43 protein-coding genes and 1 pseudogene (1 of these 44 running past the window's edge) are annotated in these 57671 nt (G+C 65.5%); 12 read left to right on the top strand and 32 right to left on the bottom strand.

What is annotated here, in order from left to right; genetic code table 11:
- Nucleotides 1–433, top strand: partial view of a LysE/ArgO family amino acid transporter gene (locus LDO54_RS20225; RefSeq protein ID WP_224012452.1) — the 3' portion only. It extends 185 nt beyond the left edge of the window; only the last 433 of its 618 coding nucleotides appear in the window; its start codon lies off the left edge, out of view; it ends in the stop codon at nt 431–433.
- Between the two features lie 45 nt (nt 434–478).
- On the opposite strand, the gene LDO54_RS20220 is transcribed toward LDO54_RS20225, so the two are convergent.
- The 5 genes from LDO54_RS20220 to wecB form a co-directional block, all read right to left on the bottom strand.
- Entirely contained in the window at nt 479–1390 is a 912-nt protein-coding gene (locus tag LDO54_RS20220; RefSeq protein ID WP_224012451.1) for a hypothetical protein, read from the bottom strand.
- 11 nt (nt 1391–1401) lie between these two features.
- Nucleotides 1402–3972 carry an NfrA family protein gene (locus LDO54_RS20215; RefSeq protein ID WP_224012450.1) on the bottom strand — a complete coding sequence of 857 codons (2571 nt, stop codon included), beginning with the start codon at nt 3970–3972 and terminating at the stop codon, nt 1402–1404.
- A complete protein-coding gene (locus tag LDO54_RS20210; protein WP_253074408.1) occupies nt 3969–6086 on the bottom strand; it encodes a glycosyl transferase family protein in 2118 nt (705 codons plus the stop codon). The genes LDO54_RS20215 and LDO54_RS20210 overlap by 4 nt, the downstream gene beginning before the upstream one ends.
- Before the next feature lie 62 nt (nt 6087–6148).
- Nucleotides 6149–8476, bottom strand: a complete 2328-nt coding sequence (locus LDO54_RS20205) for a cellulose biosynthesis cyclic di-GMP-binding regulatory protein BcsB (protein WP_224012448.1) — start codon at nt 8474–8476, stop codon at nt 6149–6151.
- Nucleotides 8477–8629: 153 nt separating this feature from the next.
- Nucleotides 8630–9823 (bottom strand): non-hydrolyzing UDP-N-acetylglucosamine 2-epimerase, encoded by a 1194-nt coding sequence (gene wecB / locus LDO54_RS20200; RefSeq protein ID WP_224012447.1) that lies wholly within the window; start codon nt 9821–9823, stop codon nt 8630–8632.
- 592 nt (nt 9824–10415) lie between these two features.
- On the opposite strand from wecB, the gene LDO54_RS20195 reads away from it, so the two are divergent.
- Complete coding sequence (locus LDO54_RS20195; RefSeq protein ID WP_224012446.1) at nt 10416–11408, top strand: ferritin-like domain-containing protein; 993 nt, start codon at nt 10416–10418, stop codon at nt 11406–11408.
- Nucleotides 11409–11485: 77 nt separating this feature from the next.
- Here the strand turns inward: LDO54_RS20195 and LDO54_RS20190 are convergent, their stop codons facing one another.
- The 10 genes from LDO54_RS20190 to LDO54_RS20145 form a co-directional block, all read right to left on the bottom strand.
- Nucleotides 11486–12874, bottom strand: a complete 1389-nt coding sequence (locus LDO54_RS20190) for an MmgE/PrpD family protein (RefSeq protein ID WP_224012445.1) — start codon at nt 12872–12874, stop codon at nt 11486–11488.
- Nucleotides 12875–12915: 41 nt separating this feature from the next.
- The gene (locus LDO54_RS20185; RefSeq protein WP_224012444.1) at nt 12916–13761 is read right to left on the bottom strand and encodes an FAS1-like dehydratase domain-containing protein; all 846 of its coding nucleotides are present in this window, start codon (nt 13759–13761) and stop codon (nt 12916–12918) included.
- 144 nt (nt 13762–13905) lie between these two features.
- Nucleotides 13906–14694: a citryl-CoA lyase gene (locus tag LDO54_RS20180; protein ID WP_224012443.1), complete on the bottom strand. Its 789-nt coding sequence runs from the start codon at nt 14692–14694 to the stop codon at nt 13906–13908.
- A 56-nt stretch (nt 14695–14750) separates the two neighbouring features.
- A complete protein-coding gene (locus tag LDO54_RS20175; RefSeq protein WP_224012442.1) occupies nt 14751–15620 on the bottom strand; it encodes a MaoC/PaaZ C-terminal domain-containing protein in 870 nt (289 codons plus the stop codon).
- Between the two features lie 65 nt (nt 15621–15685).
- Nucleotides 15686–16486: an enoyl-CoA hydratase/isomerase family protein gene (locus LDO54_RS20170; protein WP_224012441.1), complete on the bottom strand. Its 801-nt coding sequence runs from the start codon at nt 16484–16486 to the stop codon at nt 15686–15688.
- Nucleotides 16483–17652, bottom strand: a complete 1170-nt coding sequence (locus tag LDO54_RS20165; protein WP_224012440.1) for a lipoate--protein ligase family protein — start codon at nt 17650–17652, stop codon at nt 16483–16485. The genes LDO54_RS20170 and LDO54_RS20165 overlap by 4 nt, the downstream gene beginning before the upstream one ends.
- On the bottom strand, nt 17649–18833 hold the full coding sequence (locus LDO54_RS20160) for a phenylacetate--CoA ligase family protein (RefSeq protein WP_224012439.1): 1185 nt from the start codon (nt 18831–18833) through the stop codon (nt 17649–17651). The genes LDO54_RS20165 and LDO54_RS20160 overlap by 4 nt, the downstream gene beginning before the upstream one ends.
- A 39-nt stretch (nt 18834–18872) precedes the next feature.
- Nucleotides 18873–20072, bottom strand: coding sequence for an acetyl-CoA C-acetyltransferase (locus LDO54_RS20155; RefSeq protein WP_224012438.1), 1200 nt, complete (start codon nt 20070–20072; stop codon nt 18873–18875).
- A 57-nt stretch (nt 20073–20129) separates the two neighbouring features.
- Nucleotides 20130–21431 (bottom strand): acetyl-CoA hydrolase/transferase family protein, encoded by a 1302-nt coding sequence (locus LDO54_RS20150; protein WP_224012437.1) that lies wholly within the window; start codon nt 21429–21431, stop codon nt 20130–20132.
- The gene (locus LDO54_RS20145; RefSeq protein ID WP_224012466.1) at nt 21431–22336 is read right to left on the bottom strand and encodes an SDR family NAD(P)-dependent oxidoreductase; all 906 of its coding nucleotides are present in this window, start codon (nt 22334–22336) and stop codon (nt 21431–21433) included. The genes LDO54_RS20150 and LDO54_RS20145 overlap by 1 nt, the downstream gene beginning before the upstream one ends.
- 316 nt (nt 22337–22652) lie before the next feature.
- Here LDO54_RS20145 and LDO54_RS20140 point away from each other — a divergent pair, with 316 nt between their 5' ends.
- A complete protein-coding gene (locus LDO54_RS20140; protein WP_224012436.1) occupies nt 22653–23555 on the top strand; it encodes a LysR substrate-binding domain-containing protein in 903 nt (300 codons plus the stop codon).
- A gap of 73 nt (nt 23556–23628) precedes the next feature.
- On the opposite strand, the gene LDO54_RS20135 is transcribed toward LDO54_RS20140, so the two are convergent.
- The 4 genes from LDO54_RS20135 to LDO54_RS20120 all read right to left on the bottom strand — a co-directional run bounded on the left by LDO54_RS20135 (nt 23629) and on the right by LDO54_RS20120 (nt 30482).
- The gene (locus LDO54_RS20135) at nt 23629–24792 is read right to left on the bottom strand and encodes an acyl-CoA dehydrogenase family protein (protein ID WP_224012435.1); all 1164 of its coding nucleotides are present in this window, start codon (nt 24790–24792) and stop codon (nt 23629–23631) included.
- Nucleotides 24793–24838: 46 nt separating this feature from the next.
- The gene (locus tag LDO54_RS20130; protein WP_224012434.1) at nt 24839–26368 is read right to left on the bottom strand and encodes a class I adenylate-forming enzyme family protein; all 1530 of its coding nucleotides are present in this window, start codon (nt 26366–26368) and stop codon (nt 24839–24841) included.
- Between the two features lie 313 nt (nt 26369–26681).
- Complete coding sequence (locus tag LDO54_RS20125) at nt 26682–28049, bottom strand: MFS transporter (protein WP_224012433.1); 1368 nt, start codon at nt 28047–28049, stop codon at nt 26682–26684.
- A gap of 69 nt (nt 28050–28118) precedes the next feature.
- Nucleotides 28119–30482: a cytochrome P450/oxidoreductase gene (locus tag LDO54_RS20120; protein ID WP_224012432.1), complete on the bottom strand. Its 2364-nt coding sequence runs from the start codon at nt 30480–30482 to the stop codon at nt 28119–28121.
- A 143-nt stretch (nt 30483–30625) separates the two neighbouring features.
- On the opposite strand from LDO54_RS20120, the gene LDO54_RS20115 reads away from it, so the two are divergent.
- Nucleotides 30626–31561 (top strand): IclR family transcriptional regulator, encoded by a 936-nt coding sequence (locus LDO54_RS20115; protein WP_224012431.1) that lies wholly within the window; start codon nt 30626–30628, stop codon nt 31559–31561.
- An 84-nt stretch (nt 31562–31645) separates the two neighbouring features.
- Here the strand turns inward: LDO54_RS20115 and LDO54_RS20110 are convergent, their stop codons facing one another.
- Together LDO54_RS20110 and LDO54_RS20105 are read right to left on the bottom strand one after the other, a co-directional pair.
- The gene (locus LDO54_RS20110) at nt 31646–32977 is read right to left on the bottom strand and encodes a cytochrome-c peroxidase (RefSeq protein WP_224012430.1); all 1332 of its coding nucleotides are present in this window, start codon (nt 32975–32977) and stop codon (nt 31646–31648) included.
- A gap of 4 nt (nt 32978–32981) precedes the next feature.
- Nucleotides 32982–34277 carry an alkaline phosphatase family protein gene (locus tag LDO54_RS20105; protein WP_224012429.1) on the bottom strand — a complete coding sequence of 432 codons (1296 nt, stop codon included), beginning with the start codon at nt 34275–34277 and terminating at the stop codon, nt 32982–32984.
- A gap of 387 nt (nt 34278–34664) precedes the next feature.
- Here LDO54_RS20105 and LDO54_RS20100 point away from each other — a divergent pair, with 387 nt between their 5' ends.
- Complete coding sequence (locus LDO54_RS20100) at nt 34665–36149, top strand: NYN domain-containing protein (RefSeq protein WP_224012428.1); 1485 nt, start codon at nt 34665–34667, stop codon at nt 36147–36149.
- A gap of 243 nt (nt 36150–36392) precedes the next feature.
- Here LDO54_RS20100 and LDO54_RS20095 read toward each other — a convergent pair.
- From LDO54_RS20095 to LDO54_RS20055, 9 genes and pseudogenes are all read right to left on the bottom strand, one after another.
- A pseudogene (locus LDO54_RS20095) lies at nt 36393–36644 on the bottom strand (hypothetical protein); the annotation flags it as partial.
- Between the two features lie 59 nt (nt 36645–36703).
- Nucleotides 36704–37537: a hypothetical protein gene (locus tag LDO54_RS20090; RefSeq protein WP_224012427.1), complete on the bottom strand. Its 834-nt coding sequence runs from the start codon at nt 37535–37537 to the stop codon at nt 36704–36706.
- Complete coding sequence (locus tag LDO54_RS20085; protein ID WP_224012426.1) at nt 37534–39831, bottom strand: cation:proton antiporter domain-containing protein; 2298 nt, start codon at nt 39829–39831, stop codon at nt 37534–37536. Before LDO54_RS20085 ends, LDO54_RS20090 begins: the two co-directional genes overlap by 4 nt.
- Before the next feature lie 67 nt (nt 39832–39898).
- Nucleotides 39899–40486, bottom strand: coding sequence for a LutC/YkgG family protein (locus LDO54_RS20080; protein WP_224012425.1), 588 nt, complete (start codon nt 40484–40486; stop codon nt 39899–39901).
- Nucleotides 40473–41942, bottom strand: coding sequence for a lactate utilization protein B (locus LDO54_RS20075; RefSeq protein ID WP_224012424.1), 1470 nt, complete (start codon nt 41940–41942; stop codon nt 40473–40475). The genes LDO54_RS20080 and LDO54_RS20075 overlap by 14 nt, the downstream gene beginning before the upstream one ends.
- On the bottom strand, nt 41939–42682 hold the full coding sequence (locus LDO54_RS20070) for a (Fe-S)-binding protein (RefSeq protein ID WP_224012423.1): 744 nt from the start codon (nt 42680–42682) through the stop codon (nt 41939–41941). Before LDO54_RS20070 ends, LDO54_RS20075 begins: the two co-directional genes overlap by 4 nt.
- 147 nt (nt 42683–42829) lie before the next feature.
- Complete coding sequence (locus LDO54_RS20065) at nt 42830–44044, bottom strand: porin (protein ID WP_224012422.1); 1215 nt, start codon at nt 44042–44044, stop codon at nt 42830–42832.
- A gap of 169 nt (nt 44045–44213) precedes the next feature.
- Nucleotides 44214–45671: an APC family permease gene (locus LDO54_RS20060; RefSeq protein ID WP_224012421.1), complete on the bottom strand. Its 1458-nt coding sequence runs from the start codon at nt 45669–45671 to the stop codon at nt 44214–44216.
- A gap of 341 nt (nt 45672–46012) precedes the next feature.
- Entirely contained in the window at nt 46013–47023 is a 1011-nt protein-coding gene (locus LDO54_RS20055; RefSeq protein WP_224012420.1) for an AraC family transcriptional regulator, read from the bottom strand.
- 228 nt (nt 47024–47251) lie between these two features.
- Between LDO54_RS20055 and LDO54_RS20050 the strand changes: the two genes are divergently transcribed.
- The 5 genes from LDO54_RS20050 to crcB all read left to right on the top strand — a co-directional run bounded on the left by LDO54_RS20050 (nt 47252) and on the right by crcB (nt 53164).
- Nucleotides 47252–49231, top strand: coding sequence for a primary-amine oxidase (locus LDO54_RS20050; protein WP_224012419.1), 1980 nt, complete (start codon nt 47252–47254; stop codon nt 49229–49231).
- Nucleotides 49232–49238: 7 nt separating this feature from the next.
- On the top strand, nt 49239–50225 hold the full coding sequence (locus LDO54_RS20045) for a hypothetical protein (RefSeq protein ID WP_224012418.1): 987 nt from the start codon (nt 49239–49241) through the stop codon (nt 50223–50225).
- A gap of 26 nt (nt 50226–50251) precedes the next feature.
- Nucleotides 50252–51730: a phenylacetaldehyde dehydrogenase StyD gene (gene styD / locus LDO54_RS20040; RefSeq protein WP_224012417.1), complete on the top strand. Its 1479-nt coding sequence runs from the start codon at nt 50252–50254 to the stop codon at nt 51728–51730.
- Between the two features lie 181 nt (nt 51731–51911).
- On the top strand, nt 51912–52670 hold the full coding sequence (locus tag LDO54_RS20035; RefSeq protein ID WP_224012416.1) for an SDR family oxidoreductase: 759 nt from the start codon (nt 51912–51914) through the stop codon (nt 52668–52670).
- 113 nt (nt 52671–52783) lie between these two features.
- Nucleotides 52784–53164 (top strand): fluoride efflux transporter CrcB, encoded by a 381-nt coding sequence (gene crcB, locus LDO54_RS20030; protein WP_224012415.1) that lies wholly within the window; start codon nt 52784–52786, stop codon nt 53162–53164.
- Nucleotides 53165–53282: 118 nt separating this feature from the next.
- On the opposite strand, the gene cfa is transcribed toward crcB, so the two are convergent.
- Nucleotides 53283–54461, bottom strand: a complete 1179-nt coding sequence (cfa, locus tag LDO54_RS20025) for a cyclopropane fatty acyl phospholipid synthase (RefSeq protein ID WP_224012414.1) — start codon at nt 54459–54461, stop codon at nt 53283–53285.
- Nucleotides 54462–54749: 288 nt separating this feature from the next.
- Between cfa and LDO54_RS20020 the strand changes: the two genes are divergently transcribed.
- A complete protein-coding gene (locus LDO54_RS20020; RefSeq protein ID WP_224012413.1) occupies nt 54750–55166 on the top strand; it encodes an HIT family protein in 417 nt (138 codons plus the stop codon).
- A 108-nt stretch (nt 55167–55274) separates the two neighbouring features.
- Here LDO54_RS20020 and LDO54_RS20015 read toward each other — a convergent pair whose 3' ends face one another.
- Nucleotides 55275–55946 (bottom strand): nitroreductase, encoded by a 672-nt coding sequence (locus LDO54_RS20015; protein WP_224012412.1) that lies wholly within the window; start codon nt 55944–55946, stop codon nt 55275–55277.
- A gap of 499 nt (nt 55947–56445) precedes the next feature.
- Between LDO54_RS20015 and LDO54_RS20010 the strand changes: the two genes are divergently transcribed.
- Nucleotides 56446–57651: an IS110 family transposase gene (locus tag LDO54_RS20010; RefSeq protein ID WP_224012411.1), complete on the top strand. Its 1206-nt coding sequence runs from the start codon at nt 56446–56448 to the stop codon at nt 57649–57651.
- The last annotated feature ends 20 nt before the right edge of the window (nt 57652–57671 follow it).

Below are 57671 nucleotides of genomic sequence, written 5' to 3'. Positions count from 1 at the left end.
CGTCGAGCGCTATCCGACCTTCGTGCATCTCGTGCTCTATGCGGGGCTCGCGTGGCTCGTGTGGTTCGGCATCGGCGCGCTGCGGCGCGCGGTGAAGCCCACGCACGCCGTGCTCGACGCCGAGACCCAGGCGAACGCGCCCGAGCAGCGCGCGCTGCCCATCATGCTAATGACGCTCGCGTTCACGTGGCTCAATCCGCACGTCTATCTCGACACCTTCCTGCTGATCGGCACGGCCGGCGCGCGCGAGCCGCAAGGCGCGCGGCTGGCCTTCGCGATCGGTGCGATGGCCGTCAGCGCGGTGTGGTTCATCGGACTTGGTTATGGCGCGCGAGCGATGGCGCCGCTGTTCCGCCGCGCGAGCGCGTGGCGTGTGCTCGATGGCGCGATCGGGTCGATGGTGCTGCTGATCGCGTTTGCGCAGTTGCGTTGATTTTTGCGCGGCGTTTTTCGCTGCGCGCGATTCAAAACGCGCCGCCTAACGCGCCGCGCCTTTACGTATCGCAAGCAACCCGTCGACGAGTTCCGGCGACAGATAATGCGGCCCGTCGAACACATAGACGCGATAGCCGCGATACGCCGCCAGTTGCGGCGCCAGCTCGGCGGCGGTGGCCGCGCGAAAGCCGCCGCCCTGCTTCGGCCTGAACGCCTCCGCGATGATCCTCACGCGCTTCTTGCCCAGATGCGCCGCGAGCGCATCCGCGTATTCGCGCGCCGCCGCCGGGCCGCGCGCATAGACGCCGCAACCGTCCTGCAACAGCACGCCGACATCGCGCGGCAGCCAGCCGTCGAGCCACTTCGCGAACGCCTCGCCGCCGATGTTGCTGGTGTCATACACGCTGATCCACAGCGGCTTCGGCAAGCGTTCGAGCAGCGGACCCATGCGCGCGGCGTCGGCCCAGGTGGGATCGGCTTCGACCGGAAAATACCAGCCGGTGATATGCACGGGCGGACGCACCTTCGCGAGCCGCAGCGAACGCTCGACGAGTTCCTCCATGTTCGCGCGCGCTTTCTTCTCGTCCGCATAACCCGCGAGGCCGACGATCACGCCGCGCGCCCACGGCTCATTGGAAATGCGCACCCAGTCGGGCACGCGCGGCGCGGGCAGTCCCGCGCCCGCCATATAGGCGACCTCGTCGACGGCGATCCACTGCACCAGCAGTTCGTTCACGCCGAGCTTGTCCCAGTTGCCGTGCAGATCGAGATGATCGTCGTCGGGCTGCCAGACCACGCCTTGCGCGAGCGCGTCGGCGTGCGCAGGCACTTGCAGCGTGCAGCCCGCCGCCGCGAGCGCGCAGAGCGCGGCCACGGCCACGCGCGCACCGCGGCGCGCGAGACCCGGTGCGCGCGCGTCAAGCGTCGCGTCACCCTGCGTGATGCGCCTCAGCATGTCGCCCTCCCTCAGTAAGACAGCACGGCGCCGAAGAACACGCCGCCCGCGCGGTCGTCGCCCGTGAGACGCCAGCGGTATTGCACCGAGACATCGACGTATGAGCGCGGCGCGTCGTAGAAGGTATCGCGGAACCAGTAGCGCGCGGACACGCCCACGCCCATGCCCACGGGCACGCTGTGATTGATGCTCGAATCGTAGTCCATGCCGATCACGCCATAGGGAAACACGGTGAGTTTCGGGCTGATGCCGTCGAGCCGCCACGTGCGGCCCGCTTCGAAATAGCCGGTCGCGTAGTTCCAGCCGTTGCTCAGGTAGTGACCGACTTCGGCGTAATCCTGCACGGTCCACCACGACGGCACATCGAGGCGGCGCTCGGTGCCGAAGCCGCCCGAATACGCGAGCCGCACGAGCCAGTCCGAGGGCGCGCGCGAGCCGATCGCGATCAGGCGTTCGAAGGCGATCACCGCGTTGATCGATTCGAACGGCTTCGCGCGCATGCCGATCGCGCCGAGCGCGGTGGAGACGCCGCTGGGCGCGTCGCCCTTCGCGCCGAAGTCCTGGTAGACGCGCGCATAGACTTCGAAATTGCGGTCGCCGAGCGAGCCGAACGGACGCCAGTAAGCTTCGGCGCCCATCTGCCAGTTGTTGTACGAGCCCGGCACCGAGCCGGTCGTCACGCCAGGCTGCAAGCCCGCGCCGCGATAGTTGATCGACGCGATGAAGCCCCAGTCGCGCGTGACGTCGGCGTGCGCGTTGCGCAGGTCCTGCAATTGCAGCAGCGTGGCGGGCGCGACGCCATCGGGCGGCGCCGTGCCGTAGTCGATCGCGCGTTCGAAGTAACGCGCGGCGGCCTGGTCGAACCATGCGCGATAGGCGCTGTAGCCCGCGTCGCCGGCGGCTTGCGGCGGCAGTTGCCCTGCTGCGTCGGCCTGCGAGAAATATTCGAAGGCGCGACGGTCGGCGCCCGCGCGCTGCGCGAGATACGCGGCGGAGAGCGGCGGCATCGCGTCGAGCAAACCGGCATCGAGCGCCGCGCGCGCTTCGCGGCGCGCGCCGTCCAGATCGCCTTGCGCGACCAGCGCATCGATCAGTTCGACGCGATGCTGCGGATTGCGCGGCGCGGCCTCGACTGCGGCGCGCGCGTATTGCACCGCCGCGTCCTTGTCGCCGCGCTGCGCCGCGAGAATCGACGCGCGCCGCGCCGCAAAGCCCGCATCGGCGGCATAGATATCGCAGGCCGCGCCGCTCGCGTCCACCGCGCAGTCGAGCACCGGGCGCGCATCGTGCGCGACCTGAGACGCACCTTGCGTGACGTTCTCCGGCTGCAAATGCGCCAGCGCCTGACGCGCCGTGTAGCGGCGCGCCGCGATCCACACATCGGTGTCGTCGCCTTGCGTGCCGAGCGGCGCGAGCAGGTCGAGCGCGCGCTGCGGCACGCCTTGCGCGGTCCACACATCGGCGACGATCACGCGCGCCACGCGCCGCTCGCGCGGCGTGCCGTCGTCGGCTTGCAGCGCCTGCGCGAAATCGGCGTCGGCCTGCGCTGCTTGCCCTTGCGCCGCGCGTGCGTATCCGCGCATCACGTCGAGCATCAGCGTGGGTTGGATATTCGCGCTCAATGCATCGCTTGCGGCGGCGTCGAGCGCCGGCATGTCGTTCTTATCGATCAGGATGCCGAACAGTTGAAGCCGGTAGCCGATCCGGTCAGGCGCATACGCAATCGCCTGGCGCGCCTGCGTGGCCGCATCGTCGAGGTCGCCGCGCTGCTGCGCGTCCTGTGCGGCGGCGGCGAACTTCGGCGCGAGCCGCGCGCCTGCCTGCAAACGGCGAGCACGCAGTTCCGTGCTGTTGCCGAAGCGCGGCGCGGCATCCTGCGCGAGTTGCCACGCGGCCTCGTCCTGTCCTTGCGCGAGCGCCGCATCGATCGCGAGCAAGCGCAGACGCAGCACGTCGGGCCGCAGCGCGATCGCCTCGTTCGCCTCGCGTGACGCGCGCGCGTAATCCTTCGCGTCATAGGCGCGATAAGCGTCCTGCGCGAGCACGAAGGCGCGGCCCGTGAGATTGTCGGGCGAGCCTTGTCCCGGTTGCGCGGGACGCGCGCGTTTCCCTGCTTGAGCCGCTTGCGCCACTTGCGTCCCCCGCGACGCGGACGGTCGCGCCTGCGCCGCAATCTGCGCATCGAACGCCTGACGCCGCGCGACCAGAGACGGCTCCGGCCCGAGCTGCGCGATGGCCTCCGAGAGCGTGCGGCTGCCCGCGCGCCAATCGCCTTGCGCGGCCTCGGCATTGGCGAGCAGCAGACGCAGCGAAGCCACATCGGGCCGCTGCCGTATCGCCTCGCGCGCGTAGCGCTGCGCGGCGGCGTAATCGTGCCGCCCGAACGCCTCGTAGCCTTGTTGCGCGACGCGATAAGCCGCGCCCGAAAGCGGCAGCGCCGCGCCGCCCGTCGGCGCGGACGGCGACGCTTGCGCCCACACCGGCGCACTCGCGCCGAGGCTCAGCCACACGGCGGCCAGCGCCAGTGCGCGCGGCACCGGCCCCATCGAGCCGATATTCGATCGATTCGGATTCCTTCTCATGATGCCGCCTGCACCGCGCCACGCATACGCTCCTGCTCCGCGATGGCCTGCGTCAGCGACTCGCGCGAAATCACGCCCTGCTCCACCATATAGTCGCCGATACGCCCATGCTCCGCCGGACGATAACGTTGCAGCGCGGCCTCGAAATCCGCGCGCTTCACCGCGCCGCGTTCGATCAGCAGATCGCCGAGCAACGGTACAGCGGACGCTTTCCCGGACGGCAACGCGCGACTCGACTCCGCATCGCCCTCTTCCGATTGCGCGATGGGCACGCCGCGCAGCATCCGCAAACCATCGGCGATCTCGCCTTCGCGCGCGATACGCTGCACGACTGGCCGCCCCGTCTTCGCGCGCAAGGCGGCCAGCGCCTCGCTCGTCAGCGGACTCGCGCAGAGCACGATCAGGTGCCCTGCGCCGTCGTCGCCCTGCGGCAGCACGCGATAGCGCACCGCGAGTTCGATCGGCACGTCCCGCGCGTGCAGCGTGAGCTTCGCGCGGTCGAGCGCCGCGCGCGGCAGGTCGGCCTGAAACGCAATCGCCTCCGCGAGCGTTTCCTCGTCGAGCCATCCGTGCGCCATCAGCACGCGGCCGAGCGGCGCCTCCTGCGCGTGCTCCTCGGCGAGCGCCTTGTCGAGTTCCTCCGGCGCGATGGCCTGCCACGACACCAGCAGTTCACCGAGCCGCTGACGCCGGTCCTTGAAGCCATCCGACGACGGAAAGTCGTGCATCGTCTTGTCCCACACGAGACGCTTGCCCGTCACCAGATAGTTCAGATACATCTTCCACGCGCGCGACACAGCCATGAAGTTCACGAAATTGCCGATCACCATGCGCGGCACCGACAACAGCCCGTGCTCCCATCCATAGAGCCGCGAGACGAAATACACGCGCTGCACCACGCGCATCAGCAGCGCGACGCCGTTGGCCCAGAGCACGATGGTGAGAAACGGCGAATTGGAAAACGGCGACGCGATCAGATCGGGCCGCAAGCCGAGCAGATCGGCGAAGGTGAACAACAGGAACTGCACCAGCAGCACATACGCGACGATGCCGACAAACGCCGTGAGAATGCCTTTGCGATCACGCGCGAGCAGATAGCGGTTTGCGAACGAGCCGACCCAGCCGGTCTGTTCCCAGCCTTGCAGGCCGATGCCGAGCGTCCAGCGCGCGCGTTGACGATAAGCGGTCCGAAACGTATCGGGGAAATACTCGCGCACGCACAGCGGCATCGTGAGCGTGAATTCGCGCACCGGCCCGAGCCCGAACCACGACTTGCGGCGCGTGGCGAACTGCACGGGAAAGCGCGCGAAGATCGACTGCATGCCCATGCGGCCGAGCCGCTCGCCCACATCGTAGTCCTCGGTGAGCGTTTCGGTATTGAAGGGCTGATTATTCGTTTCCGCCGCGAGACCCGCGAGCGCGCGGCGCGAAAAACAGGTGCCCACGCCCGCCGACGGCACCGCGCCCGCGAGGCTCTCGCGCACCACCAGATCCTTCGCGTGCCACTCGGCGAACTCGTCCATATAGGTGCCCGCCACGAGTTCGTACCACTCGCGTTCGAGCGACGCCACCGGCAACTGGATCATGTCCTTGCGCGGCAAGAGATAGTTGAAGAAGCGCAGTTCGAGCGGATGCAGCACGTCCTCGCTGTCGTGCAGAATCACGCCCGCGAACTCGATGCCGGCCTCGCCTTCCATGCGAAAGATCGCCTGCACGATCCAGTTCAGGCAATCGGCCTTGCAGGTCGGCCCGTCGTGCGGCACCTCCACGCGATGCAGTTGCTTGTAGCGCCGCCGCATGCGCTCGACTTCGCCGATGGTCGCCGCATCGTTCTGATAGGTGCCGACGAAAATCACATAGTTGCGGTAATCGAGCACCTTCACGGCGTTCTCGACCATCGCCGCGATCACGTCCTCCTCGCGCCACGCGGGCACCATGATCGCGAGCCACTGCTGCTCGCGGTCGTAGAGCTGCTCGGCGCGCAAGGGCTGAAAGCGGCGCTCGACCGTGAAGTGGCGGATCGTGCGGCGCACCCAGTACCACGCGTCGATAAAGAGGTCGTCGACGCTGGACAGCAGGATGATGACCGCCACGGCCGCCGCCAGGTACTCCATGCCCTGGTAATAGCGGCCGGCGACGTAGTTCAGCCACCAGTCGATTGAGGTCCAGTTCACGCTCAGCCCTGCGGATTCGCACCGCCACCGGCCGCGCCCGGCCCTCCGTCGTCGGGACCGCTGCCCGCGTGCGCGCTCGAACTTTCGGCCTGCGCCGCCGCGGCCGCCGTGCGCTTGCGTGCGCGGCTGCGCGCCCAGCCCGCGCCGATCAGCAGCAACAGCAGCAGCGCGATCGCGAGGGTCGGCACGCCCCAGGCCGTCCAGTGACGCGTGAACCACCCGCGCTGATCGTCGGCCGGCGGCACGCCGCCCGCGTACTGCGTATCGAACTGCTTGACCACGCCCGAACCATCGACGATCGCCACGTCGCCCTGCAGCAGTTGCAGGCTCGCGGGCAACACGGGCGGCGCGCCCACGCTCCGATAGAGCACGCCCGGCGTGCTGCCCGCGCGCGCCACTTCGATCACGCCGAGCTGCGCGAGCCCCGACATATCGACGAGCGTCGAGCCGCCGCGGCCCTTCAGCGTGATGCGGCCATCGGCGAAACTCGCGTGGCCCGCTTCCTGATTGAGCGGCACGTCGGCGGCCAGGAACGCTCCCGAGGGCTGCGCGGCCTGGCCATCGGCGACGACCTGCAGGCTCGCGCGTGCGGGCAACACACCGACCGCATTCGCGAGACGCGCCACGCGCGGCAGGCTCGCGAGCGGATCGGCGAGATACGCTTGCGGCACGAGCACGCTCGACGACTGCGAGAAGCGCGCGACCATGCCCGTGAAATCCTCGCCGAGCGGCCCCTTGCCGAGCACCAGATAACTGCTCGGTAACACCGCCGCCGGATAACCTTGCTCGCGCGGCCGGCAGCCGCCCGCGGGCTGACGCTGGAACAGCACGCGCAGCGTGTTGGTAGTGCCGAGCGCGTAGACCGGAATGTCGGCGCTCACGCGCTGGGCCCGGCCGTCGGTGTCGAGCAGATGCGAGCCGATCAGCACGCCGTTGAAGAAGATCGACGCGGTCTGGCCGTTGCGGTCGGCGGCGGGCGCGGCGGCGAGATCGAGCACCACACGGCGCGGGATCTTGCCGTTGCCGCTCACGGCCGCGAGATCGAAATTCGCTTCCCACGCCGCACTCGTCAGTACCTCTAACGTTCTTGGCGTGCCGCCGATCAGCGAAAGAGCGAGACGGTCGCTGTCGCCGCCCGCGCTCAGGTTCGGCGACGGCGCGAGTTCGTGCACGACGAGCCGCTTCGACGCGTCGATACCGCTCCACACGCGCGAGAGCGCGTTCACACCGAGGTCGTCGCCAACCACGACGGCGGGCAGTCCGCCCAGATGCGCGAGCGCGACCTCCCCCTTCTCCTCCTTCTCCCCCTCCGATGCGCCCGAGAGCAACTTGCCGCCCGCGCGCTGCCGCCATGCGTCGAACTCGGCGCCCGCATCGGCGGACACCGCTTGCACCTGCGCACGCAACGCGTCGAACGCCTCGGCCGTGCGCGCGCGCAAAGCGGCGTCGGCGACCACAACGTTCGGCGCGAAGACGCCCGCAGGCGCGAGCGCGATCAACGCGCCGAGTTCGGCAGGATTCGCGAGCTTGTGATCGCCGCCCGCCGCGAGCGCCGCGAACGCGGGCACCGCCTGCAACGCAGCGGGCACCTGCACGCTGCCCAGATGCACGGTGTCGCCGACTGCTGGCACGATCTGCGTGACGGGCGTCGCGCCGCCGCGCATCAGCAAGGCTTCGAGCCGCCATGCCACGTCGTAGGCGGCGGAATCGAGCTTACCCGCGCCGATCGCGACGACGGGTTTGGCGGGCAGCGCGCTCCACGCGGTGCGCACGTCCTCGATCCTCGACGTATCGAACTGATACGTGAGCCGCGTCGTGGGCGCGACGCGCCAGAGATTGGCGATGGCCGTCTGGTCCGTGCAAAACGTATCGTTGAGCACCGACGACCATTGCAGCCCCACGCGCACGAAGCCCGACGCGCGCGGCGCGCCGTCGACGCCGATGCTCAGCGAGCCGTCGCCCTGAGCGTCGGCGGGCGTGCGCGCCTGCACGGGCGAGCCATCGAGCGAGAGCACGAAAGTCGTGCGGCCGCCGTTGCCGCGCAGATAATTGGCGTCGAGTTGCAGCGTGGCGTTGTCGATCGGCAGATTCGCGGGCACCGGCAGATAGAGTTCCTGCGCCGTGTCGGGCGCGCGCAAAACGACGGGCTCGCGCACGCCGAGGTCTGCGAGCGACACCGTGCGCGACTCCACGCGCCCCGCGCCAAGCTGCGCGAACGCAGCGGCGAGATCGCCGGGCGCGGCTCGCGCCGCCGCGCACCATGCGAGGCAGATCGTGCCCAGCAGCGTGGCTGCATACGCGCCGCCGCGCCGCATCGGTCTATGCGTCAAGCCTCGCTCCCGCCGATTTTCTTTAGCATCACCAACCATTCCCACCCGATGCGAAGTCGAATTCGATATCACGTCATGGACCTCATTGTGGTCGGCGCTGCACGGACCGCGCACGAAGCGGCCGAAGCGCGTCTGAAGCACACGCGAAGCGCACTACGCTTCGGGACGCGCGGCCAGCACCGGATGCAGATAGCCGGGCAAGGCGTGGCTTGCAAACGGCGTGAACGGCTTGCCGACCAGCGCGGCGACGATGCGCTCCGAGGCATGGCCATCGCCATACGGATTCACGCGGCGCGCGAACGCACGGCGCTCGTCCTCGTTATCGACGAGGTCGAGCACGGCGCGCTGAATCGCAGCGCGATCAGTGCCGATCAGCTTGACCGTGCCCGCCGCGAGCGCCTCGGGCCGCTCGGTCACGTCGCGCATCACGAGCACCGGCTTGCCGAGCGCGGGCGCTTCTTCCTGCACGCCGCCCGAATCGGTCAGCACGATCGCCGCGCGCTGCATGAGCCGCACGAACTCGGGATAGTCGAGCGGATCGGTGAGATGCACGTTGGGCGCATTGCCGAGCGTGGCGAGCACGGGGCCGCGCACGTTCGGATTCAGATGCACGGGATAGACAATCTGCATCTTGTCCGTCTGCGCGAGCGCGGCGAGCGCCGCGCAGATGTGCTCGAAGCCCGCGCCGAAACTCTCGCGCCGATGCCCCGTGACGAGCAGCAGCGGCCTGCCCGTCTCTTCGGGTTCGAGAAAGGGAAATTGCGCGTCGATGCGCTCGCGCATCGCGCTATCGCTTTCGAGCCGCGCACACATGAGGCGCAACGCGTCGATCACCGTATTGCCGGTGACGACCACGCGCCCGGTGAGCGCCTCCGCGTCGAGATTGGCCTGCGAACTCGCGGTGGGCGCGAACAGCAGATCGCTGACCACATCCACCACGCGCCGGTTCATCTCCTCGGGCCACGGCTCGAACAGATTGCCGGTGCGCAAGCCCGCTTCCACATGCCCGACTGGAATGCGCCGATGAAACGCCGCGAGCGCGCCCGCCATGCTCGTGGTCGTGTCGCCATGCACGAGCACGCGCTCGGGTTGCTCGCTGGCGAGCACGTCGTCGAGGCCGGTGAACAGGCGCGCGGCGAGACCGTTCAAGGTCTGATTGGTGGTCATCGCGGCGAGGTTGTGCGCCGGCACGATGTCGAACAGGTCGAGCACCTGCTGCAACATGCTCTGATGCTGTCCGGTCACGCAGACGACCGACTGCACGCCGGGCTCCGCTTCAAGACGCTTCACGAGCGGCGCCATCTTGATGGCTTCGGGCCGCGTTCCGAATATCGACAGGATGCGCACGGGCTAGCTTCCGGTTAGGGCGGGCTCTGGCGCCGCGTGAGGCCGCCGACATGGCAAGGCCCGCGCGCGACGCCCCCTGTTTCGACTTCCATACGACGAAAAAGCAGTGATGCGCCGCGTGGCGGCGAATCGAACCTCCGGCACAGGCTATATCGAATGGGAATCTCGCGCTCTGTACGTGTGCTATTTAATACACAGCGTAATTCGCATGGATTGCCGCGATGAAAATGACATAAAGCGGCGCGCCGCTATTACGCTTTTTATCGAAATGACTAGAACAATCGTTCACTAAAGCGAAACGATCGACACCTGTCGCACGCGGTTTTCACCCTAAAAACAGGGACAAACTCCGCGCCACGCGCATAGGCGACTTCCCCGCTCCATACAAGCCGAATCCACTGACCTGAATCGGGTCTCTTTACGCACACCAAGTGCCGATCAGTGACACAATTACCGATCATGATCGGCATGAATTGCGCCAGCATCCGAATGACCGGCAATAATCGGCACGCGCATTCATACCGTATTCAGCGCGCATCTATTTTGTGTTCGCGTCATTGCCGTATTCCGCCCAACCTGGAGCCGCTTTCAGATGGACGATCAGGTCATCGACAGCTTCGACACTGCGCAACTCATTCCGGGTTTCAGCGCGCCGCCCTTGCCGGAGCATCGCCCGGACCGTGGCGCGCTCGACGCCGCGGACTACGCCACCCGTCACTGGACCAGCAAGGCGAGCGGCCCGCTCACACCCGGCTCCGATCTGCATCGCAGCGAAACCTGCCGCATGTTTCGCGAGACCTTCAATCCGTACCGCCCTGCCGTGCTCGAATGGCCCGTGCTCGAACCGGCCGCGCTCAAACGCATCGTCGAGTTGCCGATCTGGGACATCGCGGTGCAGACCGAGGGCAAGGCGCGGCTGCGCATGGCCGCCTACGCCGCCTCGCTCGACGACCCCGACATGCGCGCAGCCCTCGCGCTCAACGCATGGGAAGAAAACCGCCACAAAGACGTGCTCTCGCGCCTCGTGGCGGCATACGGCATCGCGCTCGCAAGCGAGCCGCCCTATGTGTTCCCGAAGGATGCCGAGTGGGCCTATCTCGTCACCGGCTACAGCGAATGCGTGGACAGCTTCTTCGCCTTCGGCCTGTTCGAAGTCGCGAAGCGCTCGGGCCTCTTCCCGCCCGAACTGATCGACACCTTCGAACCGGTGATGCAGGAAGAGTGCCGCCATATCCTGCTGTTCGCGAACTGGATCGGCTGGCATCGCGCGCGGCTGTCGTGGTGGCGGCGCATCGGCTTCGAGTTACGCGTGGCTGCGGTCTGGGTATTTCTGGGCTGGGAGCGCGTGGGCCTCGCACGCGCAATGGATGCCGACGGCAATGAGCATCAGCACGACAATAACTTCACGATGAACGGCGCGCAGTCGGTAACCGATGTCGATATCAGCGTGCCGGAACTCATGCGTCTGTGCCTGGCCGAAAACGACCGGCGCTTCTCGGGCTACGACACGCGCTTGCTGCGGCCCGAAACGATGCCGAAACTCGTGCGCTTCGCCTTGCGGTTCGTGCGCGATAAACGGCGTTGAAGCATTTGTCTCGCCCATAAAAAACGCCGGAAAACCCGGCGCTTTTTATACGTTGCGGTCGAGTCGACGAAGCGCGCTCAGGCCATCGCCTTCGACTCGATCGAGTCGAACAACGCGCCCACACGCGCGCAATCCGCAATCGACCAGGCATCATCGAGCAAGGCACGCGCCTCCTGCTCGCTCGCCGCGTGCGAGAACGCGGCCAGCCGCACGAACTTCGACGAGATTTCCTCGCGCGAAAGCGTATTGCCCGGATCGCCCTTCGGTTCGTCGACGCGTCCTCGCAGTGTACGGCCATCGTGCGTCGTCACCGTCACCTTGCCGATCCAGCGCACCGGATACGCGCGGTCCACTTCCTCGTCGAGCGCCATCGTCACGCGATCGCGGAACGCGGCGATATCGGCTTCGGCATAACCGTGCTCGAACTCGTTCACGCCCGCGTAGCCGCGATACGCGCACAGGCCCAGCACCGTGCCCATGTTGAACTTCGCCTGATGCACCGTGCTCGGCACCACGACATTGCCCAGCACGTCGATGGCGCCCTGATGCACGTGCGCGATCACGGCCGCGATATCGGCGGGCGTGAGCCGATGCTCGGCCATCACTGCGAGCAAGGCGTCGGCGGCCGGATGCGTGTGGCGGCAGGCCGCGTGATACTTGAACGAGGTCTCGACGGTGGCCCAGCGTTCACCGAGACGATCGACGAGCTTCGCGGGATCGGCGTCGCTCGACATGCCGGCTGCCATGCCTTGCGCGCCTTCGAGAATGCGCTGCGCGCCGCGAAAGCCGTCGGCCGCCAGTTGCGCCGCCATCAAGCCGTTGGCTGCCGCCATCGCCGTGTGTAGTTGCTTGGAGTCGGCGGCGTCGCGCAGAAACTCCCACAGCCCGCTCGCCTGCGTGCCCGCCGAGCCGAACGCGTCGAGCATCTGGTCGGGCGTGAGCTTGAGCAGACGCCCCGCTGCTGCGGCCGCCGCGATCGTGCCGACCGTGCCTGTGGTGTGAAATATTTTGTAGTGCGAACGTCCCATGAATTCGCCGACGCGAATGCCGACTTCATAGCCCGCCACCGACGCCGCGATGAACTCCGCGCCCGACGCGCCAAGCGCCTGCGCCAACGCGAGCGTCACCGGAAACACGACGGTCGCCGGATGCAGCACGGAGCCGTTATGCACGTCGTCCTGTTCGACGAAATGCGAGGCCGCGCCGTTGACCATCGCCGCGAAATACGGCGTGGTGCGCGTGCGGTCGATCACCACCTCGCACGCATCGTGGGCGCTGTGCGCGCCGCGCGCCGTACGAGCGAAACGCGCGAGGGTCTCGACCGGCCGCGCGCCCTTGCCGCCGAGCGCGGAACCGAGCCAGTCCACGTAAAGATTGACGGTGCGCTCGACGACGTGCGCCGGAATCGCGCGATAGTCGAGCGTGGCCACGAACGCCGCGAGCGTGCGGCTGGGATGATCGGTCATGAGTCTGTCTGCGTGGAAGGTGCGTGAGTGAATAGCGGCGATCAGGCGAACGTGGCCGTGGCCTGCATCGTCAGATAGCCGTCGTGGTCTTTGGCCCAGAGTTCGACCGAGCGCCCGTCCGCCGCGGGCTGGCCGCACAGCGTGAACGTATTGCCCGAAAACGTGGGACGTACCGCGCGAAACGCGAAGGTCGCGACAGTCGCGTCGGGCCGCTCGCGATGCACGAGATCGAGCAGCAGCGTGGCGATCAGCGGTCCGTGCACGATCAGCCCCGGATAGCCCTCTTCCTGCGTCACATACGGGAAATCGTAGTGAATGCGATGACCGTTGAAGGTCAGCGCCGAATAGCGGAACAGCATCACGGCATCGGCGCTCAGCGCGCGCGACCACGTTTCACCCGTCGGCGCAGGCACGGGCTTCGGCGCGCTCGCGCCCGGTTGCGGCGCGTCGCGATAGACGATGTCGTGCTCCTCCTCGATACAGAGTTCGTCCGCCGCTTCATAACGATGCTGCACCGTGACGAACACGAGGCGGCCGCTGCGGCCGGTTTTGTCCTCGATGTTCGCAATCGTCGACGAGCGTTGCGCGCGTTGCCCCGCACGCAGCGGCGCATGAAACGTGAGGCGGCCGCCCGCCCACATGCGGCGCGGCAGCGCGACCGGCGGCAGAAAACCACCGCGCTGCGGATGGCCGTCCGCGCCGACTTGCGCGAGCGGCGCGACCGGCAGGAAATAGAGCCAGTGCCAGAGCGGCGGCACGCACTCGCCGGGCGGCTCGCGATCGAGCGTGGCGGCAAGCGCGCGCAATGGAAACGACGTGATGCCGTCGCTGAGCGTTTCGGTCTTGTCGAGCCACGCGTCGAGCGGTGGCGTGGATGAATCGGACACGGTTTTCCTCCTTGCGGCAGCGGCAATGCGGCTACTATGCCGCGCGCGCGCCGTTTCGCGAAGTTGGCTTTGCCGAATCGGCCCTTCCGCTTTCCTTAACGCTTGCAGACGGCTTTCGTTGCTTCACCGTCCGCGCATCGTTCATCACACCTCGCCGCGCAAATGCGCCGAGGCTTCATCTTCCACGCGCTGCCACAACTCGAACGACATGGGCCGCTCGCCCTCTTCGAGCAAATGGCCGACGAGACCAATCGCGCGCGCCATCACACCGAAGCCGCGCACAATGCGCCACGGGAAACCGAACTCGCAGCAGATCGCACCGATTGCGCCCGTTGCGTTGATCGGCAGCGCCTTGCCGGACACGCGCTCCGCTTCCTTGCCGATCAACTGCATGAGCTTCACGTAGTCGCCCGACAAGCCGTTTTGCGCCGCGAGTTCGAACAGGCGCGGCGTGCGCGGATCGATAGGCTTGTGCAGCGGATGACCGAGACCGGGAATCGGCGTGCCGCGCGCGCGCCACGCGGCCACGGTCTCGACGGCGAGTTTGTCGAGGTCGTCGCATTGCGTGCCGTAAGGCAATACTTCGGACAACATACGACATGCGCCTTCCATGCTGCCGACGAACACCGAGCCGAGCCCGCAGAGTCCCGCAGCCACAGCCGCCTGTAGCGACTCGGGCGCGCCCGCATAGGTCATGCGCGCCGCGATCGCGCTCGGCGTCATGCCATGCTCGACGAGCGTGATAACGATGGCGTTGAACATCGCCGATTGCTGCGGCGTGGCGGCCTTGCCGGTCAGTTGCAGAAACGCGAAATCGCCGAGATTCATATGACCGAGCACTTCATCGGGCAGGCTCTTGCCGCGCACGACGATGCGATCGGGCGTGCTGTACGCAATATCGGAGCGCACCAGCGGTTTGGGTTGACGGGCCATGACTGCAGTTCCTTCGAATTCGAATGGGGGTGGACGAACGAAGCGTGGCGCGAACGTCAGCGCAGCGTCGCCGTGCCGTTGTTCAACACGATGATATTGCGCTCGACGACGCGCGCGCGAAAGCTCACCGCGTTGCCGTCTCGCCAGATTTCGGTGCGGATCGTTTCGCCCGGATAGACCGGCGCCGTGAAGCGCGCGTGAAAGCGCACGAGGCGCGCGGGATCGCTCGCGCACAGCGTCCTGAGCACGGCGTGCGCCGCCACGGCCCAGGTCGCGAGGCCATGCAGGATCGGCCGCTCGAAGCCGGCCGCGTGCGCGACGTGCGGATCGGCGTGCAAGGCGTTATCGTCGCCGCAGAGTCGATAGAGCAGCGCGGTTTCGGGACGCGTCGGCAGTTCGCAAACGTAATCGGCTTCGCGATCGGGCACGGCGGGCGGCGCGGGCGGCGCTTCGTCGCTCGGACCGCCCTGCGCGCTGAAGCCGCCGTCGCCACGGCAGAACGTGAGTTGGCGCAGCGTGGCGTAGCGCTCGCCCGTGGCCTTGTCGGTGAGGCTGCGTTCGATTTCGAGCAGCGCGCCCTTGCCGTCGCCCTTGTCGACCACGCGCGTGATACGCGAGCGGCCGATCACCGTGGCTTCACCCGGCAGCGGCCGGTGAATCTCGATGCCCTGCTCGCCGTGCAGCAGCCGCACCCAGTCGATGCCGCTTTTCGGATCGCGCGCCCAGAAGCCAGGAAAGCCGAGTACGACGGCGAACGTGGGTGGCACACGCAGTTCTTTTTCGTAGACGAACGCAAGATCGTCGGCATCGACAGGATTCGCGCCGTAGCCCACGGCGAGGCTGTAGAACATCGCGTCGCGCGCGGTGTAAGTCTGCTCGACGTCCTGGAACGGCCAGTTGCGCAGCGTGTGATAGTCGATCGTCATGACGGTGCGATTAACGTGAATGGCGTGAAGTGATTGAGCAAAAGCGAGCGTTTGCTCGTGTTTGCTTACGTGCTGGCCGGCCACTGGAACAGCGGCGTTTCCTTCTCGCGAAAGCGCCTCACGGCCTCGCGATGAAACTCGGTGGTGAACGCGATGCCTTGCGCGGCGGCTTCGATTTCGAGCATCGCGCGCAAGTCGCTGCCGAGCGATTGATTGAGCGCGCGTTTCGCGAGCCCGAACGCGACCGGCGACGCATTCGCAAGACACGCCGCGATCTGCGCGGCCCGCGCGTGCAACTGCTCCGCCGCGACGACTTCGAGCACCGCGCCCGCTTCCTTCGCTTCGGCCGCTCGCATCTCGCGCGCCGTGAACACAAGGTCTTTCGCGCGCGCGAGTCCGACCACGCGCGGCAGCGTGTAGAACGCGCCGCAGTCGGGCACGAGGCCCACCTTCATGAACGGCATGCAAAAGCGCGCGCGTTCGCTGGCGATCACGAAGTCGGCGGCCAGCGCGAGACTGAAACCCGCGCCATAGCAAACGCCATCGACGGCGGCGATCACCGGGCGATCGAGATCGATCAGCATGCTGACCCAGCCGTGCAGATCGTCGATGCGCTCGCGTCCCGCTTGCGCGCTCGTCACGTTCATGCCGCGCACGTCGCCGCCCGAGCAGAAGTCGCCGCCCTCGCCGCGCAGCACCACGGCGCGTATCGAGCGGTCCGCGCGAATGCGCACCACGGCGTCGTGCAGCGCGTTGCGCATCTCCGTGTTCAGCGCGTTCTTCGCTTCAGGACGATTGAACGAGAGCGTCGCCACGCCATCGTTTTGCGTGAACCGCAGCGTCGTGTTGTCCAGGTGATCGCTCATGCTGCGGCTCCCGCCGAACCGGCTTGCGCGCGGTGATTTGCCGACTCCGCCGACCTAGCCAACTCGGCCAGCGCCTTGTCGAGCGCCGTCAGCAGATGCACGGGTTCGACGCCCGCGAATTCCACGTCCTCGCGCGCGAGAAATGATTCGATGTGCTGACCACATGCATCTCGCGTGGCGGCGAGCCCCGCGAAGCCGTCTTCGAGCCAATCGACCGAGCGCAAAGGACGCGGATGCCAGTCGCCGTTCACGATCGCGCGCTGCACGACATCGCCGCGCACCAGCAGACTCAGCCAGATCAAACCCGCCGGTGCTTTCTCGCGCCCGCGCACGACACGATCGCCTTCGCGCGCGTGCGGACCGTAGCGCGTGGCTTCGCTTTTCTGATGGAACCACGCCTCATCGATCAGTTCGCTTTCATATTGCCGCGCGTAAGCGCGTTCGTCGGCGTTCAGATCACCAGATTCGAGCGCGATGTCGCCGAAGATGCGCCGCACGCACGCCTCCACCCACGCGCGCAATTCCGCCTCGCTCACGGCGCGGCCCAACTCCTGCTCCAGATACGTGTAGCGCGAGCCGAGATCCTTGTGCTTCTTATCCTTCACTTTTTCAGGCGCCATCGGCATCGCGCGCGCGGCGATGGCCGTGTCGATTGCCTTCACGTTCAGCAGAATGCGGAACGTCAGCACGCCGCTCTCGATTTTCAGCGACGTCGCGACAAGCTTGCGTCCGTCGATTTCCACATCGTTGAGCGGTCGGTACGCGGCGGCGAGACCAAACACTTCGCGCAGCGCCTCGGCCACATGACCGAGCACCGTGGGAAACGCATGCGCCGCCGTCGCGGGCACGCCGGGCAAATCGACCGGCAGATAGAGCGCGAGAAACGCCGAGCCGCTGCCCGCGTAAATCGCCCCGCCGCTGCTCACGCGCCGACGCACCAGCACGTTGTTCTCGCGGCAGAACGGCAGATCGAGCACCTGGTTCGGATCTTCGTTCACGCCCACCGTGATGCTGTCGCTGTTGAACACGTTCAGCAGCACCGTGGGCGGCGCGCGTCGCTCGGCCACCGCACGTTCGACGGCGGGCGATACCGAGGTCGAGAAGTCGGCGTAACTATGGCCGCCCACCACGTAGCGCCACGGCGACGCGGCTGTCTTTGCGTTCATGCTGTCTCTCTCCTGTTGTCTTCGACGAGCGCGGGGCCGTCGAGCTTCTCGACGACTTCGATCGCGTCGGCATGGATAAGCGTCTGGCGCTTGAAGCGCTCGGCGACGGCTTGCAGATCGTTGGGCGCGCCTTCCACGAGCAGCGTGAGATGGTCGCCGCCGTGCGCCTTGCGGCTCAGCACGAGGCGATACGCGCCCGTTGCGCCCGGCACGCCGAGCAGCACCGTTTTCAGTTCGGACGGGTAGACCTTCACGCCCTTGACCTTCACCATCGAATCGACGCGGCCGAACACGACGCGCGGCAACGACACGGTGCGGCCGTGCACGGGCGGCGTGCGTTCGAGCACGGTCAGATCGCCGGTGCGATAACGCACGAGCGGCTGCAACTCCTTCTTCAGATGCGTGAGGACGAGTTCGCCGCGCTCGCCGTCGGGCAGCACCGCGCCGCTATCGGGATCGATCACTTCGGCGTAAAGCAGTTCGTCGAACACATGCACGCCTTTCCTGTCGCCATCGCCCGGGAACGTTCGCGCGACCGGCAAACATTCGGACAACGAATAACTATCGATCAACAGCGTATCGGGCATCGCCGCGCGCACGCGCGCATACAACTCCGCGTTGCCGCTGAACGCCTCGCCACCCGCGAAGAACACACGCGGAATCGGGCAACCCGCTTCGATCAGTTTCAGCGCGTGCGACGGGTTGCCTGCGAGCACCGTCACGCCGCATTGGCGCGCGACCTGCGCAGCGCGCTCGGTTTCACCCGGTCCGTGCGGAATGCACGCGACGCCGCGCGCCTCCATCTGGCTTTGATAGAACAGTCCCGCGACGAACAGGTGATAGCCGAACGTGACCATGCAGACATCGCCCGGACCGATCCCGCACGCATCGAGATGCTGGCCGCACGCAGCTTCGATCGTGCGCAGATCGGTGGCGCTGTGCAAGATCGGCACGAGCGACGCGCCCATCGGCGTCAGATGCACGCGCACGGGCGGCGTGGACGGCGCAGGTGCGAACGCGCCATAGCCAGGCTTCGCCATTTCGGCGACGAGTTGCGCGCGCGACATCAGCGGCACACGCTCGGCGAATTCAGCGGCGTTCGCGACCTTGCGCGGCAAACGCCCCGCGTAGAACGGATGCGCGTGCAGACGTTCGAGCTGCGCATTGAGCCGGTCCAGCATGGTTGTCTCCTCCTTGTGATCGGGCCGCGCCCGTCTGCGTCAGACCGCGCGCTCGAAGATAGCCGCGATCCCTTGCCCGCCGCCCACGCACATCGTTTCGAGCCCATAGCGGCCCTTGCGGCGCTGCAATTCGTAGAGCAGCGTGGTGAGCATGCGCACGCCGGTCGCGCCGATCGGATGGCCGAGCGAAATGCCCGAGCCGTTCACATTCAGACGCGACTCGTCGTGCCAGCCCCAACCCTTGAGCACCGCGAGCACCTGGCACGCGAATGCTTCGTTCAGTTCGACGAGATCGAGCTGATCGAACGTGAGGCCGGTCTTTTGCAGCAGCTTCTTGACGGCCGGCACCGGACCGATGCCCATCGTCGCCGGCTCGCAACCCGATGCGGCCCAACCGGTCAGATAACCGAGCGGCGTGAGACCGAGCTTGTCGAGCTGGTCTTCAGCGACGATCAGGCACGCGGCGGCCGCGTCGTTCTGCTGGCTCGCGTTACCCGCCGTCACCGTGCCGCCTTTGATGAGCGGCTTGAGCTTCGCGAGCGAGGCCTCGCTCGCGTCGGCGCGCACGCCTTCGTCGCGCGCGAACTGAAGGGGATCGCCCTTGCGTTGCGGCACCGACACCGTCACGACCTCTTCCGCGAAGCGCCCCGACTCCCATGCGGCCGCCGCGCGTTGATGGCTGCGCACCGCATAAGCGTCGGCTTCCTCGCGCGTGATGCCGTATTGCTTCGCGAGGTTCTCCGCCGTCTCGATCATCCCCGAGATGTAGCCGAAGCGCGCCTCGGGCTGCGAGCGCTCGCGGCCGCGTTCGAGCCGGTCGTGCATGCGCACCGACCCGGCGCGCGCGCCCCAACGCATATCGGTGGTGTAGTACTCGATGTTGCTCATGCTCTCCACACCGCCCGCCACCACGACGTCGGCGGCACCGCTTTGCACCATCATCGCGGCGGTCACGACCGCTTGCAGGCCGCCGCCGCAACGGCGGTCGAGCTGCATGCCCGGCACTTCCACGGGCAAGCCTGCTTCGAGCGCGGCCCAGCGACCAATGCACGGCGTCTCGCTGTTCGCGTACGACTGGGCGAACACCACATCTTCGATACGCGCGGCGTCGATGCCGCTGCGCGCGATGGTCTCGCGCAGCACGGTGGCGGCGAGCGCCTCCACGCTCACGGGGCGCAGACTGCCGCCGAAGGTGCCGACCGGCGTGCGCACGGGCGCTACGATTGCTGCTCGTCTCATTTCGGAATCCTTGTTATTGATTTCGGTTACCGACAATCATCTTTTGTTGTTCGCGTCTCAGGCCACGATCGGCTCGCGCTGCGCGTGGTGCGCGGCGGCCAGCGCCTCGCGATGCTCGGGCGGCGCAATCTCCAGCATGCGTGTGACGCGCTGCGCGAGCGTGAGTCCACGCAGATCGGCCACGCCGTGCTCGGTGACAATGATCGCGGCGTCGCTACGCGGCGTGCTCACCGGACCGTTGAGCCGCGCGACGATGCGGCTGCCCTGACGCGTGCTCGACGCGAGCGCGACGATCGCCATGCCGCCGCGCGAACGCGCCGCGCCGCGCATGAAATCGAGCGCACCGCCGACCGCGCCCACATAGCGCCCCGCCGCGACCTCCGCGTTCACCTGGCCGGTCAGATCGACTTCGAGCGCCGAATTGATCGCCACGAAACGGTCGATGCTGCCGAGCACGTCGATATCGTGCGTATAGGCCGTCGAGCGAAACCGCACCTTCGCATTCCGATGCGCGTAGCGATACGCGCGACGCGTGCCCATCAGCGTGCCCGCGATGCTCACGCCCGCGTCGCGCGTCTTGCGTGCGTTCGTCACCACGCCCGCTTCCATCAGATCGGCGAGCGCGTCGCCGAATGCCCCCGTATGCACGCCCAGATTGCGGCGATCGTGCAGGTGCCCGGCAATCGTTTCGGGCAGCGCACCGAGGCCGAGTTGCAACGTCGATCCATCTTCGATCAATGCAGCGACGTGCGCAGCGATGCGCGCTTCCACCTCGCCTGCGAGCGCGAGCGGCGCTTCGAGCGGCATCCGCTCGGTGTGGATCAGCGCGTCGAAGTCGTGCGAGAGCAGCACGCGCTCGCCGTGCGTCCACGGCGCCGCCGCATTGACTTCGGCGATCACCACGCGCGCGCTGTCGATCAGCGGCACCAGATATTCGCGCGCGACCGAGAGGCTGTAACGCCCGGCTTCATCCGCGGGCGCGACTTGCAGCAATAGCACATCGACGCGATTCGGCCCGCGCGTGAGCGTCTCGCGAAACTGCGAATAGTGAACCGGCAGAATGTCGAGCACGCCCGCGCGTTCGAGCGCACGATTCGCAGCCGCGCCGCCGTAGCCCAGAAAGTCGACCACGTCCGCGCACGCGGGATCGAGCACGTCGGACCACGTCGCGCCGACGAACACGCGAAAACGTCCGCCCGATTCCGTGCGCCTGGCAATGGCGTGACGCTGCGCCATCAGCCGCGTCGTGAGCGCAAGCGGCTCCGCACCGCACTGCCCCCACGCCACCGTATCGCCGGGGCGCACGTACTGCGCGAGATCGAGCTGGTCCGCGTCGATCACGCGCGCCGCGCGCGACATCAGATCGGGTCCCAGCTGAATACGTCGGCGGACACGTCGAGCGTATGGAACGATTGGCGCAGCGCGGGCATCGCATGTTCGGCGATGCTCTGCGGCGTCCAGCCTTCACCGCGATGCACCGAGCGCACCGGACGCGGCTGGCTCATCAGGAAGATTTCGTTGTTGCGTACCGCGAAGATCTGGCCCGTGACGTCGGCGGCCTCCTCGCTCGCGAGAAACACGGCGAGCGGCGCGATCTTCGCGGGCGTCATCTGCTTGATCTTTTCGACGCGCGCTTCCTGTTCGGCCGAATCGATCTTGATCGAATTGATCATGCGGCTCCACGCGAACGGCGCGATGCAGTTCGAACGCACGCCAAACTTCTGCAGATCGAGCGCGATCGATTTCGACAGGCCCGCAATACCCAATTTCGCTGCGCTGTAATTGGCCTGCGCGAGATTGCCGATCAGCCCCGAAGTCGACGTCATATGCACGAACGCACCGCTGCGCTGTTCCTTGAAATGATCGGCGGCCGCGCGCGACACGTAATACGAGCCGTACAGATGCACTTTCACGACGGCGTCGAATTCTTCCTCGCTCATCTTGTGGAAGAAGCGGTCGCGCAGAATGCCCGCGTTATTGACCACGCAGTCGATACGGCCGAACACGTCGAGCGCGTTCTGCACGATGCGCGCCGCGCCTTGCGGGTCGGCGACGCTATCCGTGTTCGCGGTCGCCTGACCGTCGAACGCCTGGATCTCCTTGACCACGGCCTGCGCGGGGCCGTCGTTATGGCCCTCGCCCGCCAGCGATGCGCCCACGTCGTTGATCACGACCTTCGCGCCCTGACGCGCCATCGCGAGCGCGATATCGCGGCCGATGCCGCCGCCCGAGCCCGTCACCACCACCACCTTGCCGTCCAGCATCCGTTGCGTCGTCATCTTTTGTCTTCCTCCAGCCCGCCTTGCACGGGGCGTTATTCGAATGATCGCGATTGAATGCGCGCTTTGGGCGTAACCGGCCGCGCACAGTGTGTTTTGCAGCTTGACGCAACGCGCGCGCACGCACAATTTGGATATGCCGAACGCCCATTTCGTCCACGATTAACCCGTGATTTCGCTAATGGCGCATGTTGCAATGCGGCGCAATAATGGTCAGTGTGCGTCGATGCGCGCCGATGCCCCGCGCATGGGCACGCGTACTGTGAACCGACGCGCGCACTGTCACCATCCAGGCGGAGCAATGCATTTCGATCTAGTCGACCTGAAGCTCTTTACGCACGTCGCGGAGGCCAGCAGCCTCACGCGCGGCGCGGAACGCGCGCACCTGTCGCTGCCGGCGGCGAGCACGCGCATCAAGAATCTCGAGGAACAGGTTGGCGTCAAGCTGCTGTCGCGCACGAGCCAGGGCGTGACGCTCACCGCGCCCGGCGAAACGCTGCTCGCACACGCGCGCCGCGTGCTCAAGCAACTCGAACAATTAAGCGGCGATCTACAGGAATATTCGCAGGGCGTGAAAGGCCACGTGCGCGTTTTCGCCAATACCACGGCGATGAGCGAATTCCTGCCCGCCGTATTGCGCACCTATCTGATCAATCATCCCGATGTGTACGTGGATATTCACGAGCGCCTGAGCCCGGATATCGTGCGTGCGGTGCAGGATGGCACCATCGATATCGGCATCGTGGCGGGCGAGATTCGCACCGAAGGTTTGCAGGTCATGCCTTATCGGCGCGATCGTCTCGTGCTGGTTACCGCGCTTTCCCATCCGCTTGCGCAGGCCAGTGAAACGGCATTTGCCAACACGCTCGATTACGATTTCGTTGGGCCGCCCGACGAAAGCGCGATCTTTGCGTTTCTGAAACGCGCCTCATCGGATTTGCAGCGCACGATTCGCTGGCGCATTCAGGTCGGCAATTTCGAAGCGGCGTGCCGCATGATCGAGGCGAATATCGGCATTGGCGTGTTGCCCGAGGGCAGCGCGCGCCGCCATGCGCAAACCATGGCGCTCAAGATCGTGCCGCTCACCGACGAATGGGCCGTGCGCAAGCTGCAAATCTGCGTGAACGATCGCGACGCGCTGCCGCTGTTCGCGCGCAAGCTCGTCGATCTGCTGGTCGCGGATGGCATTGGCCGGCTCGAATAACGCGTTTCGTTTTAGCAAAAAAAAGCGGCGGCGCATTTGAATGTTGAATGGCGCCGCCGTTTTCTATTTCAAATCACTTCAATTCACCGCCCGCCTCCCGCATCATATTGCGCGCGATAACGATCTGCTGAATCTGGCTCGTGCCTTCGTAAATGCGGAACAGACGCACGTCGCGATAGAAACGCTCGATGCCGTATTCCGCCATATAACCCGCGCCGCCAAAAATCTGCACCGCGCGATCCGCCACGCGTCCGCACATTTCCGAAGCAAACAGTTTCGCGCACGCGGCTTCGGTGCTCACATTCTTGCCTTCGTCGCGGCGGCGCGCAGCGTCGAGCACCATGCAGCGCGCGGCGTAAAGTTCGGCCTGACTATCGGCGAGCATGGCCTGCACGAGCTGGAATTCGCCGATCGCCTGACCGAACTGCTCGCGCTCCATCGCATAGCGCAGCGCGTCGTCGAGCATGCGCTGCGCCACTGCCACGCAGATCGCGGCAATATGAATGCGGCCCTTGTCGAGCACTTTCATCGCCGTCTTGAAGCCCACGCCCTCTTTGCCGCCGATGATATTTTGCGCAGGCACTTTCACGTCTTCGAAAATCACGTCGCAGGTATGCGCGCCCTTCTGGCCCATCTTGCGGTCGCGGCGGCCGAAACTGATGCCCGGCGTTTTCGCATCGACGATAAACGCCGTAATGCCGCCTGCGCGCGGTTCCTCGGGATTGGTGCGCGCCATCAGCGTGAACATGCCCGCTTGCGGCGCGTTCGTGATGAAGCGCTTGGTGCCGTTCACCACGTAATGATCGCCGCGGCGTTCGGCGCGCGTCTTGAGCGAGGCCGCGTCTGAACCCGAACCCGGCTCGGTCAGCGCGAAACTCGCGATCACTTCGCCGGTCGCCAGCTTCGGCAGCCACGTGGCCTTCTGTTCTTCGGTGCCATCGATCACGATGCCCTGCGAGCCGATGCCCACCGTCGTGCCGATGATCGAGCGGAACGCAGGCGAGGTCTTGCCGAGTTCGAACATCACCAGCACTTCCTCTTCCATCGTCAGGTCGAGGCCGCCGTAGGTTTCGGGAATCGTCAGGCCGAACAGGCCCATCTCCTTCATGTCATTGACGATGTCGGCGGGAATTTCATCGGTTTCCGCCACGCGTTCCTCGTTCGGCACGAGACGCTCGCGCACGAAGCGCGCGACGTTATCGAGCAGAACGTTCATCGTTTCCTGGTCGCGAATCATTATTGTCGGTCCTGAGTTTGCGTGCTTGAATGGGATAGGCGTGCGTTCAACGCCGGCGCGCGGCGAGTTCGCGCAGCGGCTGCTTTTGCAGCTTGCCGCTCGCCGTGGTGGGAATCATGTCGATGGGCACGATCTGCGCGGGCCGCTTGTAGGGCGAAAGCCGCTCGCCGATATAGCGTTGCAGCGCGTCGATATCGAGCGTCGCGCCTTCCTTCGGCTCGACGAAGGCCACCACTTCTTCGTTGCCCTCGGCGTCGGTGCGGCCCACCACGGCGCACAAACGCACCGCGTCGTAGGTGTTGATCACCGATTCGACTTCGATCGGATAGACGTTGAAGCCCGAGCGGATGATCAGATCCTTCGATCTGCCAACGATAAAGAGCGCGCCGTCGGCTTCGAGACGACCGAGGTCGCCGGTCTTGAGCCAGCCTTCGGCGTCGATGGCTTCCTCGGTCAGACGCGGTTCGCGGTAGTAGCCTTTCATCACGCCGGGACCGCGCACCCACAGTTCGCCGGCTTCGCCGCGCGGGACATCGCGGCCATCGGGACCGACCACGCGCAGTTCCGCGCCTTCGACGATCTGCCCCGACGACACATCCTTGCGCGGCCGGTCCATGCGCGTGATGAACAGCGAGCCCGCATATTCGGTCATGCCGTAGCCGTGATGCAGCGGCATGCCGAACAGCGTTTCGACCTGCTGCTTGAGTGTGGGATCGAGCGGACCGCCGCCCGTGTAGAGATAACGCAGACGCGGTGCGTTCACGGCGCCGCCATGCTCGCGCACATAAGCGACGATGCGCGTGAACATCGTCGGCACGCCTTGCAGGATGGAAATTTCGGCGGCCGTGAGCGCGCGCACCACTTCCTCGGCGGAAAAGCGCGCGGCCAGATGCAGGCTCGCGCCCGCTTCGAAGGTCGCGAGCAGCAGCGTGGCGAGGCCGAAGATATGCGACATCGGCATGACCGCGTAAGCGCAGTCGGCGGGGCTCATGTCGCGCGACGTAGCCGAGACGCGCGCGAAATGCAACAGGCCGCGATGCGTGGCCATCACGCCCTTGGGCTGGCCGGTCGTGCCCGAGGTGTAGATCAGCAGCGCGACTTCGTGAACGAGCGCTTCGGGCTCGCGCGTGGCGGCGGGATCGGGGTCGGCCATCATCAGCGGGCCGAGGCCTTCGGGCGCGATTTCCTTCGCGCGGTAGCGCACGCCGTGACGCAGCGCGTCGGGCGACGCGGCATGCGTGAACAGCACGAGGCGCGGGCCGCAGTGCGCGCGGATGGTTTCGATTTCACGCTCGGACAGCCGCGCGTTGACGATGGCCGGCCACGCGCCGATTTCCGAAAGCGCGAACAGCAGCGCGATCACGGCGGAACAGTTTTCGGCGACCACCATCACGCGGTCGCCGGTGCCCACGCCCTGCTCACGCAGGAAACGCTCGGCCGACTCCACGTTGTGCCAGAGCTGGCCGAAGCCGGTTTCCCGGCCCTCTTCGCGTATCGCCGTGGCAGCGGGCGTCGTTTGCGCCCAGTGCCGCGCGATGTCGCTGATCTTGCGCGCCGCTCGCCTCTCCACCGTCACCTCCTCTTTTTGCCTTGTTTTCTGCGCGCGGCGTCATCTCGCACCGCGTCGCGACAGGCACCAGTGTGGTGGAGCAGCGCGTAGCCAACAATTCGTTTTCGAAGAAGCCGGCATTCGTCTGGCCGGAAGTCGGCATTCGCCCGGAGTGGGTGCGGAGAAACCCGCATGTGCGCGCGGGCGAAGGTTCACTGGCGGGGTCCGATCGAGACGAAAAACGTCTCGATCGTGCGCGATTAATCGGGTGAGGATTAATCGCGATGCATCAATTGCGTGCGTGCATCCTCTGCACGAATCCTATGTCCGGCGCGGCGCCTCATTCCGCCTGCACCGCTGCGCTCCGAGCGCCGGCTTCGCTGCCGCTCGCGCGATGGATCGCCACGATGCCGATCAGCGAAACGCAGGCCGGCACGGCCGCCGCCATGAACAGCGCCGACGACGACCAGTTCAGATGCAGCAGCGCGCCGCCCAGCACCGGACCGACCACCGAGCCGATGCGCCCCACGCCGAGACTCCAGCCGATGCCGGTCGAGCGCAGCGAAGTCGGATAGTAGGTCGCGGCCAGCGCGTTGAGCGCGGGCTGGCCGCCGATGATCGAAAAGCCCGTGAGGAAGATCGCCACGAACATCGCCACCACCGAGACCATCACCGCCGGATTGCCGATCGCCGCCGTCGCCACGATGGCGATCAGGAAGGTGCTGGCCAGCACGCGCGTAAAACCCGCCACGTCGATGATGCGTCCGAGCAGCAGCGTGCCGATCACGCCGCCGCCCCACAGCGCGGTACCCGCGAGCACGGCGGTCTGGGTCGAGTAACCGGCGTCGCGGATCACGGTCGGCAGCCAGTTCGAGAGGAAATACATATCGAGCAGATTCGCGAAGTTCACGATCCAGAGCAGCACCGTAACGCGCGCGCGGCCCTCCTTGAACAACTCGACGAACGGCAGGCCGCGCGAGCGTGTTTCGGCGCTCGTGAACACGGTGTCGTCGGGCAGCGCGAGCGTGGGCGCGATGCGCGCCAGTTGCTGACGCACGCGGGCCGCGCCGCGCGCGTTGCGGTTCTGGCGGAACAGAAGGAACTGGATCGACTCCGGCAGCGCGAGCCACATGAGCACGCCCATCGCGAGCGGAATGGCACCGCCCACGAAGAACACCGCGCGCCAGCCGAAGGCCGGAATCAGCGCGGCGGTGATGAGGCCGCCCACCACGCCGCCGAGCGTGAAGCCGCACGAGACGATCATCATCAGCGTGACGCGCATACGGCGCGGGCTGTACTCGCCCGCGAGCGCCATCGCGTTCGGCATGATGCAGCCGAGGCCGAGTCCCGCCAGGAAGCGCCACGCGATCAACTGCGGAATTGTCTGCGCAAAGCCGGTGGCGATCATGCAGACCGAGAAAAACAGCGTCGCGCCGATTAGCACGGGACGACGGCCGATCTTGTCGGCAAGCGCGCTGAACGTGAGCGAGCCCACCAGCATGCCGAACAAACCCGCGCCGAACACGGGGGCGAGCGTTTCCTTGGCGATGCCCCATTCGCGGATCACGACCGGCGCGACATAGCCCATCGACTGGACGTCGAAGCCGTCCATCACGAGACACAGCGCACAAAGCGCCACCACCAGTAATTGATACGGGCCGAACCGGCTCGCGTCGACGACGCCCGTCACCTCCACGGTCTTGCTCATGCTGCTGTCTCCAATCGATATCTTTTTAGTCTTGATGCGGTCTCGCTCGCGCGGCAATCCTGGGCGCGGCTAAAGTTCGAGCACGATGCGCTGCCCCTTCGCGCGCGAGCAGCAGGCCATCATGCGCGTCTGCGTATCGCGTTCGGCGCGCGTGAGCACGACGTCGCGGTGATCGATCTCGCCCGCCAGCACGCGCACTTCGCACGAGCCGCACAGCCCTTCCTCGCAGTCGCTCTGCACGTCGATATTGGCGCGGCGCAGCGCGTCCAGCACGGTCTGATCGGCGGCCACGGGCAACACGAGTCCCGAATCCTTGAGCTCGACTTCAAAGGCGTGTTCATTGGCCGGATCGAGCTTGCCCACGCTCGCCGCGAAGTGCTCGACACGCAGCGCGTCTTCGGGCCACGCCGCGCTCGCGGCTTTGAGCGCGTCCAGCATGCGCGCCGGCCCGCACGCATAGACGCGCGTGTGCGCATCCACGCGCAGCGCGCCGAAGTCGTTGCGCGTGCCTTCCTCGGAGACATGCAGATGCAGCCTGTCGCCATGCAGCGACTTCAGTTCGTCGACGAGCGCCATGCCCGCGCGCAAGCGGCCGCTGTAATGCAGTTCATAGTCGATGCCGAGTTCGCGCGCGCGGCGCGCCATCGCACTGACCGGCGTGATGCCGATGCCGCCCGCGATAAAGATCGCGCGCCGTCCTTCCTCGTCTAGCCGGAAGTGATTGCGCGGACCGCGAATCTTCAGACGCATGCCCTCGCGCAGCGTGTCGTGGACCCAGGCGGAACCGCCGCGGCTTGCGGCTTCGCGCAGCACGGCGATCTCGAACGCGCCCGCGTCGGCCGGATCGCCGCACAGCGAATACTGGCGCGAGACGCCGGTTTCGCCGCATTCCACGTCGATATGCGCGCCCGCCGCCCAGCGCGGCAGCGCGCCGCCATCGGGCTCGACCAGACGCAGGCGCACGATATCGTCCGCCACGCGCTCCACGCGTTCGACCACGACGGGACGGCTCAACGCATGCGTCGACGGCTCGCCGATGCGCACCGGCACGTGCGCGCCCAGCAGCGCCGGATTCGCGCGCTCGGGATTGTCACGCGGATCCCATTCGACCCACACATGTTCCGGACCCCGAAACGATGTGTTCGGCACATAGCTAAATGACTGCTCGGCGAGACGCATATGCGGCAAGCGTCGCGTGAACTCCTCCAGAAAGATCTGCATCTCCATGCGCGCGAGATTCTTGCCCATGCATTGATGCGAACCATAGCCGAAGGTGACGTGATCGCTCGCATTGTCGCGGCGGATGTCGAACAGATCGGCATCGGCGAAATGACGTTCGTCGTGATTCGCGGACGAGGTCACGATCAGCAGCTTCGCGCCCGCCGGAATATCGATGCCGCCGATCCGCACGTCCTTCGTCGCGAGCCGCCGCCATGCGGCCACCGAACCGTTGTGGCGCAGGCACTCCTCCACCGCGTTCGGAATCAGGCTCGGGTCCTCGCAGATCTCGCGCCACGCTTGCGGATGCTGCAAAAGCAGCTTCATCGCGTTGGCCGTGGCGTTCGCGGTGGTTTCGTGCGCGGCCACGATGCCGGCCATCATCATCGAATGCAGATATGAATCGGTGACGACGTCCGGGTGTTCCTGTTGCTTGCGGATACCGTATTGCATCCAGCCGGGGCCATCGGGATTCTGGCGCATCTTCTCGAGCACCTTGCCCGCGAACTGCCAGAAGTTGCCCACCGCGTGCGCGACGGCGACCTGCTCGTCCGGGCGCGGACGTCCCCACGTATTGACCGTGTGTGCGATCGAATACTGGCGCAGCAGATCCATGTCCTCTTCGGGCACGCCGAGAAAATGCAGCGCCACCGTGAGCGGCACTTCCCACAACATCTGATCGACGAGATCGGCGCGGCCCGAGTCGATGAAACGATCGACGTACTCGCGCGTGAGACGGCGCACCATCGGCTCGTGATGCTTGAGATGCTCGGGCGTGAACGGCTCCATCAGCGCACGGCGGCGCGGCATGTGCGCGGGCTCGTCCTCGTTCACGAGCGTGCGGTTCATCGCATAGCCGTACGACGAGAGCACCGCATTCGCTTCCGGTCCGGTCGGCGTGATTTTTTCGAGCGCGATCGACGGCGAGAACGTGAGGTTGTCGCGAAAGATCGACTTGATGTCGTCGTAGCGCGTGACCACCCAGTAGCCCAGTTGCGGGCTGTAGAACACCGGCTCCTGCTCGCGCGCCCAGCGCACGTAGTCGGGCGGGTCCTGCTGATAGCCGTCGCTGAAAGGGTCGAATGCGGCGGCGTTCGCGCTCACCGCGTGCATCGGACAGCGCGCGGCGTCCGGCGTGGATTGTGGGGATTGTGCGGCCAGCGCCGCGTGCGGAAACGGGCAGCGCCCGGACGTTTGTGAAGGTGTCTCGCTCATCGTCCTGCCTCCTGCTGAAAGCGTCGAATCATGTTGATTGCGTTTTGCGTAACTCTAGTACGCATTGCGTAATTGCGAGATAGGGGTTAACCTCGGCCCACGTCGCCATTCGCGCGAAGCGGCCCTGACACTAGAATCGCCGTATGAAAAAAACCGCAACGTCCACGCCCGCTGTTTCCGCCGCGAGCGCTCCCGCGCGACGCAAAGCATCGCGCGCCGCCCCCGCTTCGTCCGCCCCCGCTTCGTCCGCCTCAAAAACGAACGTAGAGAGCGAAACGAGCGCCGCGCCCGTCACGCGCGAACGCCGCCAGCGCGTGCAGTCCGCGCAAACCGGCATGGCCGTGCTCAAGGGCCTCGCGCGCCTTGGCGGCCGCGCGAGTCTTTCGGGGCTCGCCGCGTTCGTGAACGAGAGTCCCGCGAAAGTGCACCGCTATCTCGTGAGTCTGATCGAGGAAGGACTGGTCGCGCAGGACAGCGCCACGCAGCAATATCAGCTCGGGCCTGAAGCGATGATGATCGGCGTGGCCGCGATGCGTCAGGCCGATCCTGTGCGTATCGTCGAGCCCGCGCTCGTGCGGCTGCGTGCATCGCTCGAAGTCACGTCGTTCGTCGCGGTGATGGGCAACAAGGGACCGACGATCATCCGCTTCGAGGAACCCGGTCTGCCCGTGACGGTGAACGTGCGCGTGGGCTCGGTGATGTCGCTGCTGTGGTCGTCGACAGGACGCGTCTTTCTAGGCTTGCTCGACGATTCACGCGTGCTCGCGCAGGCGCAGGAAGAACTCGCGCACGCCGACGCCGATCTGCTCGCGCAACTCGATGCGCGCGATCCCATCGGCACGCTGCGCAGCGCCGTGCAACGCGCGCACTGTGCGAGCGTGAAGGATACGAATCTCAAGGGAATCAGCGCGGTGTCCGCGCCGCTGTTCGATCACACCGGCAAGCTCTGCGCGGTGCTCACGGCGCTCGGCGCGACGGGCGGTTTCGACGCCGCGCCCGATGGTCCGATCGGGCGCGCGCTGCGCGACGAAGCGGCCGCCGCCAGCGCCCTGCTCGGTTATATCGCGCCCGCCGTCTGATTGAAGTTAGATTGAAGTTTGCTTGAATCGCGGCGCGCATTTTTCAATGCGCGCGCCGCGAGTCTTCACGCGCGCCCGCAAACGTTATTGCCGCTTGATCGGCGCGCTCACCTTCACGAACCGCGCGCCTGCCGTCGGCGGATTGCTCGGCAGATAGCCATCGTCGAGCGTCTTGAGGAACGCGATCACGTCGTCGATATCGCGCGCATTCCACGCGGGCTTGCCGCCCGGCTTGCGCGTCAGCGGCTCGTCCACGATATCGACATTCACACGCTCGGCCACGGGCAGATCGTCGAACTTCACGACATGGCCCTGGCGATCCTTCGGATACCACTTCTCGGGATTCGTATCGCGTTCCACGTAAAAGCGCAGCGCGTCGCGCAGCGTATGAAAGCGCCCGTTGTGAAAGAACACGCCGCGCGTGGCGACGTTGCGCAGCGTGGGCGTCTTGAAGAGGCCGCAGTAATTCTTGTTGCTCGACACGTCGGTGCGCACCGGGCCGCACAGGCCTTTGTCGTAATACTTCGGATCGCGGTTCGCGCGCAGTTCGGGATTGCGCGGCACACCGAGCGCTTCGAACTGGAAATCGGTAAAGAGCGGATGCGCGCCGTTCGCGCCCACCTGATCGATATGACACGACGCGCAATTGCCGCCGTTCGGATCGTCGAACAGCTTCTTGCCGCGCATTTCGCTCGCGGTGAATTCGGCCTTGCCGTCGAGATACGCGTCGAACTTGCTCGTGTACGAATGGAAGCCCGGCTCCTCAAGCTCGAAGCGCTCGACCGCCTGCATCGCCTGATGCACGGCCGCATCCTTCGAGACGAAAATCGTCTCGCCGAACAGTTGTTTGAAACGCGCGGCATACGGCGCGCGTTCGAGTTTCGCCGCCACGTCCGCGGTGTCGCGATTCGCCATCTCGTTCGGATTGAACAGCGGGAACAGCGCCTGATCGTGCAGCGTGTTGTAGCGGCCATCCCATGCGAAGCCGCCAGCGGGCGGGCTGTCGGCATCGGTCAGACGCTCGAACACGCTCGCGGCCTGCACGTGCGTCCATACCGGCGTGCGATTGAGCACGTAGCCGAGCGTGGGCACGGCGCGCGAGCCCTGCGAGCGCAGGTCGCTGCCGCCGAGTTGCGCGGCGAGCCCATTGGGCGGACCGTAGGCATGCGCGGGACTGTGGCAGCTCGCGCACGACATGCGGCCCGACGCGGACAGCGACGGATCGTTGAAGATGAGCTTGCCGAGCGATGCAACGTCGCTGAGCGCGGGCTGCGATTGCGAAGGCTGGGTTTGCGAAGACTGCGCGTGCGCTACACCGATGCCCGGTGCAGCAACAGCCGCCAGCGCGGTAGCGCCGGCGGCCAGCGCAGTCGCGACGGCGCGACGCGCCGCCTGACGTGCGTGGAAAACGGTCATCGGCTTAGAGGCTCGTGAAAATGTCCTTGCCGAAACCGACCAGCCCCGACTGCCCCGCATAGCCGAGGTGGCTCAGACCGAACATGTCCTCGATGCTCTTGAGCATCGAATAATGGTTGTACTGCACCGTCGACACCGTGCCCGGCTTGATGAACTTCGAGAGCATCACCGCGCCCGTGCGGTCGCCGCCGTAGCTCGTCTTCGTGAGCACGAGGTCGATGTTGCCGGTCACGCCCGACGGCACGGTCATGCCGAGCTTCGTCAGATACGCGGCGGGCACCGTGCCCATCGTCGCCGATTGCGGGAACGTGCCGAGGTTCGGACCTTCCTGCTGGCTACAGCAGGTGTCGCCCGCGAAGGTGAAGTCCACCTCGGTCGAACTCGGCATGCTCACCGACGCATAGCTGCTCTCGTCGAAGTTGATGATCAGCAGGCCATCCTGTTGATAAGCCGGCGACGCCATGATGATGGGCACCCACTTCTGCAGGAACGCATCGGCCGAAACGAGACCGCCCGTCGCGCCGTTCGCGCACGGCGAATCGTGGCCGTCGTCACAGGTGCTCGGCGTGATGAGGTTGAAGTTCGCCGTGGTCGCGACCGTCTTGAGGTCGGTCGTCAGGTTGTCCAGGTTCACCACGTTCTTCTCGCAGTCCGGCGAGTCGATGATCGAGTGGAAATACATGAACGGGTTGTGACGCGTGGCGTACGAATCGCCGAGCGGCACGGTCGCGTTCGGCGCTTCCTGGGTGTTGGTCAGGTCGGTCGTGTTCAGCGTCGGGTGACCGCAGGTGGCCGCTTCGCGCGCCGGGTCGTTGCCCATGTCGCCTTCGTAGCCCTTCCATGTGAGGTTCGCGGCCGTGAGCTGGTCGGCGAGCGTCTTCACGCTTGCGGGATACACGCAGCCCGTGCCGATCGCCTGGCCGTCCGAGGTCATGCCCGTGAGGTTGAAGTCCTCATAGGTCGTGCAGTCGTTGTCGGTCTGCAGCGTCGGCGCCTGGCCGCTGATCATCGAAATGTAGTTGTCGAGGCTGACGTGACCCGTGCCGTAATACTGCTGCACGAGCGCGCCCTGCGAGGTCAGCGTATTCGCCAGATATGGCGCCTTGGTGCTCGCGTTGAACGTCGTCGTGTAGTTCTCGTTTTCGAGCGTGATGACGAAAACGTGGCGGATCTGCTGGGTCGTGCCCGCGACGCTGGAATTCACCGACGAGCCACACGCGCTCACGAAAAGCGCAACGAATAGCGCGGCGAAGACGGTCGCGCAGAACGCGCCGAATTTGCCCTTGAAGCAAACAGCCATGGGAGTCCTCTGTTGTGTCGAGTCGTTATCGGTTTTATTGGTACCCATCCGATGCAGACCGAATGGGCCGCGAAAGCTTAAGTAAGGTGTATGACGAATCCATGAAAAATGCGGGCTTTCAGGCACGGTCGTGCAAAAACCACAGAAAAGCATCATGCTTGCGCGCGCAACGGATTGAACGTCCAGCGCCGTTTCATAGATGAACTGAAATGGCCCGCCGAACAGCGGAGTGATAGCGGATCGACGCCGCCGATTGATACTGAATCGATATCGCAGATTGATACCGAAATCGTCTCGATCGCGCACGGCCCATCGCCGGTTTTTCGCCCGCCTGCGCGCGAGGGGCTATCATGTGCGTTCGTACCGTAGATGGAACAAACGAATCACATGGCCTCCCCTCAGGAAAACGTCAGCATGGCGGTGTTCTGCGACTTCGAGAACGTCGCGCTCGGCGTGCGCGACGCGAAGATCGACCGCTTCGATATCAAGCCGGTGCTCGAACGCCTGCTGCTCAAGGGCAGCATCGTCGTGAAAAAGGCTTATTGCGACTGGGAACGCTACAAGGGCTTCAAGGCCTCGATGCACGAAGCGAGTTTCGAGCTGATCGAAATCCCGCACGTGCGCCAGTCCGGCAAGAATTCCGCCGATATTCGCCTCGTCGTGGACGCGCTCGATCTCTGCTACACGAAATCGCACGTCGACACCTTCGTGATCGTGAGCGGCGACTCCGACTTCTCGCCGCTGGTCTCGAAGCTGCGCGAGAACGCGAAGAAGGTGATCGGCGTGGGCGTGCGGCACTCCACCTCCGATCTGCTGGTCGCGAATTGCGACGAATTCATTTTCTACGACGACCTGGTGCGCGAACTCGTGCGCGAGCAGCAGTCGCGCGGCAAGGGCCGCGACGGCGGCGCGAACGCGAAACGCCAGGGCGGCGACGAGCGTCAGGCCAAGACCGACAACGCCGAGGACCGCGGCGAGGAGCGCAAGGCCAAGGCCATCGCGCTCGCCGTGGAAACGCTCGATGCGCTCGGTTACGAGCGCGGCGACAGCGGCAAGATCTGGGCGTCGGTGCTCAAGAGCGCGATCAAGCGCCGCCGCCCCGACTTCAACGAGGCGCGCTATGGCTTTCGCGCGTTCGGCAACCTGCTTGAGGAAGCGCAGGCGCGCGGCCTGCTCGAAGTGGGCCGCGACGAGAAGTCGGGCACCTATGTGACGCGCACGAGCGCGCCCGCTGCCGCCGCGACTTCCACCGCTACTGACGCGCCGGCTTCTGCGACGGCCGCTGCCGAGGAAACGCCCGCGCCGCGCAACGACGAATCGCGCTCGCGCCGCAAGGGCCGCCGCAACGGCCGCAACGCGCAGGCGCAGGCCGACGAGGCGCGCGCATCGCATGAATCGAACGACGCCACGGTGGCGTTCGAGGCAAACGAGCACGAAGACGTGCAGGTGTTCGAGTCCGGGACGCGTCACGGCGATCTGTTCGCCGACACGCGCGAGGACGACGCGGCGATGCCGCTGTTCGAGACGCCGCCGTTCGACAGCGACGCGTCCGGCGCAGCCGAAGCCGAATCGCACACTCCGGCCGAAACGGAACCCGACTCGCCCCGCCGCGCCCGCAAGACCGCCTCGCGCAAGAGCACCGCGCGCAAGAAGGCGGCCAAGCCTGCCGCCGAGATCGCGCACGACGGCGCCCATGAAGGCGCGCACGCCGAAGCGCCTGTGACGGAACATGCCGCGCCGCAAGCCACGGCGACGGCCGAGCCCGCCGAATCCCCGGCGGCCGAAGCGGATGCGCCCAAGAAGAAGAAAGCGCCGAAGAAAACCCCGGCCCGCCCGCGCCGTCCGCGCAAGACGGCCACGCCGGAGAGTTAAGCGGCGTCAGTCGCCGAACGGGTTCGCCGGGCGCTTGCGCGGCGGCTCGTTCGCGCTGTCGTCGGAACTCGACGGCGCGCCGAACGGGTCGCCGTCCGATTTCGCGGAAGCCGCCTCGCCGAACGGATTCGCCTTCGCCGCGCGCGTCGTCTCGCCAAACGGATTGACCGGCGCATTCGACGCGCCCGCGCCGCCGAACGGATCGGCAGCCGCGCGGCGCGAAGCCTCTTCCTCGTCGTCGTCCGTTTCCTCGCCTTCCGCCGCGAGGTTGTACTCCGCCTGCACCTGCGCGAGCACGCTGGCGATACTCGCCTCGAAACCGGCCGCGTTGCCGAAATGCTTCATCGTCCAGTTGCAGCCCGCGCGGTCGGCGGCTTGCCATTGCGGGCGCGGCACGACGATCTTCACGCCGTCCTCCACCACTTCCTGCAAGCGCTGAAGGCGGCGCTTCACTTCGTCCTGCAAACGCGATGCGTTGAGTGTCTTGCGCGGCATCGGTGACCTCCTGTTCCTGATTCCAATCGATGCGCGCGAGTCTAGCGCAACGCCGCGTATCATTGCGCGCGCGGCAGCAGCACACCGGGTTCGCGCGGCACATCCATATGCCGGAGCGCGTCGCGCATCGCGTCGCTCTCGATGATGATCTGCCCTGAAAACGGCGTGTCGAGATCGACGATCACATACACCGACGACGAAATCGACACGGCGCCCAGCACGATCATCGCGGCGGCCAGCGAGTTATGCGGTGCGACCAGCCCGAAGCTCAGGAAGATCAGGATGAGCCAGAGCGTGAGCATGGCGAAGAACGGACGCGAAATCGTGCCGTGCGCCTCCTCGATCAATCGCCATCGCGTGTCGCGCACGCGCGCGAACAGGTCGCCGAGCCGCGTCGCCAGCGCCGCCTGATAACGGTCGTGCGGCTCGAACAGCGCAATCTGATGCGCGACCGTGTTCAGCATCGCGCCGAGTTGCGTGCTCTCCAGTTCGTCTTCGCGCGCGGCCGGCACGCGCGGATAATAGTTGCCCGGCGGCGCGCTCTCCTGCGGCCATGTCGACGCGATCGCCGCCGCCGTGTAGATGCGCAGCGCCTTGCGTGCGGCATCCGCGCCTTCGCCATAGTCACGCAGACGCGAATCGAGCTGGATGAGTTCCGCCGCGTAGGCGCGCATGTCGTCGGTGGCGGTGTCGTAGCTCGTTTTCGCCGAGGCGGTCAGCAAGCTCAGCACGAGCGCCGCGAACGTCACCAGCATGCCGACCACCAGTTGCACGAGTTGCACGGTCTCGTGCTTGCGATGCTCCTCGGGCAGCAACGGCTTGAGCAACACGCCGAGCCCGGCGCCGCCAAGCAGCAACACGAAGACGAGCGCAGCGGAGCCGAGTTCGGTCATGGCTCGGCTCGCGGTTCGGCGGCGCTTGTCGTCGTGATTTCCTGCGTGCTTTCCTGCGCGCTTGCGTTCACGACTTCGTTCGTATTTTCGTCGCCCGACACTTGCGCGACGGGCTCGCTGTGCGCAGCAGCGGCGGCGGCATCGCGCACAGCATCCGCTTCGTCGATCGGCAACGGCGCGGCGTCCTCGTGCGCGAGCGCCCCGCCCGAGGGCAGCAGCACGCCCGGATGCGCGCGCGGCACCGCAAGCTTCCACGCTACATCCAGTTCGCGGCGGATCGAGTCGTAAATCTCCTTCGAGATCGAGCGGTCCTCGTACATCTCGACCACGCGCGCGCGTCCTTCACGCAACGCATAGAGCAGCATCATGCGGCGCTCCAGCACGTCCGCGCCGTGGCCGAAGCAACGGCGCACGTCGTCGAGCCCGCGCTCCACCGCTTCGATACGCCCTTTCAAAATGGTGCCGAGCAGTTTCGCGAGCCGCGCGCCGAGCAGCGGCGTGAGGCTCGTTTCCGAAAACCCGTAAAGCTCGTGCAGCACCACGCGACGACACATCAGGAGTTCGAAACGATCGGCGAGCGCATCCGAATACGGCTGCGTGATATGCAGCCAGCGCGCGAGAAAGCGCCCGAGGCGCAGACCCGGCGTGTCTTCGAGAATGCGCGCCGCCGCGCGCTGATAGCCGATGCGGCCCGCCACGCGCGACTCCTCGATCATGGCGTCGGTGTTCTGCATCATCGCGTCGAGATTGCGCACGGTGATGATGCCGCTGCCATAGCGTGGAATCAGATCGCGCTCCTTCGAAGCCAGCGTGACGAGACCGATCGCGAGCCGCTCGCGCTCGGACAGCGCCACCTCGATATCGAACGCCGTCGCGCACAGGTCGATGCTGCGGCGGAAAGTGCTGCACGCTTCCTCGGCGATGGCATCGGCAATGCGGAACGTGCGCGCCGCCGCGTGCACTTCCTCCGACACGCGGATCGACGACAACTGCACCGCCTGCTGCTGAAGCGCGGCCTCTTGCGGCGACAGCAGATCGAGCTTCAGGCGCTTGATCAGCAGCTTCAGCGACGAGCCGTTCACGATCAGGCTCACGAGCACGAAGCCGGTCGCGAGGATCGCCACGAAGCGGCGCGTGCTCTCGGGCAGCGCCTCGTTCTGCGCGAGGCCGAGCGCGAGCACGAGCGTGACCGCGCCGCGCAACCCGCCCCACGCGATCACGAGTTTGTAGGCGGCGCTCACGGGCTCTGTGAGCTTCAGCTTGCTCAATAGCGGCAGCATGCCGAACGCGACCACCAGACGCGCCAGCAGTGCCGCGACCACCACCACGACAAGCGCGAGCAGATCGCCCCAGTGCGCCGCGCTCAATGTCGCGGGAATCTGCATGGCCGCGAGCAAGAAGATCGCCGCGCCCGCCATCGCCGCGACCTGCTCCCAGATCAATTGCAGATGCTCCCAGTTACGCGGCGACAGACGCGTGCGCCCGAGCCCGCTGATGACGAGGCCCGCCGCCACCACCGCCACCACGCCCGAGACGTGCAGCACCTGGTCGGCGAGCAGATAGAGTGGATACGGCAGCGCGAAGCTCAGCGAAATTTCGGCCTTGCCCTCGCCACCGAGATTCGGCAGCAGGTACGCGATCGCGCGTCCGGCCAGTGCGCCCAACGCGAGGCCGCCGACGAGTTCGATGGCAAGCGTGCGCAGCGCGGCGCCCGCCGTAGCCGCGGCGACATCGCCGGTGATGGCCGCGATCAGCACGCTCGCGATGGCGATCGCCGCTGCGTCGTTGAGCAGGCTCTCGCCTTCCACGAGCCGCACGAGGCGCGCGGGCGCGCCCACTTCACGGAACACGGCGAGCACCGCCGATGGATCGGTGGTGGCGACCATCGCGCCGAGCAGCAGGCCGTCGGTCACCGGCCCGAGTCCCGTGAGGCCGATGCTGCCGCCGACCATCGCCGTCGCCACGAACACGGCCACGACGGCGAGCAGCAGAATGGGCGCGGCGTCGCCGAGCATCTCGCGCACGTTCACGCTGAGCGCGGCCTGGAACAGCAGCAGCGGCAGGAAGATCCAGAGATAGGCTTCGGGTGGCAGGCGCGGCGCAAACGTGGGCGTGACGACACTCGACGCGAGTTGCGGCCACAGATCGCCGCTCAGCATATAGATGCCGCCCAGCGCGAAACCCCAGGCCGCGAGCAGCACCGACTCGGACAGCGCGAAACGCAGGCTCACGGCCTGCACCAGCGCGATACTCGCCAGCAGAAAACCGCTCAGTAGAAGAATGTGGATGACCATCGTCGCTCGCGTAACTGCCCGGCCTGCAAGATCGCGTCGATGTCGTGCGCGCGCGGCCCGGCGCGATTCACTGCGCGGGCAGCCATACGACGGTCAGCGATCTCACCCCTTGCGCGCCCTGAATCAGCACGCCCTCAATATCGGCGGTCGCGGACGGCCCCGTGACCAGCACCGCATAGCGCGCGTGACGAAAATCGTCGCGCCGATACGCATCCTGCAAACCCGCCACGATAGCGGCGGGATCGAGCAGCACGTAAAGATGCTGCACGAGATAGCCGAGCGCGTTCACGCCGTACTCGCGTTCGCTCAGCCAGACCGAGCCCGTCTCCGCCACGCCGAAGCGCGCGCGCACGACGCCCACCTGCACGTCTTCGAGCGACGCGGGCGGCGTCTGCGCATCGATCGCGCGCGTACCCGGCACCTCGGGCGTGCTCGACACGATCGACACCTGCGCGCCGAAGCGCGCTTGAATCAGCGCGAGCACGTCGCTGCCCGATGCGGCCTGCGCCGTCTTTCCGCCCATCAGCATGAGACCGGCGGTGAAGCGCTCGCGAATGTCGCCGGGCGGCGCGTCGAAAAGCGGCACGTCGGGCAGCGGCTCCGCAGCCGGTTGCGCGGCGCGCACGCGTGCGAGAAAGCTCTCACGGCTGGCCATCGCCGCCTCCCTTGCCGCGGTGTTTGCGATACCACGCATGGAACGTCGTGGACGGCGCCTGCGGCAGCGTGCGTTGACGGCCCCAGATATTCAGCGGGTTATAGAGCACGAAATTCGGCAGCCGCCGCAGCGCGCCGTCGAGCGAACTCACCGCCGCGCGATAGAGCTTCGGACTCCCGAGCAGCTTGCCCGCCATCTTCAGCACTTCCTGCTTGACGAACGGCACCGCATGCTGCGCGGCGATGACCTCGCGCCATTGATAAATCTGCTCGTGAATATTGATCTTCACGGGGCACACATTGGTGCAACTGCCATTGAGCGTGGACGCGAACGGCAGCGCGCTGAATCGCTTCAGATCGAAGGTCGGATTGATGATCGCGCCGATCGGACCCGCATAGGTGCTGCCATACGACAGCCCGCCGCTGCGCCGATAAACCGGGCATGTATTCATGCACGCGCCGCAACGGATGCACTTGAGCGAGTACCAGAAGTCGGGCATCGCGAGCCGCGCGCTGCGGCCGTTATCGACGAGCACGAAATGCAGTTCCGCGCCTTCGCGCGGCGCGCGGAAATGCGAGGTGTATTGCGTGATCGGCGAACCGAGCGCGCTGCGCGAGAGCATGCGAATGAATACGCCCAGATCGGAAAGACGCGGAATGAGTTTTTCGATGCCCATCGACACGATATGAATGGGCGGCACGTTGGCCGAGAGATCGGCGTTGCCCTCGTTCGTGCAGACCACCACCGTGCCGGTCTCCGCCACTGCGAAATTGCAGCCCGTCATGCCCGCCGTGCGGTCGCGCACGAACCATGGACGCGTATTCATGCGCTGGCTTTCGGCCAGATAATGAATGTCGTTGTTCTGCGGGTCGGTGCCGATGGTACGGCCGAACACCTGGGCCACGTCGTCGCGCAATTTATGCACGGCGGGCACGACGATATGACTCGGCGGCTGCTTGTCGAGCTGCTGGATGCGTTCGCCGAGATCGGTTTCCATCACCGCGATGCCGCGCTGCTCAAGATAGGGGCGCATGTCGCATTCGTCGGTGAGCATCGATTTGCTCTTGACCAGCGCCGTGATGCCGCGCTCGTTCAGGATGCGGAAAACCGTTTCGTTGTGCTCGCCCGCCGTATCGGCGAAATGCACTTTCACACCATTCGCTTCGGCCTCGCGCGTGAACTGGTCGAGATAATCGGCCAGATGCGAAAGCGTGTGCGCCTTGATCTGCGAAGCGAGCGTGCGCAACGTTTCCCATTCCGGTATCGCGTGCGCCTGCGCGTCGCGTTTCGTGCGCAGATCCCAAAGGCGTTTGTCGTGAAAGTCGACGTGTTCGGGATGCGCGAGAAATGAGCCCGCGAGCTTCGCGTGCTCGACGCGTTTTCCCGTATTCGCATTGGCTTGACGCGGCGTGTCGGGCGCGCTCGCGTTCGATTTCGTAGCGGGATCGGCACTCATGCGCGCGCTCCGTTGAGCACCTGCGCAATGTGAATGAAGCGCACGTCGGCTTTCATGCGCTCCGCACAGCCCTGCTGATGCATGAGGCAGGACATGTCGCCGGAGACGATGTACTGCGCGCCCGCGCTCACATGATCGACGATCTTGTCCTGGCCCATGCGCACCGACACCGCTTCTTCCGTCACGGCGAAGGTGCCGCCGAACCCGCAGCATTCGTCGGGCCGTTTGGGCTGCACGAATTCGATGCCCTTTACGTGTTGCAGCAGCGCGAGCGGTTTGGAAAACGGCGCACCTGCGATCTCGGATATCGACGCTTCGTGCAGATGGCGCAGCGCGCTACAGCTATTGTGCAGGCCCACGCGCCACGGGAATTCGGCCCACGGAAAATCGCGCGCGCCGAGTACGTCGTGCAGGAATTCGACCAGTTCATACGTGTTGGCGCGCACGTGGCGCACTTCGTCGGTCTGCTCGATGGCGGTGAGGTGGTCGCGCACGTGGTTCACGCAGCTCGCCGACGGCCCGACAATATGATCGTAGCCCGCAAAGGCGCGCACGAACACGCGCTCCGCGCCGGCCGCGTCGGCCTGTGCGCCGCTGTTCGCCATCGGTTGCCCGCAGCAGGTCTGTTCCAGCGGATACTCGACCTCGCAGCCGAGCCGCTCCAGCAATTCGAGCGTCGCGATCCCCACTTCGGGGTAGAACGCGTCGATGAAACACGGGACGAACAGGGCAACTTTCATGCGAGGGCTCACGCGGAAAGCGGACCGGACCATTCTAGCGCCGATCCGCCCGCCCGGCGCGCGAAGCGGCCAGGCGCCGCCGCGCGCGCCGTCTGGCGCACTGCAACGCGCGGCGGCGCTCTCTTCTCGCGCCGCCTGCCGTCTCGCTCAGAAGTTGTGGCGAATCCCGGCGATCACCGCCAGTTGCTTGTCGCTGTCCGAGTTCACGAGATTCGGGATCTGCGCGAGGTTGCGCGTCGCCCCGCTCGATGCGTCGATCCCGAGTCCCGCGCCCGTCGACTTCTGGCCGATCGCGACCGCATAGAGCGCGGTCCGCTTCGAGAGGTTATAAACCGCGCCGAGGTTGATCTGATGGATGCGCGTCGACGAGCTGTCGCCTGGGTGTGCGTCGTTGAAAATATAGGCGAAGCCGAATTGCAGCGCGGGCGAGTATTGCCACATCGTATTCAGTTCGGCGATATCGAACGAGATATTCGCACCCTGCGGCTGAGCGGCGCTCGCGAAGTATTGGCTCTGCGACAGACGCGTGTGCGTGTAGCTCAGCGCCAGCGTCACCGGACCGACGACATACGAGCCGCCCGCGCCCCAGATGTCGATCTTCTCCGCATTCTGTAGTTCGCAGTACGATGCATCGGCATTCGCGCAACTGAAGTCGCCGATATAGCCGCTCTCGCCGCCCAACGCGGCCTGCAATGGATTATGCAATTGCAGATAGCCCGCTGAAAGCGAAAGCGGCCCGTGCGTGTAATTCGCGGCGATCGACCAGCCGCGATTCTTCGAGAAGTCGCCGGCCACACCGCCGAGGCTGAACAGGCCGCCCACGGTCAGGCCGCCGAAACTCGGGCTCAGATACTTGATCGAGTTATTGAAGTTGAACGCTTCGTTGAGGTTATCGACGTCGCCGAAATGCGAGCCGTAGAGCGTCGCCCAGTTATTGCTCGACGCATACGCGCCGAGGTAATCGGAAAACGGATCGTATTGGCGCCCCAGCGTGAGCGTGCCGTAGTTGGCATTCGCGACGCCGACCCACGCGTTGCGGTTGAACAGCGTGCCGCTTTGCAGCATCGCGCCGTTCTGCGTAAACAGGCTGTTTTCCAGCGTGAAATTCACCGTCGTGCCGCCGCCGATGTCTTCGCTGCCCGTCAGGCCCCAACGCGACGGCACGAGATTGCCGCCGCCCAGTTGCCAGTTCGAATGACCGTCGGTGCTGCCGTCGGCGTGCGTGGTTTGCTGGTTCGACGAATAGACGATGCCGGCGTCCACGGTGCCGTAGAGCGTGACCGTGGACTGCGCGTGCGCGCCGATCGCGAGGGTGCACGAAGCCAGCGCCAGCGCCGTGCGCTTGACGAAAAGATCTGCCATGTCGTTGTCTTTTGAAGTGAGAGATCGCGCGGGCCGTCATGCGCCGGACGCGACCGGGCTACGGCGCGCGTCGTTCGCACGCGCCGCCCGCGTAGCTGCTGCCAGTGTTGACTGCTGGAGGTGGTGCTGGATGAAGCGTTGACGAAGCGTGTGAAGAGACCGACGCGCCCTACTGCCCGAAGCGTGCGTAGATGTTGGGCCGCGCGCGCTTGAGCGCAAAGGCCAGCGCGATGCCGAGCACGGCGACCGCGAGCACGATCCACGGGAATGCGCGCACGATGGCGCTATCGGAGCCTGAGAGCGCGTCGAGATTGCCGATCAGCACGAAGCCGATCCACAAGAGGCCGATACCGCCGAGCACCGGCGCCGCGAACGCGTGCCAGAAGCGCGTGTCCTTTTTCGTGGCGCGAAAGTACGCGACCACGGCGAAGCTCGTCACCGCCTGCAACATGACGATGCCGATCGTGCCCAGCGCCGAGGTGCAGCTAAAGACGATATTGAACGGGTCCGCGCCCACGATCACGAAGACGCCGATCGGCACCAGCACGGAAAGCGTTTGCAGATAGCTCGCGAGATACGGCGAGCCGTACTTCGGGTGCAGGCGGTCGAGCTTCGCGGGCAGCAGACCTTCCACCGAGAGCGCGTGAATGTAGCGCACGATCGTGTTGTGAAACGACAGCAGGCTCGCGAAGATGCTGGAGAGCAGCAGCAGGCTCATCGCCGTGGTCATGGTGCCGCCGAGATATTTCGCCGACTGCATGAACCAGAAATCGCCGGGCTGTTTGGTCGCGACATCGGCCACGTCTTTCAGGCCATAGGCGCACACGATGGCCCACGTGACGAATGCGAAGAACACCAGAATCAGCGAGACCGACACATAGGTCGCGCGCGGCACCGTCACTTTCGGATCGCGGCACTCCTTGCCGTAAATCGCCGTCGCTTCGAAACCGATGAACGATGCGAGCGCGAACATCACCGCAATGCCCATGTGGCCGCTGAACACGTGTTGCGGCGCGAACGGCGCGAGCGTGAGGCCGTCGGGGCCGCCGTGATGGATCACGATGGCGAGCGAGAGCACCAGCAGGATGCCCATTTCGAGGCACATCAGCACGCCGAGCAGACGGCTGTTGAGATCGATCCCGCGCAAACCCGTGATCTGCACGATGGCGAGGCACGCGAGCGAATACGCGTACCACGGCAGCGCGCTGTGCAGCATCGGGCCGAGCACGACGGTGCAGAAGAAGCCGAACAGGCCGTACAACGCGATCTGGATGCAGGTGTACGACAGCAGCGCGACGAGCGCGCCCGCCATGCCGAGCGGACGGCCGAGGCCCGCCGTGATATAGGCGTAGAACGCGCCGGCGCGCACGATGTGACGGCTCATCGAAGCGAAGCCCACGCTGAACACGAGCAGCACCACGCCCGCGATCACGAAGGCGCCCGGAATGCCCGCGCCATTGCCAAGGCTGATGGCGGGCGGCACCGCGCCGAGCATGCCGGTGAGCGGCGCGGCCGCCGAAATCACGAGAAACACGATCTGCCACAGGCCGAGGCGGCTGCGCTGGGGCGCCGAGGCGTCAGCGGCGTCGTCGCCGACGAGGCCGGCGGTTGAAAACGGTTCATTCATCGTTGCCTCTGCGGGTGTCTGGTCTGATATTCGCCATACGACACGATGAAAACCGTGTGCCCTGGCGCTCGTCGAATCGAAGCTCGCCGATTGAACCCGGGTTGCATCCGGGATTCATTTTTCGATTCGATTGGAGCGCATGGTAGGCAGCTAAAAAATATGGCGACCTGGCCTTCCGCGCCAAATTTTCGATAAAGTGCGCCAACGCACCTGCGGGTTTTTACTTAACGAGGCAAAAATACCGAATTTGATTCGGATGACGAATCAATGAACGGAAACATCGAAGCGCGCGTACAGGCGCGCCAGCTTTCTATTTGTAAACAGGGCGTGAAGCCGGCAAATCAGCGTGATTTGTCGGGCCGCGCCCAGTTGCGCGTGGCGCGCCAGAGCACGGTGGCGTCGGCGTAACCCACTGCGCGCGCGACCGCCGCGTTCGTCATGCCATCCTGATCGCGCAGCACGGCCACGTTGCGCTGGCGCTCGTCGCGAATGATCTCGCGCACCGACGTGCCCGCTTCCGCGAGATGGCGTTGCAAGGAACGGTTCGAGAGACCGAGATCGCGTGCGATGTCGGCGACCACGAGCTTCTCGCGCGCAAGCCGCCGCGTGACGAGATCGCGAACCTGATCGACGAGATTGTGGGGCACGGTATCGCGCGAAATGAGGTCGGTGGCGTGGCGCTCCATCAGGCGCGCGAGCTGGTTGTCCGCGCTTTTGAGCGGCGCGTCGAGGTCGTGCGGATGCAGGATCACCCCGCTCGACGGCTGCTGAAACCGCACCGGCACGCGGAAAATCCGCATATAGGGCTTGATATCGGCGGGCGCGGCGTGCTCGAAATGGATCTCGACCGGCGTCCATTGCGCGCCGCGCACGAGGCGGATCATGTGGCACATCGCGCTCACGCTGTATTCGGCATCCTGACGACGCGGCCAGATGTTCGCGTGCGCGATGCGATAGCTCCAGATCGGCCATTCGTTGTCGCTGACGAGGTCGACGAGCGTCGCGCTTTGCCATGAGGCTAGCGCATCGGTGAATCTACGGATTGCGGAGCCGAGCGTGGGCGAAGACATGAACACGAGCCCGGCCGGCCCGAGTTCCGTGAGCTGCAATTCGTTGCCCAGACGCAGGCCGAGCCACAGTTCGTCGAGCACCTGCGCGGCGCGTTCGAACACCTCGACATAGCGCCCGAGCGGCAGGATTTCATAAGGGTCCGACAACTGGCGGCGGCTCAGTCCGAACTCGCCGAGCAGCGCGTCGCAAGGGGCGCCGGCGGCGTCGAGCGCACGCACGATGGGGCCCATCACGGCGCCGCGAATCATCGGAAAACCGCTATTCACAGGCACTCTTTTCATGTCTCGCTCCGTTCGCCTGACGGCTCTCGTTCGCTCTACGTATGGCGCACTCTATCGCCCCTTTGGCGCGTTCTGCAAGCGCGAAAAAAATACGGCGTTTCTACGATGGATGCACGACATCGCCCATGGACTCGCACAACGAAACACCCTGCATTCAGTGCTTCATACACGAATGCACGCGACGCAAGCGGCGCTGTTCCGGCTCAACGACATCCTTACGAAATGCTTATGAACACGACCTCGAATTCGCATCCGCTCGACCCACTGAGTCTCGCTGAAATGCAGCTCGCCTGTGACATCGTGAAGGCCGCCGAACAGCTCGACGAATTTGGCCGCTTTCCCGTGACCGAATTGCGCGATCCGCCCAAGGCCGAAGTGCTCGCCTGGCGGCAAGGCGATTATTTTTCGCGCTGTGCATTCGTGATCGCCATCGATCGCACGCGTTCGCAAACGATTGAATTCGTCGTCGATCTGCGCGAGAAAAAAGTGGAATCGCGCACGCCGCTCTCGCTGCAAAGCGCGCCGTTCGGCCAGCCGCCCGTGATGATCGAAGACTTCATCAATGCCGAGCGCATCGTGAAAGAAGATCCGGCATGGCGCGCGGCTGTGCTCAAGCGCGGCCTCACCGAAGACGATCTCGAACGCGTGCAGGTGGACCCGTTTTCGGCGGGTGCATTCGACCGCCCCAACGAAGGCGGACGCCGTCTCGTGCGCTGCGTGAGCTATTACCGCGAGCACGTGACCGACAACGGCTATGCGCATCCGATCGAAGGCGTGGTTGCCGTGGTCGATCTGCTCGAACAGAAGGTGATCGAACTCGTCGACGATGGGCGCATCATTCCGATTCCGCGCGCGAAGCACAACTACGACACTCCGAGTCTCGGCGAGCCGCGCGACACGGTGAAGCCGCTCTCGATCAGCCAGCCCGATGGTCCGAGCTTCACGATCGACGGCTGGCAGGTGAAGTGGCAGAACTGGAGTTTCCGCGTGGGCTTCACGCCGCGCGAAGGCCTCGTGCTGAACCAGATCACGTGGGACGATGGCAAGAACGCACCGCGCCCCATCATCTATCGCGCGAGCGTGACGGAGATGTGCGTGCCCTACTCCGATCCCACGACGAATCACTACTGGAAAAGCGCGTTCGACGCGGGCGAATACGGGCTCGGCAAACTCGCGAATCAACTCGAACTCGGCTGCGATTGTCTCGGCACGATCCGCTATTTCGACATTCCGTCCGCCGACGATTTCGGCAATAGCTTCACGATGAAAAACGCCGTGTGCCTGCACGAAGAAGACTACGGCACGCTCTGGAAGCATTATGAATTCCGTACTGGCGTATTCGAAATGCGCCGCTCGCGCCGTCTCGTGATTTCGTTCTTCGCGACGGTCGGCAATTACGATTACGGCTTTTACTGGTACTTCTATCAGGACGGCACGATTCAACTGGAATGCAAGCTCACGGGCATTATCCAGACTTCGGCAGTCGCCGATGGCGGCGCGTATCCGTGGGGCGGCATGGTGACCGAGAATCTCGGCGGCCCGACGCATCAGCACTTCTTCAACGCGCGTCTGCACATGATGGTCGACGGCGAGAAGAATGCGGTCACGGAGCATGAATTCGTGCCGCGTCCGATGGGCGAAGGCAATCCGTACGGCAATGTGTTCGATACCACGAAGCGCGTGCTCAAGACCGAGCAGGAAGCGGCGCGCAATGCGAACGGACAGACCGGCCGCTTCTGGAAGGTCGTGAATCCGAACGTGAAGAATCGCGTGGGCGCGAATCCGGGCTACAAGCTCATCGTCAACGACTCGCCGCTGATGCTCGCCGATCCGAACTCGAAGGTGCGCCAGCGCGGCGGCTTCGCGACGCGTCATGTGTGGGTCACGCCGTACGACACCACGCAGCGCTATGCGAGCGGCGATTATCCGAATCAGCATGCGGGCGGTGACGGTCTGCCGCGCTATATCGAGGCGAATCGCAATGTCGAGAATGAAGACATCGTGCTGTGGCACAGCTTCGGTCATACGCATGTGTGCAAGCCTGAAGATTTCCCGGTGATGCCGGTGGAATACGCGGGCTTCATGCTCAAGCCGAATAACTTCTTCGACGGCAATCCGGCGATGGATCTGCCGGGCGGACGCGATCCGCATAGCGTGCAGGACGGCGCGCCCGACAGCGCTCCCACCTGCTGCGGCAGCAAGAAGTAAGCGAGCCATGCGCCGTCTCTCATTCACGAGCGTTCGCGGCACACTCGCCGACGCGTGCGCATGGTGCGCGGTGACGGGCGGCGCGGCCTCGTTGGCGGCGGGCGTGATGGTGATGGCGATGCACGCGGGCGCGCATGTCGGCGCGCTCGCCGCCAGCGCACTTGCGCTCGCGGCCATGGCCTTGCTGCCTTCGGTGCTTGCACGGCGATTCGCATCGCGACCGGTCACGCCCATCGCCGCCGCGCTCATCACGACGATGATCGCGATGAGCGCGGCGTCGGCGCAAGCGAATGCCATCTCGATCGCGTTTGCCGCGATGCTGGTTTTGATAGGCGTCGCGACGCTGATTCCAGCGTGGAATGATTTGCGAGCGCAGCATTTGCAAAGGATTCCCAATCGTTCAATTGAACGCCGTGATTTGACTATCGCGTTGGGCGGCAATGCGCCCATGCTCGCCGCCGCCCTGCTCGCCGGTTTATCGAGCGGCGTACTCGCCCGCTTTCAACTCTTTTCGATCTGCGCCGCCGGGCCGTTTTCGCTTTCGCATGCAGCCGCTTCGCTCGGCATCGTCATCGCGATGGGTTGGATCGCGGATCGCGTCGATCATCGGCATGCGCTGCTTGCGCTCTTTGTCTTGCGCGGCCTGTTGCTCGCCGCGCTCACGCTCGACGCGTCTTCGGCCTGGGCGAACTTCGCGGCGCCAGCCTTCGCGCTGCTCGACGCGCTCACGCTGCCCGCGCTGATCCGCTCGTCGCGTCTACAACGCGCCGCGCACGCGGGCTGTCCTGGCGTCGTTCATCACGGCGGCATGCTTGCGGGCGCCGCACTCGCCACCACCTCCTGGGGTTTTAGCCAGGGCTTCTACACGCTCTATCTGCTCGGCGCCACGCTCAACCTCGCCTGTGCGTATGCACTCGCCAACCGTCGCGACGCCAGCACGCATTACGTCACGCCATCCGCGCTCGCCACACGCGGCGCAATCGAACTTCGCTGAACCCATCAACGAATCAAGGAGACAAGATGGACCGCCAGGATTTCACGCACACGATCCGTACGCAGATGTTCGTCGACGGACGCTTCGTCGAGAGCGGCAACGGCCGCAGCTTAGCCGTTTTCAACCCGGCCAGCGGCAATGAAATCGCGCAGGTGCCCGACGCCAGCGATGCCGACATCGACGCAGCAGTCGGCGCCGCGCGCCGCGCCTTCGAAGCCGATACATGGCGACGTCTACCGCCCGCCGCGCGCGAGCGTCTGCTGCTCAAGCTCGCCGATCTCGTCGAGCAAAATGGCGACGAACTCGCCGCGCTCGAAACGCTCAATCAAGGCAAGTTGCTCGGCTTTTCGAAAATGCTCGAAGTGGGCGGGAGCGTGCAATGGCTGCGTTACATGGCGGGCTGGGCGACCAAGATCGAAGGCAGCACCGTCGATCTCTCGCTCGCGTTTCCGCCGGGCGTGCGCTACAACGCGTCCACGCGGCGCGTGCCGGCCGGCGTAGTCGCCGCGATCGTGCCGTGGAATTTTCCGCTGCTGATGGCCGTGTGGAAGATCGCGCCCGCGCTCGCCTGCGGCTGCACCGTCGTGCTCAAACCGGCCGAGGAAACACCGCTCACCGCGATCCGCCTCGCCGAACTCGCGCACGAAGCGGGCTTTCCGCCGGGCGTGTTCAACGTCGTCACGGGCCAGGGCGAGACGGCGGGCGCGGCGCTCGTGCGTCATCCGCAAGTGGACAAGGTCACGTTCACCGGCTCGACCGAAGTGGGCCGCCTCATCGGCAAGCAGTGCGCGAGCGATCTGAAGCGCGTCTCGCTCGAACTCGGCGGCAAGAGCCCCGTGATCGTGCTCGACGACTGCGATCCGCAACGCGCGATCGAAGGCGCGGCGGGCGCGATCTTTTTCAATCACGGTCAGGTCTGCACGGCAGGCTCGCGCCTTTATGTGCCGCGTGCGCGCTTCGATGAGATCGTCGGCGGTATCGCGGCCGTCGCGCGCAATACGGTGCTCGGTTCCGGTTTCGATGCGGCCACGCAGATGGGGCCACTCGTGTCCGCGCGCCATCGCGACAAGGTGGCGGGCATGATCGCGCAGGGCCGCGCGGAAGGCGGTGAGATTCTCGCGGGCGGCGGCGATGGTCAGCGCGCGGGCTTCTTCGTCGAGCCGACCGTGATCGCGAACGCCGGCAACCGGCCGCTCACGGTCGTGCGCGAAGAAGTGTTCGGCCCCGTGCTCGTGGCGATGCCGTATGACGACGTCGAGGAAGCGATCGCGGCCGCCAATGCTTCGGAGTACGGATTAGGCGCGAGCGTGTGGACCAATCAGCTCGATCGCGCGCTGCGAGTGGTCGATGGCGTGCAGGCGGGCACGGTCTGGGTAAATACGCACAACATGGTCGACCCGGCGCTGCCGTTCGGCGGCTTCAAGTCGTCGGGCATCGGCCGCGAACATGGCCGCGCGATCATCGACGCGTACACCGAGACGAAATCGGTCTGCATCGCGTACTGAACTTCGATGCGGGCGCGTGTGCAGGCAGATTCAATGTTCACTAACCTTCTCGCGCGCCCGCTCGATTGTTAATCGAAATGGAATGATGAAACCCGCCGCCGCGCAATGACCGGCGGCGCGAATTCCCGCATGATCGACTCCATTCCCGCTGCGGCGGACACCCATCGAACGGAGATCGAGCATGAACACCGCAACCACAAACTCCACCACCGCGCGCGGCGTGGCCATCGTCACCGGCGCGTCGCGCGGTATTGGCGCCGCCGTGGCCGCGCGGCTGGCTCGCGACGGCCATGCGGTGGTCGTCAACTATGCGTCGAGCGCACGCGAAGCCGACGCCCTGGTCGCGTCGATCACGGCGGCGGGCGGCCGCGCGATCGCCGTGAAAGCCAATATCGCGAAGGCCGACGAAGTGCGCGCGCTGTTCGAGACGACACTCGCGCAACTCGGCCAGCCCACGGTGCTCGTCAACAATGCGGGCGTGATGAAGATCGCCACGCTCGCCGATTCGACCGACGCACTCTACGACGAAATGTTCGACATCAACGTGCGCGGCACGCTGAACACGATGCGCGAAGCCGCCGCGAAGCTCGCGAACGGCGGACGCGTCATCAACTTTTCGACCACGGCGCTCGCGCTCAATCTGCCCGGCTACGGCATCTACAACGCCACCAAGGGCGCGGTCGAAGCGCTCACGCGCGTGTTCGCGAAGGAACTGCGCGGACGCGGCATCACGGTGAACGCGGTCGCGCCAGGGCCGGTCGCCACCGCCCTCTTTCTCGAAGGCAAGACCGAGGAACAGATTCGCCATTTCGCGAGCATGCCGCCGCTCGAACGCCTCGGCCAACCCGAGGACATCGCCTCGGTCGTGTCGTTTCTCGCGGGCCCGGACAGCGGCTGGGTCGACGGTCAGACGCTGCGTGCCAACGGCGGGCTCGTCTGACGCGGCACACGGCGCGCACGGGGGCAGAGCCGCGCTGCTACACTTTGGGGTCCAGGCCGGAGCGCGCCGCTACGCCGTGCGCGCCGTTCAATGCGCTCACCACGACCCCTGACATGTATCTGTCCATACTCGCCGTCGGCATCGGCGGCGCGCTCGGTTCGCTGCTGCGCTGGGTGCTCGGCCTGCGGCTGAACGCGCTCTTTCCCTCGCTGCCGCTCGGCACGCTCGCGTCCAACGTGATCGCCGGTTACGTGATCGGCGTGGCGGTCGCGGCGTTCATGCGTCTGCCCGAGGTTTCGCCGCAATGGCGCCTGTTCGTCATCACCGGCTGCATGGGCGGCCTCTCGACGTTTTCGACCTTCTCCGCCGAAGTCGTCGCGCATCTTCAGGAAGGTCGCTTCGGCTGGGCGGCGGGCGAGATCGTCATTCATGTGTGCGCCTCGGTGCTGATGACGATACTCGGCATCGCAACGGTCGCCGCTGTCATGCGTTAAATCCGGTAAGCGCTCAGACGAATAAAAAAACCGCCTCGCCATTGGCGCATGCGGTTTGCTTTCAAACGACTGCATTCGAAAAAGGCCTTGAAACAAGGCCTTTTTCACACGTAGCGGATTACTCCGCCGTCGGCAATTCGGGGCGCGCGTAACCGCCCATCCGACCATTGCGCGACAGCACGAACTGCCAGAGTTGAATATCGCGCGCGCGGAACGCACCCGCGCACGACAGCAGATAGTAACGCCACATGCGATAGAAGCGCTGGCCCATTTCGGCTTCGAAACGCGGCCACGCGGCTTCGAAATTCGCGTGCCACGCCATCAGCGTGCGGTCGTAATCGGCGCCGAAATTGTGCAGGTCCTCGGTGACGAACAAGCCGCCCGAGGCATCGGCGATCTGACCGATGGTCGGCAATTCGCCGTTGGGGAAAATGTATCTGTCGATCCACGGATCGGGCGTAGTGTCGCGACGATTCTTGCCGATCGTGTGCAGCAGGAACAGCCCTTCGCTGTCGAGACAGCGATGCGCGACTTCCATATACGTGCGGTAGTTTTTCGGCCCGACGTGCTCGAACATGCCCACGCTGGCGACACGATCGAACTTCTCGTCGAGCAGGCGATAGTCCTGCAACCGGAACTCCACCGGCAGCCCTTCGCAACTGGCTGCACCCAGCGCGGCCTGCTCCTTCGAAATGGTCACGCCCACGCACGAGACACCGTAGTGCTCGGCCGCGAACTTCATGAGACTGCCCCAGCCGCAGCCGATGTCGAGCAGACGCATGCCCGGTTGCAGGCCGAGCTTCCGGCAAATCATGTCGAGCTTGGCTTCCTGCGCTTCATCGAGGGTCTTCGCGCCGCCCTGCCAGTAACCGCAAGTGTAGGTCATGCGCTTGTCGAGCATGGCCTCGTAAAACGCATTGCCGATATCGTAGTGCTGCTGACCGACCTTCCACGCGCGGCGCGCGGTCTGGCGGTTCATGAGGCGCGCCCTGAGCGCGTGAAAGACGAGACGAGCGGGATCGATCTGGTCGTCTAGATGCGCGCGCAACACATGCGAGAAGAATTCGTCGAGCTGCTCGCAATCCCACTGGCCGTCCATATAGGCTTCACCGAGGCCGAGATTGCCGAGCGCCAGCACGCGCTCGGGCACCTGCGGATCGTGTATGCGCATGTCCCACGGCCGCGTGCCGTTGAACTTGACGTCGGCGCGCGCCAGGAGTTGGGCGGTAAATCGCCAGGCCCCCGAACCCGTTGCCTCGCGGGCGGGTTGGGCTGCTTCGAGATCGGTCGTTGCCATACGTGCTCCGTCAAGACCGGAACCGGCGCCCTGCGCCTCACTCCGGCCACATGCAAGAGGTTGCTATCAAGACTTCGTCGTCGCGCTCGCTGCGAGAACCTCTATGATGCACCCGCTTCAAAAAAAGTGCAGGGACGCGGACAGCCCGCTTTCGGGCGTCGGCCAGGCGATAATCGGCGGCTGGGGCGCGAGATCGGCTGCGGCATCGGCCACGAGATCGGCCCGGAGAAACGGGCGCGGCTGCGGCGCGCTCGCACGAGACGTTCGAAGAAAACCCGAGGAAAACCCATGGCATACGACACCAACAACATCTTCGCGAAGCTGCTGCGCGGCGAAATTCCCTCCATCAAACTGGCCGAAAACGACGCCGCCGTCGCGATCATGGACGTGATGCCGCAATCGGAAGGCCACGTGCTGGTGCTGCCGAAGGAAGGCGCGGAAGAGATTTACGAGCTGTCGCCCGAGGCGCTGAACGCGGCGATGGCGATGGTGCACACGCTCGCCGCGGCGCTGCGCAAGGCGCTCACGCCCGACGGTTTGATGATCGCGCAATTCAACGGCGCGGCCGCCGGCCAGACCGTACCGCACGTACATTTCCACCTGATTCCGCGCCGCAACGGCGAAGAACTGCGCATGCACGCGCGCGACATGGCCGACAAGGCGCAACTGGAAGCGGTCGCCGAACGCATCCGCGCGGCGCTTTGATCGCATCATCCGCGCCCTGACGCACCGAAAACAGGCATTGCGTCACGCCGTGACGCAATCAGCTTTCAAATAGCTTAAATCGCGGTATTGCGCGGTGATTCGCGACGTTCAGATGCCGTCGAACTGGACGAACGCGTCGAGCGGCACGCGCGCCGAGCGCCACTGGTTGATCGGCGCCGCGACATCCTCATGGCCGATCGCCATGCCGCTAAACAGCATGCGCTCATCCGGCAGCGCGAGAAAGTCGCCGACCGTCCGCGCATAGCGCGCCCAGCATTCCTGCGCGCAGCTATGCAGGCCGGCTTCGCGCAGCAGGAGCATGACCGTCTGCAGGAACATGCCAAGATCGGACCATTGCGGCGGCCCCATCTGCCGGTCGACGCTGCAAAAGAGCGCGAGCGGCGCGTCGAAGAACGCGAAATTGCGCGCGAACTGACGCAGCCTGCCTGGCCGGTCGTCGCGTGCGATGCCGATGCTGCGATAGAGATCTTCGCCCACCTGATAACGCCGGTCGCGATACGGCGGCGTGAGTTCGCGCGGATAGACGTCGTACTCGCCGCGCTCGCCCTCGGGCGCTTCGGCGATACGCACGGCCATGATCGACTTGAACGCCGCGAGCCGCTCGCCACCCACGACGTGGATGTGCCACGGCTGCAGATTGCCGCCGGACGGCGCGCGCGACGCGGCGGCGAGCACGGCGCGAATCACCTGCGGATCGACGGGATCGGGCAAGAACTGACGCACCGATTTGCGGCTGTTGACGGCTTCGCTGACCTTCACGCGCGGACTCCTCGATGGATCGACGAAGCATTATCGGCGAAGCGCCGCGCGCGTGCTGAGCGCCTCGGCGATGCGTGTATCTCACGTCAGAAGGTGTGGCGGATGGCGACGACGGTGAGCGTCGGCGTATCCGTGGCCGTGTTCAGGCCGAAGTCGCCGCGGGACAAAACCATTCCTCGATGCGTTGCAGAAGGTGAGCGCGATTGTTGTGGGTTCCTCGTTGTTTTGACGGGATCGCCAAAGGCAAATTTCGACGCCCCAGCGACGCCCTCGTTACTATCTTCACTCCTCGACAATCGAGGATTTGGCCAGCTAGGCCCGGCATGATTCTCGCCCCCAGTCGCAGTCATGATCCGGGGGGTGTTGTCACCGGGCCTGGTGGGTGGCTGGTGATCGCTAATAGGGGCTCGGCCAGGATCTGTTGAGGCCGTCCGTAACGTGGATGCCGAGACTTGCCACCAATGTTGCGGGCCAAACCATTCAACCTGCAAAGCCCTCGATGCAAGAACACCAACAACATAGCTCAGTCGACGTATTCGTCGGCGTCGACGTTGGCAAAGGCCACCATCACGCGGTCGCCCTCGATCGGAGCGGAAAGCGCCTGTACAACAAGGCACTGCCTAACGATGAGGCCAAACTGCGCGCCCTCATCACTGAACTCAAGACACACGGCCAACTCCTGTTCGTCGTCGATCAGCCCGCCACCATCGGCGCGTTGCCCGTGGCAGTCGCCCGTGATGAAGGTGTCCTGGTCGCATATCTGCCGGGTCTGGCTATGCGCCGCATCGCCGACCTGCACGCTGGTGAAGCCAAGACCGACGCCCGCGATGCCGCCATCATTGCAGAAGCCGCGCGCTCGATGCCGCATACGCTGCGCTCACTTCGACTGGCTGACGAACCGCTCGCCGAACTCACCATGCTGTGCGGCTTCGACGACGATCTCGCCGCTCAAATTACCCAGACCAGCAACCGCATTCGAGGCCTGCTCACCCAGATCCATCCGGCGCTGGAACGGGTTCTGGGACCGCGCCTCGACCATCCGGCCGTGCTCGATCTGCTTGAGCGATATCCGTCGCCCGCCGAGCTCGCCTCAACTAGCGAAAAAACACTCGCAAATCGCCTTACTAAACTCGCACCTCGCATGGGCAAGAGCCTGGCTGCCGAAATCGCCCAGGCGCTCGGCGAACAGGCTGTAATCGTGCCTGGCACTCAGGCGGCAACCATCGTCATGCCTCGTCTTGCCCAGCAGCTCGCGTCCTTGCGCAAGCAACGCGAGGAAGTAGCCAGCGAAGTTGAACGCCTGGTGCACGCACACCCTCTTTGGCCGGTCCTGACCAGCATGCCGGGAGTCGGCGTCAGGACCGCCGCCAGACTCCTCACTGAAGTCGCTCACAAGGCCTTCGCGTCGGCTGCGCATCTCGCCGCCTACGCCGGCCTCGCCCCGGTGACCCGACGCTCGGGCTCGTCCATCCGTGGCGAACACCCGTCCAGACGGGGCAACAAGGTACTTAAGAGAGCGCTCTTCCTCTCGGCCTTCGCTGCCCTGCGCGACCCAATCTCAAGGGACTATTACGCGCGCAAGGTCCAGCAGGGTAAGCGCCACAATCAGGCGCTCATCGCGCTCGCTCGACGACGCTGCGACGTGCTGTTCGCCATGCTCCGCGACGGTACCCTCTACCAACCAAAATCCGCCCCTACCGCTTGACGAATCACATAGGGGCACCC

The sequence above is a fragment of the Paraburkholderia tropica genome (assembly GCF_914484835.1).
GTDB lineage: Bacteria > Pseudomonadota > Gammaproteobacteria > Burkholderiales > Burkholderiaceae > Paraburkholderia > Paraburkholderia tropica_A.
The sequence above is the reverse complement of the archived record's forward strand: the minus strand, read 5'-3'. Positions and strand labels throughout refer to the sequence as shown.

Coding starts and splice junctions, on each gene's coding strand:
- LDO54_RS20180 (WP_224012443.1), bottom strand. CDS start 14,694: ATGGCCCGTCAACCCAAACCGCTGGTGCGCTCCGATATTGCGTACAGC.
- LDO54_RS20080 (WP_224012425.1), bottom strand. CDS start 40,486: ATGGCCAGCCGTGAGAGCTTTCTCGCACGCGTGCGCGCCGCGCAACCG.
- LDO54_RS20100 (WP_224012428.1), top strand. CDS start 34,665: ATGGCCTCCCCTCAGGAAAACGTCAGCATGGCGGTGTTCTGCGACTTC.
- LDO54_RS20035 (WP_224012416.1), top strand. CDS start 51,912: ATGAACACCGCAACCACAAACTCCACCACCGCGCGCGGCGTGGCCATC.
- LDO54_RS20220 (WP_224012451.1), bottom strand. CDS start 1,390: ATGCTGAGGCGCATCACGCAGGGTGACGCGACGCTTGACGCGCGCGCA.
- LDO54_RS20175 (WP_224012442.1), bottom strand. CDS start 15,620: ATGACGATCGACTATCACACGCTGCGCAACTGGCCGTTCCAGGACGTC.
- LDO54_RS20010 (WP_224012411.1), top strand. CDS start 56,446: ATGCAAGAACACCAACAACATAGCTCAGTCGACGTATTCGTCGGCGTC.
- LDO54_RS20190 (WP_224012445.1), bottom strand. CDS start 12,874: ATGACCGATCATCCCAGCCGCACGCTCGCGGCGTTCGTGGCCACGCTC.
- LDO54_RS20020 (WP_224012413.1), top strand. CDS start 54,750: ATGGCATACGACACCAACAACATCTTCGCGAAGCTGCTGCGCGGCGAA.
- LDO54_RS20160 (WP_224012439.1), bottom strand. CDS start 18,833: ATGCTGGACCGGCTCAATGCGCAGCTCGAACGTCTGCACGCGCATCCG.
- LDO54_RS20165 (WP_224012440.1), bottom strand. CDS start 17,652: ATGAACGCAAAGACAGCCGCGTCGCCGTGGCGCTACGTGGTGGGCGGC.
- LDO54_RS20145 (WP_224012466.1), bottom strand. CDS start 22,336: ATGCTGGACGGCAAGGTGGTGGTGGTGACGGGCTCGGGCGGCGGCATC.
- LDO54_RS20155 (WP_224012438.1), bottom strand. CDS start 20,072: ATGAGACGAGCAGCAATCGTAGCGCCCGTGCGCACGCCGGTCGGCACC.
- LDO54_RS20215 (WP_224012450.1), bottom strand. CDS start 3,972: ATGAGAAGGAATCCGAATCGATCGAATATCGGCTCGATGGGGCCGGTG.
- LDO54_RS20050 (WP_224012419.1), top strand. CDS start 47,252: ATGAACACGACCTCGAATTCGCATCCGCTCGACCCACTGAGTCTCGCT.
- LDO54_RS20115 (WP_224012431.1), top strand. CDS start 30,626: ATGAAAAAAACCGCAACGTCCACGCCCGCTGTTTCCGCCGCGAGCGCT.
- LDO54_RS20125 (WP_224012433.1), bottom strand. CDS start 28,049: ATGAGCAAGACCGTGGAGGTGACGGGCGTCGTCGACGCGAGCCGGTTC.
- LDO54_RS20150 (WP_224012437.1), bottom strand. CDS start 21,431: ATGTCGCGCGCGGCGCGCGTGATCGACGCGGACCAGCTCGATCTCGCG.
- LDO54_RS20045 (WP_224012418.1), top strand. CDS start 49,239: ATGCGCCGTCTCTCATTCACGAGCGTTCGCGGCACACTCGCCGACGCG.
- cfa (WP_224012414.1), bottom strand. CDS start 54,461: ATGGCAACGACCGATCTCGAAGCAGCCCAACCCGCCCGCGAGGCAACG.
- LDO54_RS20170 (WP_224012441.1), bottom strand. CDS start 16,486: ATGAGCGATCACCTGGACAACACGACGCTGCGGTTCACGCAAAACGAT.
- LDO54_RS20105 (WP_224012429.1), bottom strand. CDS start 34,277: ATGGCTGTTTGCTTCAAGGGCAAATTCGGCGCGTTCTGCGCGACCGTC.
- LDO54_RS20090 (WP_224012427.1), bottom strand. CDS start 37,537: ATGACCGAACTCGGCTCCGCTGCGCTCGTCTTCGTGTTGCTGCTTGGC.
- LDO54_RS20135 (WP_224012435.1), bottom strand. CDS start 24,792: ATGATTCGCGACCAGGAAACGATGAACGTTCTGCTCGATAACGTCGCG.
- LDO54_RS20140 (WP_224012436.1), top strand. CDS start 22,653: ATGCATTTCGATCTAGTCGACCTGAAGCTCTTTACGCACGTCGCGGAG.
- styD (WP_224012417.1), top strand. CDS start 50,252: ATGGACCGCCAGGATTTCACGCACACGATCCGTACGCAGATGTTCGTC.
- LDO54_RS20195 (WP_224012446.1), top strand. CDS start 10,416: ATGGACGATCAGGTCATCGACAGCTTCGACACTGCGCAACTCATTCCG.
- LDO54_RS20075 (WP_224012424.1), bottom strand. CDS start 41,942: ATGAGTGCCGATCCCGCTACGAAATCGAACGCGAGCGCGCCCGACACG.
- LDO54_RS20065 (WP_224012422.1), bottom strand. CDS start 44,044: ATGGCAGATCTTTTCGTCAAGCGCACGGCGCTGGCGCTGGCTTCGTGC.
- LDO54_RS20085 (WP_224012426.1), bottom strand. CDS start 39,831: ATGGTCATCCACATTCTTCTACTGAGCGGTTTTCTGCTGGCGAGTATC.
- LDO54_RS20070 (WP_224012423.1), bottom strand. CDS start 42,682: ATGAAAGTTGCCCTGTTCGTCCCGTGTTTCATCGACGCGTTCTACCCC.
- LDO54_RS20110 (WP_224012430.1), bottom strand. CDS start 32,977: ATGACCGTTTTCCACGCACGTCAGGCGGCGCGTCGCGCCGTCGCGACT.
- LDO54_RS20210 (WP_253074408.1), bottom strand. CDS start 6,086: ATGGAGTACCTGGCGGCGGCCGTGGCGGTCATCATCCTGCTGTCCAGC.
- LDO54_RS20060 (WP_224012421.1), bottom strand. CDS start 45,671: ATGAATGAACCGTTTTCAACCGCCGGCCTCGTCGGCGACGACGCCGCT.
- crcB (WP_224012415.1), top strand. CDS start 52,784: ATGTATCTGTCCATACTCGCCGTCGGCATCGGCGGCGCGCTCGGTTCG.
- LDO54_RS20055 (WP_224012420.1), bottom strand. CDS start 47,023: ATGAAAAGAGTGCCTGTGAATAGCGGTTTTCCGATGATTCGCGGCGCC.
- LDO54_RS20120 (WP_224012432.1), bottom strand. CDS start 30,482: ATGAGCGAGACACCTTCACAAACGTCCGGGCGCTGCCCGTTTCCGCAC.